This window comes from Sphingomonas phyllosphaerae, from assembly GCF_029623345.1.
In the GTDB taxonomy this organism is placed as follows: domain Bacteria; phylum Pseudomonadota; class Alphaproteobacteria; order Sphingomonadales; family Sphingomonadaceae; genus Sphingomonas; species Sphingomonas phyllosphaerae_C.
The window spans coordinates 1-57,671 of sequence record NZ_JAPYKH010000010.1; the positions used below are offsets into that span (position 1 = coordinate 1).

A 57,671-nucleotide genomic window follows, 5' to 3' on the forward strand; every position below is an offset into this window, starting at 1 on the left:
TGGCGGGCGACTATGACTCGATCCCGAGCAACTTCGACGTCAGCCAGCAGCTCGTCGCCGCCTGGGGCACGGGCGCGGTGCCGTCGAGCGGCGCGCCCGACGTGGTCGGCGCCTTCCGCTTCATCTGCACGCCCAGCCACGAGGCCAAGGACGATCCGATCGTCTTCCCGGGCCAGCCCGGCCGTTCGCACCTCCACCAGTTCTTCGGCAACTCGCTGGCGAACGCCAATTCGACCTATCGCAGCCTGCGCACCAGCGGCGACAGCACCTGCACCAACGCGCTCAACCGCTCGGCTTATTGGATGCCGGCGATGCTCAACGGCAAGAACGGCGTGGTGCGGCCCGATTACGTCTCGATCTACTACAAGCGCCGCCCCGCGAGCGATCCCGAGTGCCAGCGCATGGGCAAGGCCTGTGTCGATCTGCCGCGCGGGCTGCGCTTCGTGTTCGGCTATGACATGATCAACGGCACGCCGCCGACCGGCGCGGGCTATTTCAACTGCCAGGGCCCAACCGCCGAGCCCGGCCATTATGCCGACCTGATCGAGGCGGGGAAGCATTGCGGCGTCGGCAACCAGATCGGCGCGGTGATCAACGCGCCCAATTGCTGGGACGGCAAGAATCTCGACAGCGCCGACCATCGCTCGCACGTCGCCTACACCAGCTACGGCGACTGGGGTTATGAAAAATGCCCGGCGGACCACCCGTACGTGATCCCCACCTTCACCATGGGCGCCTGGTACACGGTCGATACGGACCTCAACCGCAGCGGCACTTGGGACGGCGGCACCAGCGGCTGGCACCTCGCCTCCGACGAGATGCCGGGCATGGCGACGATGCGCCCGGGCTCGACCTTCCACGCCGACTGGTTCGGCGCGTGGGACGACGAGGTGATGAAGATGTGGGTCGATAATTGCATCAACAAGCTGCTCAACTGCAGCGGCGGCGATCTCGGCAACGGCCGCCAGATGAAGATGTTCGACGCCTTCGCCTGGATCAGCACCCCGCATGTGGTGGCCATGCCGAAGTGAGTGAGGGGCGGGTGCGCTGACGAAGGCGGGCGACGGTCTGCCCTCCTCAGCGTTCGCGCTCGTGGTGGCCGGCTCGGCTTGGTCGTCGCGTGTTCACCTCCGTCCCGCCTTCCCTCCGTCTTGCTGTTCTCCATCAGCCCCACCCTCTCTCGGCCCCGCCCCTGTCGTTGCCGCTTCTGCCCGTGGGGCCTCTTACTTCCGTCATCCCCGCGACGGCGGGGATCCAGAGCCGCTGACGTCCCGCCTCCGTCGACAGGTCCGCGCATCTGATCGCTGTCGTCGCAGGGATGACGGGAGAGATCGCAAACACAGGAAGGCGCAGGCACGATCGAGCAAGGGCTACGCCACGAGTGTCGCACGGGTCCGAAACCGGGACAGAGGCGTAACGGTCGCGTCTTGAAGCACGTCACGCCGCGCGGCAATCACGCGACCAACAGAGTTTCTGGGGGGAAGACAGCATGACGAAGTTGAAGATGATCGCGGCCGCGGCGGGACTGGCACTGGCGGCGGCAGCGGCGCCGGCGAGCGCGGCGGACTTCACGCTGAACCTGATCAACGGTAGCGGCAGCAGCGCCTACAAGGATTATAGCTTCCAGCTCGACGGCAAGACGGTGAACGTCCGAGCAACTGCTTGGTCGACGGCGAATGCCAGCGGTGCCACGTCCAACGTCTACGACGCGCGGCTGGGCTATTACGACAAGGGACTCGGCGTTCTCAATGACAGCGAGGGCAGCGGCGGCGGCAACACGCACACCATCGACAATCAGAACGGGCAGGATTTCATTGTCTTCCAGTTCGACACCGCGGTGCTGCTGTCGAAGATCACCACCAACCCGTTCACCGTCAGCAACTCGACCGACTCCGACGCGGTGATCGGCTGGGCCAACGTGAGCACAGGCTGGAACCAGTCGCTCGGGCTCGACGGAAAGTCGGTCAACGTGGTGAACAACATGCTGAGCGGCAGCCAGTATCTCGAGGGAGGCAGCAGCGCGTCGACGCGGAACGTGAGCGGAGCGGCGTCGAATCTCTGGCTCGTGGGTGCGGCGGCGAACGGCGGTGCCGACGGCAAGATCGACGGCTTCAAGCTGGGTGCGGTCACGGTCAGCAGCGCGGTGCCCGAGCCGGCGACCTGGATGATGATGATCGGCGGCTTTGCGATGGTCGGCGCCGCGGTGCGCCGTCGCAAGAGCGTCACCGGCGGCGCCGCGGTCGCCTGACCGCACGCTCCCGAACGGGACAGCGGGAGGGGCCGGGCGCGCGGGCGACCGGCCCCTTTCGCGTGCGCCGCGCACGCGCCTGATGTATAGCCCGGGCCGAGTGACGGAGGCGTGATGCGGGTGCGGACGAGCGGAAATCGGGGCTGGATCGGCGCGCTGCTGCTCGCGCTGGTATTCGCCGGCGCGGCGCACGCCGATCGCTCGAAGGCGCCGGCGACTCAGCAAGCCAAGGGCAAGATGGGCGGCACCGGCGATCTCGCCCAGCCGCGTGAGGCCGCCGGCGGTCCCGAGGGCGAGGAACCCGCGGTACAGAGCAACTTCGACTCTGCCAGCGGCATCATGGTGTCGCACGAGAGTGGCCCGCCCGGCGCGATCCCGCAGAGCGCCGCGCCCGACGTGGTCGGCGCCTTCCGCTTCCTGTGCATGGCGGGGCAACTGCGCTTCGACGACCCGATCCTCTATCCCGGCAAGCCGGGCCAGTCGCACCTCCATCAATTCTTCGGCAACACCGCCGCGGACGCCAACTCGACCTATGCCAGCCTGCGCCGCAGCGGTGACAGCACCTGCATGAACCGGCTCAATCGCTCGGCCTATTGGATGCCGGCGATGCTCAACGGGCGCGGCCAGGTGATCCGCCCCGACTTCGTCTCGATCTACTACAAGCGCCGACCCAACACCGATCCGGAGTGCAACCGTGTCCGCGCCGCCTGCGTCGCGCTGCCGCGCGGGCTGCGCTTCGTCTTCGGCTTCGACATGGTCAACCCCGACGCGCCGGCGACCGGCTCGCATTACTACAATTGCCAGGGCCCTGGCGCGACCGAGGGCCATTACGAGACCCTGGTCGAGGTAGCGAAGGTTTGCCCGTCCGGCGCCCAGCTGGGGGCGATCATCAACGCGCCGAGCTGCTGGGATGGCAAGCGACTCGACAGCCCCGATCACCGCGAGCATGTCGCCTATCCGCAATGGACCGGCGGCAAGGAGCATTGCCCGTTCACCCATCCGGTGGTGATCCCCACCTTTACGATGGGTTCGTGGTACACCGTCGACGCCACGCTCGATCGCAGCGGCACGTGGGACGGCGCGCGCCCGACCTGGCATCTCTCCTCCGATGAGATGCCCGGTGCCAATGGCGCGATGCGCGTGCCGGGTACCACCTTCCACGCCGACTGGTTCGGCGCGTGGGACGATGCGACGCTGCGCCAGTGGACCGAGAATTGTCTCGACAAGCTGCTCAACTGCCACGGCGGCGACCTCGGCAACGGCAAGCAGCTGCGCCAGGTGACGCCCTTCGCCTGGCTCGCCAAGCCGCACGCGGTGCCGGTGCCCGATCGCCCCGCCGCCGCGGTGGGCGCCGACCCGCACGCCGGAATGGCCGGGATGGCCCATGCCACGACGCTGCGCTGAGCGCCGCCCATCACTAACACGTTGTTTACCACGATAGACGAAAAAGCCGCTGAATCCGCCTCTTCCGCCCTGATCCAACGGCATCGGTTAACTCGATAGTAGGCGCGTCGCCGCTACTCATCGGACAGCTGATCGAAAGGGTGCGACGATGCTGCTTCACGCGGTAATGGTGAACGAGGACAATGACGATCGCCGCGGTGCCGAGCGCCAGGCGATCAACCAGCCGTCGACGCTGCGCGGCGATCGTGGCGCGCACGACGTTTATGTCGCCGATCTGTCGGAGACGGGCTTCAGCGTCACCACCGACTCGCGGCTCGCAATCGGCAGCACGGTGACGATCGGGCTCGCCGGCCATGGCCGGGCGATGGCGCGCGTGGTTCGCCAGGTGCCGGGTGGCTATGGCTGCGAATTCGCAGAGCCGGTCAGCCGCTCGGTGGTGGCAAGCGCGTTCCGGAACGACACCGTGATCCAGCTCACCTCCTCAGCGCCGCTGGAGGCGCCCTTCGCCGAACCCGAGATCCAGAAGCTGCCCGGCGCGGTGCGGCTGGGGGTGATCGTCGGCAGCTCGGCGCTGTTGTGGGCGCTCATCGCGCGGGTTGCCGTCGCGCTCTTCTGATCCGCCGCAGCGCAACAGGATTACTCCCTCTGGGCCGTTTTCGGCGAGGGTGAGCGCCGAGTCGCACCGGCGTCGTACGATCGCGCAGTCGACCGCCCGCGCCCCCATGCTCATTGGAAAAAAGCGCTGGATCAGTAGGGTTTTACTACCGATTGCTGATGCTTGACCGTACCGCATCGGTACAAGCTGCGACGATCAATCCCGTATTCGAGACGAATCGCTGCACCTTCGGGGTTACATTAACGCCCAAATAACCTAATGTTGCGTTGCAGCGTATCGTCGAGGGAGCGAACTTCGTGCATGAAGCGACCATCACCGCGTCGGTGCCGAGCGCCGACGTGGATTTCCGCGAGGACGGGTTCACCATGCGTCGCATCGACGACATGGCCAGCCGTGCGCTCGACGTGACCATCGCACTGACCGCGCTCCTCATCCTGGGGCCGCTGATGCTGATCATCGCGGCGGTGATCTACATCCTCGATCCCGGTCCGATCATCTTCGCGCATCAGCGCATCGGTCGCGGCGGCCGTGCCTTCCCGTGCCTCAAGTTCCGATCGATGGTGGTCGATGCCGACGCGCGTCTGCGTCACCTGCTTGAGACCAGCGCCGAGGCACGCGAGGAGTGGGAGCGCGACCACAAGCTGCGCGACGACCCACGCGTGATCGGCATCGGCAAGTTCCTGCGCAAGACCAGCCTCGACGAGCTGCCTCAGCTGATCAACGTGGTGCGCGGCGAGATGAGCCTCGTCGGGCCGCGCCCGATCGTCGTCGGCGAGATCGCGCGTTACGGCCGCTATTTCGAGCATTATTGCGCGGTGCGGCCGGGCATCACGGGGCTGTGGCAGGTCGGCGGGCGCAACGACGTCTCCTACCGCCGCCGCGTCGCCTATGACGTAACGTACAGCCGCGCGCGCTCGTGCGCGATGAACGTCAAGATCATGGCCTATACGGTGCCGAGCGTGCTGTTCCAGCGCGGCTCCTACTGACGACAATGCTGCCAGTCGTTGCGTGCGGCGTCGTCCTCTCGGGCGGCGCCTTTGCCTTGTCGGAGAGCGCGGCGCACGTGCCGGTCGATCCCCAGATCGGGCCTTGGGGGCCGGCGCGACGATGAAGGTCTATGTCCATCTCGCGGTGGCGCAGCACCCGCGTCGCTGGGCGCAGCTTTTCGCCGCGGGCCGGCTCGTCGGGCTCAACGAACCCGATCCTTATGGCTATGCCCGAGCCGAGCGGATGGGGGTAACGCTGATCCCGCCTGCGATGGAGCACGAGGGCAAATTCGGCAAATTGGTGCGCATGGGGCTCGGCGCGCCGCTCGGCTTCGACATCGTCAACGCCTGGCGCAACCGCGCCAGCATCATGGCCGCGGACGTGGTGTGGACTCACACCGAATCGCAGTTCCTCGGTGCCTGCGCGCTGCTCGCGCTGCGGCGTCGTGATCGTACGGCACGACCGCGGCTGCTAGCGCAAGTGGTCTGGCTGATCGACCGTTGGCCCCGGCTCAACCCGCTGCATCGCTGGCTGTGGCGGCGGCTGATCCGTCAGGCCGACGTGCTGACCTTCCACTCGCCGCTAAACCTCGCCGCCGCGCGCAAGCTGTTCCCCGACCAGCGCTGCGAGCTGGTGCGATTCGGCATCCGCGCCGACCATCGCGAGCCGCCCCGCGCCCCGCGCGTGCGCGGTGGCCCGTACCGCATCATCAGCGTTGGCAACGACACGCATCGTGACTGGCGCAGCCTGGTGGAGGCGGTGCGCGAGCACCCCGAGTGGCAGCTCCGCATCGTCTCGACCAAGGCGGATCCCGAACTGGCGCACGGGCTCGACCATGTCACCGTCGCGGGCGTGACCAGCTCCGACGAACTGTTCGCTTTGTATCGTGAGGCCGATCTCGTCGTGGTGCCGCTGCAGCATAACCTTCACGTTTCGGGCTCCACCGCGCTGCAGGAAGCGGCGCTGTTCGGCGTGCCAACGATCGCTACCGCAGTAGGCGGGCACGAGGCTTATTTCCCGCCGGACGCGGTGCGCTACGTCCCCGAGCAGGATCCACACGCCATCGCCGCCGCCATTGCGGCGCTCGCCGCCGATCCGGTCGCGGCGGCGGCGATGGCGGCGCGCGCCCAGGCGCAGATGGGCGACGAGGGACTGAGCTCCGAGGCCTATGTCCGCGCGCACGTGCGGCTATCGCGCGAGCTGCTCGGCACGCGGTGAGCGCGCGCTCAGACGAGGCGCCGACGCGCCTGTCGGGTCACGGACGCGGCCAGCCGCGTCGCCACGGGAACGCGCAGCGCGAGCAGCAACGCGGCATAGATCGCGCCGCCCAACCCGATCAGCGCCGCCGTCGCGAACGGGTCGGTCACCGCGTGAAACGGTCCCAGCACGAGCCCCATGCCCAATGCCGCCGCCACGATCCGGGCGACCTCGGGCGTGAGCAGCCGCAGTGGCAGGACGCGCTTGGCGAGGATAGCGCTCATCGAGTAGCAGAGCAGCTGCGCGACCAGCGCGGCGAGCGCCATGCCGGGCAGCCCGGCGAGGCGGATGCCGATCAGCCCGGCGGGAATCACTGCGATCAGCGTCGTCAGCGGCGGCACGATCATCCAGCCCATTCGGCGAGTCACTTGGAACGCCATCATCAGGTGGAAGGTGACGAGACATCGCAGCAGCGCGGCAGCGCCAACTAGCGGCAGTAGGCGCGCGCCCTCCGCGCGGAAAGCGGGGCCGAGCAGCAGATGAACGATGCCGGGCGCCAGCACCATCAGCCCGATCGCCGCCGGCAGGCCGAGGCCCACCTGAAGTTGCAGGTTGTTCTCCAGCGTGGCGCAGGCGGCTTCGGCCCCGCGATCCTCGTACGCACGCACCAGCGCCGGATAGCCCGTGAGATTGATCGTCATCATCATGAACACCAGGGTCTTCTGGAGCAAATCGACGGGCGCGGCATAGAGCCCGACGGCGTGCGGTCCGAGCGTCGCGCCGACGAGGAAGCGGTCGGCGAAACCCGCCGCATAGGTCAGCGCGCAGCTCGCGATCAGCGGGTAGCCGAGCTGGACCGCCGCGGCGAGCTGCGCGCGGCGCGCCTGCCACGGCCGCGCCGCGCGCCACAGCGGATCGAGCAACACGCTCGTCAGCGCCACCGCGCCTTGCGCGATCACGATCCCGAGCAGCGTCCCGAGCGCGCCCAATTCCATATAACGCACCAGCACCACGCCGAGCAGGACTGCTGCGACCGAGCGCACGGTGGCGTTCCAGAAGTATGGCCAGGCGCGCTGCCGCAGGCGATAGACCGTCTGGAGGAAGGCCAAGGCCATCTCGGTCAACGTGAAAGCTGCCAACACCGGCCACCAGCGCGCCGCCACGCCCGCGAAGCCGATGCCGAGCACCCACAGGATCCCAACCGCGGCGACGAACAGCAGCGCGACTGCGGCGTAGAGCGCGATGAGCGCATCGGCGCGTGCCGGATGGATCGCGCCGGGTCGGGTGGCATCGTACAGCGTCCGTGCGCTGACCAGCCGCAGCCACTCGAACAGCATGGCGTTGAGCAGCACCGCCGCGGCGGAGACCAGCGCGTAGCAACCAAACGCGCCCGGATCGAGCAGCCGGGTCCACAGCAACGTGGCCACGAAGTTGAGCCCGCTGCCGATCACCGTCGCGGCGGTGACGATCGCCGCGCCGGAGCGTCCGCTCACGCCGTCTGGCTCGCGCGCTGCGGGTGCAACAGCGCCACGGCCGTGTCGAAGAAGCGGTTCAACGTCGCGCGCCGCGTCGCCAGGATCGCCGCCTGCTCGTCTCGCTGCGGCCAACTCGCCACCGCCTCGACCAGCAGCGCCGCGATCGCCGCGGGGGTGTCATCGCCGATCCCCGTGCCGGGGACGCGATAGTCCTCCATGAAGGCGTCGGTCTTGGTGGTGCGGCTGAGACAGGCGATTGGCGCGGTGCCGTAGGAGAGAATCATCGCGTGCAGCCGCATCGCGACCAGCGCCGAGCCGCCGCGCAGCACGCCCAGCGCGGCGTCGAGCGTGGGCAGATAAGCGGCACTGACGCGCGCGCGCGCCGACGCCGGCACCGCTGCGACGATCCGCGCCACGCGCGCGTCGTCGCGACTGTCCATCGACACCACTACCACCGCGCGACCCAGCCGAGCGACCGCCTCCACGGCGACGCGCGCGAAGATGTCGATCACGAGCTCGTCATACTCATCCTCGAACGCGGGCGAGAGGATCACCGGTCCGCCCGCGCGCGGCGAGGCGCCGGCGAGCGCGAAGGCGGGGTCGCACGCCATCTGAGGCTGCGGCGACGTGGTACCGCCGACGAGCGCGTGGCAGTTCGCCATCGAACGCGCGTCGCGCACGAAGATGGCGCGCGCCGAGGCGAGCAGCTCGGCGGCCGACTGCTGTGCGCGGTCGGTGGTGATCGTGTCGACGCCGATCGGCGCGGTGATCAGCGGCCGGCCGAACAGCGCCGCCAGCCGCGCCACCAACCAGGCATAGCCGATGATCCCCTTGACGCGACCGCCGCCAAACTTGTCCTGGATGATCGAGCCGCCACCGATGATGACCAGGTCGGCGCGCGCGATCGCATAAGCAAGCGCGAGCAGCCCAGCGGGTCGGCGCCGCGCCGCGAGGAACGGGGTGACGTCGTCGGTCGCGGCGATCGAGCCCAGCGCGATCATTGCCACGCGCGCGTGCATGTGCGGCAGCCGCGCGCGCAGCCCCTCCACGAGCGCGAGCGCGATCGCGTCGTCGCCGCGGTTGTAGCCCGCGTTGCCGCAGATCGTCACCGTCGGGCGACGCGGGCGGCGACGCGAGGGCGCGGTGCGCGCCAACGCGCGGGACGCGATGCTCGCCACCGCGCTCAGCCGATCGCCCCGACCGGCGCCCCGGTGCCGGTCTGACCGCCGTGACGTCGCGACCGGCTGCGTCGTAGCGGACGCAGCAGGCAACCGATCGCATACCCGAGAAAGACGCTGCCGACGGCGCCGGCGACCACGATATTTGCGGTGATCCCGTTGAGCGCGAGCAGGGTCACCAGCGCCAGCGCGGAGAAATCCACGCCGTCGCGCAGCGGCGTCGCCAGCAACGCGCGCGCAGCGATCGCGAACAAGGCCAACGCTGCGGGAAGGCCCAGGGTCAGCGCGACATACAGGAACATGTTGTCGATCATCGCCAGGTCCGGCCGCGCCCCGGTCGCGCCGATGCCGCCAAGCCCGAAGCCGAGCAGCATCTGCGGCACGTCGAACAAATGAGGCAGCACGCGCGGCCACACCTCAACCATGCGCTGATCCAGCGTCGCCGCGTTCACCCGCAGCGCCGCGCTGAAGTCGAAGCCAGCGAAAATCGGCGGCACCAGCATGCTCGCGGCCAGACCCAGTACCCCGAGCGGCCGCAGCAGCGCCGAGGCGTGAAAGCCGGCGCGGCGGAACGCCACTAGCGGCGCAACATAGGCGGTCAGCACGGTGATGATCAGCCAGCCGGCGGTCGCCTTCTGGGTCGTCAGCAGCAGCGCGTGCACCGCGGCGGCGCAGAACAGCGCGCTCGCCGGGCGCAGGCGGTTTTGAGTGAGGCCCAGGAAGACAAGCGTTCCCGCCGCGACGATCACCGAGGTGTCGGTCGAGGCGATGCCGAGACCGGACAAACGCCGGCCGCCGTCGGCGGACCATTGCCGCGCCGCGTCGGCGCTGCCGCCGAACCCCTCGAACGTCATCCCCGCCCAGGGCACGGTGAAGAGGGCATCGTAATAGACGCCGGCGATACTGATCGCGGCTGCCGCCACCAGCCCGACCGGCAAGAGCTTATCGCCGCGGCGCACACCCAGCCCGGCAAAGAAGGCGAGTAGGATATAGCCCAGCCCGCGCACCGCGAGTGCGACTGCGAAGCCGCTGTTGCTGAGCAACGAATAGACCACCAGCAGCGCCAGCGCCGCGACCGAGACGAGCACCGGCACGACCTTGTCGCGCATTCCGGCACCAGCGATCGCCAATAGCGCGCCGGCCATCAACACGTCGGGCACATACCAGAGGAAGGGGACGAAGGCGCGGATCGGCGCCGCAAAGGTCTGCCGATAGATCAGCACGATCGTGACCCACATCACGACTCGGCGGACGCGCTCGCCGCTTGCCACTTCCACCGACCAACCGCGGAACGACGGCGTCACGGTCGAGGAGCGATGCCGATGCGCGCGCCGCCCAGTCGCGGCAGGCGGCGCCAAGCTAACCGTTTCATTCATCGGGCGTTCAATTCCCACCGCCGCGTGGTAGGTGCTTGGCGCTAGTAACGCAATGTCAACTTCCTCATAATTGACAGCATTCCCGCGATGGGTCACCAGAGCGCCGATCGTGACCCGCCGCGCGCCGAGGTCGCACGCTGCCCGCTGTCAGGAGACCGACCGCGCGGCACCGCGACGATGCCGGAGGAACGCCATCCGAATCCTGTTGGTCTCGAGGAACTACTTCCCCACCGCGGTGCACGGCGGCGCGCAGGTGTCGGTCGCGCAGCTGGCGCAGGGGCTACAGTCGCTCGGCCATACCGTGGCAGTGCTCAACGTGGACGATCACGCGCATCTCGGCATCCACGCCGTTACGGGCATTCGTGAATATCGGCTGCGGCTGCGCAACCTCTATCTTCGCGGCGACCATCCCGCGCCGACGCGGCTGGCTTGGCACGCGATCGATCGGCTCGGTGATCGCATGGCGGCGGACTATCGCGCGGTACTCCATGATTTCCGTCCGGACGTCATCAACACGCATGTCATGGCAGGAATTGGCACGACGATTTGGCACGTCGCGGCGGCGTGCGGTGTGCCCGTGGTCCACCGCGTTAGCGACTATTACCTTATGTGTCTCAATTCAGGGCACAGGAAAGGAGGGCGCAATTGCTCGGGTGTGTGCGGCAGCTGCCGCGTACTCGCGCTCGCACCGGCGCGACGACGCACGGCGCTGGTGCGGCACGTCATCTACGTGTCCGAAAAGATCCGCTCGATCTACGACGCCAACGCCATCTTCCCACGCGCCGTGCCGACGACGATCCTCACCGGCGCCTATCGGCCCGCACAAGCCGTCGCGCCCCGGCCCGACCTGCTCGAGCCCGGCCACCTCACCATCGGTTTCTTCGGTCGGCTCTCGCCCGAGAAGGGGTTGGAGCAGCTGCTGCCGATGCTGCGCACGCTGCCGGCGGGCAGCTGGCGGCTCCGCGTCGGCGGCGACGGCAAGCCAGACTATGTGAACAAATTGAGGGAGTTGGCTCAAAGCCTCCCAATCGACTTCCTCGGCGTGCAGGCGCCCGACGATTTCTACGCCACGATCGACGCGCTGGTCGTCTCGTCGCTGTGGGACGAGCCGTCGGGTCGCGTCGCCTTCGAATCAGGGATCCACGGCGTGATCCCGATCGTCGCCGCACGCGGCGGATTACCGGAGATGGTGGCGCACGGCGAGCGCGGACTGGTGTTCGATCCGGACGCGCCCGCGACGCTGCTCGCCGCGATCGCGCGCGTGCGCGAGGACCGTTCGCTCCGCGAGCAGGTGCGCGCACGATGGCTGATCGACCGCCACGACTATGACCCGGGCGTCGTCGCCGAACGGACGCTGGCGATCTACGAACGACTGGTCGGGGCCCGGCTTTGATCGTGCAATATGCGGCGGCACCTGCGATAGCACGGCGTAACCGGGATTTTGCATGAGGCCACAGCAGGATGCGAGCGTGATGACGATCGAGCGCGAGATCACCGCGGCGCCCCCGCTTCCGGCGCACGCGGACACGGTGCCGATCGCCGCAGGCGAGCCCGGCACCGTCACCACGCCGCTGCGCGACGAAGCCGAATGGCGCGCGCAATTCGCCGGGCTGCGCGTCGCGATCGTCCATTACTGGCTGGTCGGACCGGGCGGCGGCGAGAATGTCGTCAAGACGATGCTGCGAATCTTCCCACAGGCGGTCGTCCACACGCTGGTCGCCGATCCCGAATACTCGCGTACGATCGTGCCCGACGAACGGCTGCGCACGAGCTTCCTGCAGAAGGTGCCCGGCGCGGCACGCTTCCACCGCTCGCTGTTGCCGGTCGCGCCGATGGCGCTGGAGAACCTCGACCTCGACGGCTATGACCTGATCATCTCGAGCGAGTCCGGCCCGGCCAAGGGGATCATGCCGCCGTTGAACGCGGTGCATGTCTGCTACTGCCACTCGCCGATGCGCTACCTGTGGGACCAATATCACCATTATCGTCGCGATGCATCGGCGCTGAAGCGACTGGTGCTCTCGATCACCGTGCCGCGGTTGCGGTTGTGGGACGTGGGCAGCGCGCTGCGGGTCGATCGCTTTGTCGCCAACTCGCGCTACGTCGCCAGCCGCATCGCACGTTACTATCGCCGGCCCGCGGAAGTGATCTACCCGCCGGTCGAGGTGGACGATTTCGCCACCTCACCTGACGTTGACGATTACTATCTGATCACCGGCCGCCACGTCTCGTACAAGCGGGTCGATCTCGCCATCGCGGCCTGCAATCGCCTCGGCCGCCGGCTGGTGATCACCGGCAAGGGGCCAGAGACCGCGGCGCTGCGCAAGCTCGCCGGGCCGACGGTCGAGTTCGTCGGGCAATGCTCGTTCGCCGAGCTCAAGCGCTATTACGCGCGTGCGCGCGCCTTCCTGATGCCCGGCGAGGAGGATTTCGGCATCGCGCCGGTAGAGGCGATGGCCTCGGGCCGACCCGTGATCGCTTACGCCTCGGGCGGTGCGACCGAGACGGTGGTACCCGGCCTGTCCGGCCTGCACTTCGCCGAGCAGAGCGTCGACAGCCTCGTCGCCGCGATCCAGGCGTTCGAGCGCGACGAGGCGGGCTTCGACGCCGCCGCGATCCGCGCCCACGCGCTCTCGTTCAGCCGCGAGCGCTTCCTCGACTCCTTCGCCCGCTTCGTCGCGGCCGCGCTGGCGGACCGCGGCACGGCCGCCGGCATCTTTCGCTGATCGGCCGCGCGCGATGACGGGTTCGGATCGGCGCGGTGTGACGCTGTTCATCAACGGGCGCTTTCGGCAGCAGCCGATGACGGGGGTGCAGCGTTACGCGACGCAGATCGTGCTCGCGCTCGACTCGCTGGCGGTGCGCGGTGAACTCGAGATCGCGTGTCAACTCGTGCTGCCGCCCGGCGCGCCACCGCTGCCGCTGCGCGCGATCGCGCAGGCGCATCAGGGCCGGCTGCGCGGCCATGCCTGGGAACAGGTCGATTTCGCTCGCGTCGCGAGCGGCGGCGTGGCGTTGAGCCTGGCGGCGAGCGGGCCGGTGTTGCAGCGCCGCCAGGTGGCGGTAATCCACGACGCCGCGATCTATCGGTTCCCCGAGAACTACTCGCGCAGCTACGTGCTGCTCCACCGCGTGGTCGATCGCCTGCTGGCACGCCGCGCGACGATCGCGACGGTATCGGACTTCTCGCGCAGCGAGCTGGCGCACTGGCTCGGCGTGCCCGCGGGCGAGATCGTCGTGGCGCCCAACTCCGCCGAGCATCTCGACACGGCGCCCGACGAGGGGGTGTTCGCCAAGCTGGGCCTGGGCGGGGAACAGCCCTTCTTCCTCACCATCGGTAGCCTCACCCGGAACAAGAACCTACGCCTCGCGATCGAGGCGATGCGCGATCAGTCCGCGGCGGCGCGGCTGGTCATCGTCGGCCAGATCGACGGCGGGGTCTTCGCGGCGGAGATGCCGGATGCGCCGGAGCAGGTGATCCTCGCCGGACGGCTCTCCGACGGCGAGGTCACCGCGCTGATGCGACGCGCGCGCGCTCTGGTGTTCCCGAGCCTGTACGAAGGATTCGGTATCCCGCCGCTGGAGGCGTTCGGCAACGACTGTCCGGTGCTCGCGAGTGCGATTCCGCCGGTGCGCGAGGTGTGCGGCGATGCCGCCGACTATTTCGACCCGCACGATGCATCTGCGCTCGCCGCGCTGATGCAGCGCGCTGTCGACGACGATGGCGCGTGGCGCGCCGAGCGGCTGGCGCGCGGCCGCGCGCGCCTGACGCACTTCTCGTGGGAGCGCTCTGCCGCCACGCTCGCGACGGCCTGTGTGGCGGCGGCGCGACGGACATGATCGCGCGCATGGATCGCCGCCGCCGCTGCATCGTTCTAACGGGGCCGGGAAGCTTTTGGGGAGACAGGCAATGAGCCTGAGAAAGTGGCCGTTCGTGGCCGCCGGCACGATCGCCGCGACCGCGCTGGCCGCCGCCGCCTTGTGGTCGCAGGTGCCGACGACCACTCAAGTCACGTTCGCGGCGACGCCGCCGGCCGGTCGCTACACGCCGCCGATCTTCGGCGCTCAGACCCACTTCGGCATGGGGCGACCGCTCGGCTATACCAACGGGCCGCGCGCCGCCGCACAGCTTCGCTCGATTGGTGCGGGTTCCTATCGCGACGGCATCATCTGGGCACAGTACGGCTTCCCGCCGGACGGCCCGCCGGTGATCAAGAACCCGCGTCGGATCGTCGATTTTCTACCGGTCGCGGGCGCGCGGCCGCTGTTCGGCTTCGCCGGGCCGCCCTTCCCGCTCTCGCCGAGCGGCATGCCGCTGGACGACGCACAACTCAAGCAGTTCGCCGATTATGCCGAGGCGTTGGTCCGCATGACCAAGCCATACGGCACGATCTACGAGGTCTGGAACGAGTGGAACCTGCGCGTCGGGCCGGACAAGCCACCGGCACGGCTCAACGGTGAGGGTGATCCGTCCGACGCGCGGGCCGCAGTCCATTATGCCCAGGTCGCCAAGGTAGCGGTGCAGGCGACCAAGCGCGCCAACCCGAACGCACCGATCGTCGTCGGCTCGGCCGGCGACGATCCCGACTGGAAGTGGACTCAGGCGATCGTCCGCTACGGCGCGCTTGACGGCGCCGATGGCATCTCGGTCCACACCTACAATCATTGCCAGGGAGTCAACAATCGCACCGCCAACGAGATGCTGACCCGGCTGCAACGGCTGCAGACGCTGCTGCGGCAGCAGCGCGGCGGACGCGACACGCCGATCTACGTCACCGAGTTCGGCTGGCCAACCATCGACGGCAAGTGCGGCGTAAGTCAGCAGCGTCAGGCCTACAACTTCGCGCATTATATCCTGCAATCGTCGACGCTGCCGTGGCTGCGCGGATCCTGGGCCTATGAACTCAAGGACGAGGGGCAGGACCCGAAGGACATGGAGCAGAATTTCGGCATCTTCGGCTATGACGATCAACCCAAGCCGGCAGCCTGTTTCATCAAGGAGGCGCGTACGATTGTCACCGCGGCGCGCGCAGTCGAGTTAAAGCAACCGCGGCCCGACGTGTTCGTGCTCCGCGCGGTCATGCCCGATCGCCAGCTCGCGGTGGTCTGGACCAACAGCATGAATCCCAGCAGCGGGGTCCGCTTCGCCGGGCGGCCGAGCGGCGTGCGCATGATGTGCGGCGACGCGGCCGACGCCGGCGGCGATCTCGCGATCGGTCAGGCACCGCTGGTAGCACGCTACCCGCTCGGTCAGCCGATCGCGCTGGCGATCACCGGCTGATCGCGGCCGGCGCGCACGCGACGGGAGCACAGCCGGTGCGATTCCGCGACGTGGTGCGCGCCGACCTGCGCGCTAACACCGGGCGCAGGCAGCTGTTCGGCGCGCTGCCGGCCTTCCTCTTCCATCCGGGGTTCGCGACGATCTTCCTCCACCGCCTCGCGATGGCGTTCGTCGGCACACCGCTCGACAAGCTCGGCGGGCTGATCTGGGCGTGGAACACGCGACGCAGCGGCTGTCACCTGCATCTCGAAAGCGTGATCGGTCCCGGCCTTTACCTGCCCCATCCCGTCGCCGTTGTGATCGGACAGGGCGTCCGCATTGGCACCGGGGTGACGATCTACCAGTCGGTCACGGCCGGTCGATCGCACCGCGACGACTATCCCGTGATCGGCGACGGCGCCACGCTCTATCCCGGCGCGATCGTCTTTGGCGCGATCACGATCGGCACCGCGGCGCGGATTGGCGCGGGCGCGGTGGTCTTCGCGGACGTCCCCGCCGGCGCGACCGCGGTGGGCAACCCGGCGAGGATCGTCGGAACGGCAGCTACCACCTAGCTGACTGACCGAATCGAACGGCCTGGGGCAGTGCAGATGTCACAGAATAGTTAAAGCGTACTCGAGATGATCCTGCCGCGACAAGTTGGCAGATCGCTCGGTCTTTCCTCAGTGGCCGTACAAGAAGCTGCGAGGGAATCGCGTTCCTATTAACCTCGTCTTTAGCGCGTCCGCTTACTGATCTGCCAGCGCGGCAAACGCGCGACATCCTGATCATCGAAATTGGCGGGGCAGGCGTGGCGAGCGCACGACGACGGACATCTTTGCTGACGGCCTGCGCCTGCATGGCGCTGGCCAGTTGCGGCGGCGGCGGCGGCGGCGGTGGCGCAACCGCGACGACCCCTGCGCCGGTCGTCGTCGTGCCCGCGAGCCCAACGCCGACCCCGGCTGTGCCGCCCGCCTCGGGCCCGACCGACACGTCGACGCCGACGCCGAGCGCGAGTGTCGGCGGAGAGATCGTGATCGTCACGCCGACTCCGGCGGCGACCGCCTCGCCCGTCGTGACGCCCACGCCCTCGCCCAGCCCGACGCCAACTCCGACCCCGACGCCGACCCAAGCGTCGGGGCAACCGGCACCGACGCTCACGCCGACACCCGCGACGACTCCGACGCCCACTCCGGCGCCGTCACCCACGCCGACGCCGTCACCCACGCCGACGCCGCCGTCCAGTGGCGAGATCGTCATTGTCACCCCGACGCCGGCGGCGACCGCAGCGCCCGATACGACCCCGGCCACGCCGACGCCGACGCCGGCGCCAGTCGCATCGCAGCCGGCCGGCGGCTTCGCCTATCTCACCGGATTGGCGAGCGATCTCGCCGACACGATCGCGAACGCCTTCTGGCGCTTCATCGCGCTCTTCACCGCGGACGGTACCAACCTGGCGTGGAGCAGCGGCCTCACCGCATTCCGCCAGCCGGTGCTCAGCGCGAGCGGCGCCGCGGCGGTGCCGCCCGACGTCGTCCGGCTCGCGCGTCAGGCGACCTTCGGCCCCAACCCGCAGGTCGTCGCGCGGATCAGCGAGCTGGGTGTGTCCGGCTGGGTCGACGAGCAGTTCACGCTGCGCGGCAGCACCTACAAGGACCTCATCGAGTGGGTGCCGGTCAGCTATTGCTCGGCCAACCCGGGCGTGCCGAAATGCGTGCTCACCCATTTCAACCGCGCGCGCGTCGCGGCCCGCTTTTACGCCGATGCCACGATGGCGCCCGACCAGCTGCGCCAGCGCGTCGCCTTCGCGCTGTCACAGATCCTAGTCGTGTCGAACCAGGGCGACGCGACCGCCGGGCTGGCCTCGTATCAGCAGATGCTGCTCGACAATGCCTTCGGCAATTACGGCGAGCTGCTCCAGGGCGTGACGCTGCACGGCTACATGGGCCGCTATCTCTCCATGGCCGAGAGCGCGCGCGCCGCGCCGTCGGAGAATTACGCGCGCGAACTGCTCCAGCTGTTCAGCATGGGTCCGGTGCAGCTCGCGCGTGACGGCACGCCGGTGACCGACTCGGCCGGACATACCCTACCGAACTACAGCCCCGACGACGTGCGCGGCGTCGCGCGCGCGCTGACCGGCTGGACCTATGCACGTAGCGGCGGACGCACCGATTGGACCGGCTCGGACTACTCGCTGCCGATGGTGCCCGCGGCGGCGAACAAATATGACAGCGACGCCAAGTCCTTCTTCGGCACGAGCGTGCCGGCGGGGGCGAGCCCGGCGGACAGCGTGCGCGCCGTCGTGGCCGCCGCCTTCAATCATCCCTCGACCCCGCCCCGCATTGCCAAGCTGCTGATCCAGAACCTGGTGAGCGCCAATCCGTCGCATGGATACGTCGGTCGCGTCGCCGGCGTGTTCGAGAACAACGGCAGCGGCGTGCGCGGCGACCTAAAGGCGGTGGTGCGCGCCATCCTGCTCGACCCCGAGGCCCGCGGCGATGAGCCGCGCGGCGACGCCGGCAAGGTCAAGGATCCGATCATGGTCATGACCTCGCTGGCCCGCGCGATCGGCCTCTCGACCGACGGCATCGCCTTCGTGCTGAAGGACACCTACCTCGGCCAGCCCGTCTTCAGCGCGCCATCGGTGTTCAATTTCTACCCGCCGGATTATCCGCTGGCACGCGCGCGCGGGCTGGTGAGCCCGGCCTCCAAGCTGCTGTCGGCGGGCAACGTCACCGAAGTGCACAATCTCGTCTTCAACTGGACGATGCGCGGTGACGCCAATCGGCAGGAATATAGCTGGGACATGGGCCTGCCCAATTTCACCGGCACGCAGCCGCGCTGGACGGGCTGGGACCAAGTCGCCACCGACGTTGATCGGCTGGTCGCGGTGACCAACCTGCTGCTGCTCGACAATTCCGCCACCTCGGCGCAGCTCTCCGCGCTGCGCAGCGCGCTGCTGTCGATCCGCAACAACGACGCGACCGTCCAGGCGCATAAGCGCGCGCAGGCTGCGCTCTACATTGCCGCGTCCAGCCCCAACTTCCTCGTCGATCGCTAAGGACCTGATAGATGTTGATGTCGCGTCGCCACTTTCATCGTCTTGCGGTCAGCACCAGCGCCGCCGCCACGCTTGGCATGTTCGGCCGCGGGGCCGCGTTCGGCGCCACCACGGGCGGCTATCGCGCGATGGTCGGCGTGTTCCTGTTCGGCGGCAACGACGGCTGGAACATGGTCGTCCCCACCGACCCGGCGACCTACGACGCCTATCTCCAGTCGCGCGGCACGGTCGCGCTGGCACCCGGCGCGATCGCGCCGCTGTCGGGCGTGTCGTACGGTCTGCACAAGTCGATGGCGCGGCTGAGCGAGCTGTGGGATCGCGGCGCAATGTCGGTGGTGCTCAACACCGGCACGCTCGCGGCGCCGCTGGACAAGGCGACCTATACGTCGCGCCCGGACCTGCGCCCAACCAATCTGATGAGCCACGCCGACGAGCAGGAGCATTGGCAGTGTCTGCGCCCGCAGAGCACCAGCCTCGACGGGTTCATGGGTCGGCTCAACGACCGCCTCGCCGCCGGCACGGTACCGCCGCTGATGTCGTTCGCGGGCAACAATCTCGCGCTGATCGGCCAGACCTCGCGCCCGTTGGTGGTGCCGGCGACGGGCGCACTGACGCGGCTCACCTCGGGTCAGAGCAGCATCGACACCGCAGTGGCGAGCTTCGCCGACGGCAGCGGCCTCGGCACGCTGAGCGAGTCGACCGGCGCCACCTATTCGGACGGCTATGCGATGATGGGGGCGACCGCTTCGCTGTTGGGGCAGACGAGCAGCGTCGACGGCTATTTCGTCGATCCCGACACCGGCGCCGCGCTCACCACCGACATCGCCAATCAGCTCAAGCGCGTCGCGCGCATGATCGAGGGCCGTGGGACACTGGGCCACGCGCGGCAGACCTTCTTTGTCTCCCAGGGCGGCTATGACACGCATGACAATCAGGTCACCGCGGGAGACACCGGCAGCGGCCGCCACGCCGGTCTGCTCAAGGATCTCGCGCTCGCGCTCTACGCTTTCTACAACGCAATGCAGGGGCTTGCGCTGCAGGATCAGGTGACTGCCTTCACGATGAGCGACTTCGGCCGCACATATAAGGGCAATGCGCAGCTCGGCTGCGATCACGCCTGGGGCAGCAATCACCTGGTGATCGGCGGCGGCGTGGCGCAGCGCGGCGTGTTCGGCCGTTATCCCGACCCGACCCTCGGCGGCAGCGACGACATCAGCTGGGAGGGTCGCTTCCTGCCGACCACGTCGCAGGAGGAATATATCGGCGCGATCCTGCGCTGGCACGGCGTCAGCGACGCCGACATGCCCTATGTCGTGCCGAACTGGGCGACGTGGTCTAACAACGGGCGCGCGCCGCTAGCGCTATTCACCTGAGCGGCGCGCCTGCGCGCCGGCGCGTCGCAGGCCGCGGCGCGCAGCGCGCGCGGCGAACCCGAGCAGGCGGAGCGGCCGCGCGGCGAGATAGGCGCGTCCCTCGCGCGTGCGTGCGACCGCGCCGATCAGGTCGCGATTGTCCCACAGCATCCACATGACCGAGTAGAAAGACCAGTCGTCATACAGCCGCCGTAGCATCGCCGGACGGTCGCGCAGGACCGCCATCGCCTCATTCGCGGCGGTGATCCGGTCGACGACATAGCCCGCCGATTTGCGCGAGTTGGTCAGCGATCCGTCGCGGACACGCTGGCGGTACAGCAGTTCGGGCACCGCGACGATCAGCCGCGCCGACAAGATCACCTTGAGCGTGAACAGATGGTCTTCGTGCGCGCCGCGATCGGTGAAAGCGGCACCGCTGCGCGCGAGCAGCTCGCGGCGCGCGACATAGGTCCACACCGCTGCGGTATACATCCGCTGACGAAAATGGTGCGCCAGCAGCTCCCCACCGTCCGCGTACGTTCGGGCTTGCGCGTAGGCTACCTTGGGCGCGACCGGGACGAGCCGGCCGTCGCGCTCGGTCACCATGTCGGACGAGAAGAACAACAGGTCCATCGCGGGGTGTCGCGCGTGCTCGCGGCGCAACGTCGCGACAAAGCCCGCGTCCAACAGGTCGTCACTGTCGCAGAAGAACACGAAGTCGCCGCGCGCCAGACCGAGACCGAGCGCGCGTGCCCGCGCCGCGCCCGCGTTGGGGGTTTGCTCTAGCACGATCTGCGCGCCGCGCGGGCTGCGCGCGACGAAGGTGCGGATCCGCGCCGCGGTGTCGTCGACCGACCCGTCGTCGACCAACACCAACTCGTCTGAGTCACCCATCTGCGCGGTGATGCTCGCGAGCAGCTCATCGATCGCCGGTCCGACGTTGTAGCAAGGCACGACGACCGACAGAAAGATCGGCGAAGCGCTCACGACGCGCGCATTGCCCGGCTCGCATGGCCGCCGAGCTTCGCACTGAGCCCGTTGGCGGCGAGCAGCACGAAGTCGCGCACCAGCGCGAAAGGGGAGAACCACATCCCCAGCGCATAGGCCAGCGCCCCGACGACGACCGCCAGCGCAAGGTTGGCGGCGGGCCACTGCATCGGCGCCAGCATCACCACCGCGCCGGCACCGACGAAGATCGGCAGCGTCTGCGCGAATGGGATCATCACGTTGACGAGATACTGCCGTCCCACCCCGACGACACAGGCTCGCACCAGGAAGAAATAGGAAGCGATGGTGTTGAGCAGTTGCACGATCAGGAAGCTGCTGGCGATGCCGACGATGCCGTAGCGTTGCCCGAGCACGATCGCCAGCGCGATGCCGATCAGCAGCTTCGCCACGCCCATGCGCACGTTGAGATGCATCTTCGCCTTGACCAGCAGCAACGAGATCACCGGCGGATCGATGCTGCGCACCATGCCGACCAGGCACAGAATCTTCACCAGCACCGCAATGAATTGCCATTCCGGCTTGAAGAATACCTGCACCACGAGGCTGCTGCAGACGAACATGCCGGCCAGCAGCGGCAGGTTCACCAGCATGCCGTAGCTAGTCACCAGCAGAAAATTACGCGTCAATTTAGACTCGTCGTTCTGGATTTTCGCGAAGGCCGGGAACAATGCCTGCACCAGAACTGGCTTGAGCCGCTCGATCAGGTTGATGCTGATGCCATAGGAAATGTTGTAGCCACCGATCGCGGTGAGGCTGACCATTCGCGCCATCAGCGCGGGATAGGTGTTCACACTGACCACGTTGATCAACGAGTCGAGCACCAACTGGACCGAGTAGCGGATATGGGGCCGCGCCGCCGGCCAGGAGAAAGTGAAGGACGGGCGGCGTTCGCGCAAGCTGTGCGCGAAGAAGATCACGCAGCCCAGCGTCGTGCTAACGAAGAAGGCGACGGATGCGACCCACGCCTTCTTGAAGATGACCGCGAGCGCAATCACCAGCGCGCAATTGGTAAGCAGCGTGATGATCGACACGATCGCGACAAAATCGAAGCGCAGCTCGCGCGACAGGATCGCGCGCTGCTGCTGACCGAACGGCACGAACAGGAATACCAGCGACATGATCTGAAGCTGCGTGGTCAGCTCGGGCGATTTGAAGAAGTGGCTCAGCAGCGGGCTGCTGACGAAGGCTACGACGAACGTGACTAGGCCAAGCCCGATGTTGATGGTGTAGAGAGAGGAGAGCTCAAGCTCGGTGATGTGACCGTGGCGGATGATCGAGTTAGAGATGCCAAAATCGATGAAGATGTTGAAGAACGTGATGATCATCAGGGCGAGGCTGATGACCCCATATTCGTGCGGGGGCAAAATCCGCGCCAGCAGCCACAGCTGCAGGAGCCCCACGAAGGCGCCGATCGCGGTGGACACGAAGTTCCACTTTACCGCCTTCATCGTCTTGGCTTTAAGTTCCACCGCCCAGGCCTATCCGAGAGACAATATCGAGCGCGCAACGCCGCGAAGGCGAGCGCGGACGGTCCCATAGCATTCCTTCCTGCCAAAGCGGGTAGGATTTTTGATGCACTGCACCATCGCGCGACGTCCGCGCCGTTCCTAGGCGCGTAGCAGCGGACGCAGTTCGGGGAAACGCTCCAGCAACGCGGCAAATTGCGCGTCATTGCCGGACTCGTGAAAATTGTAGCTGTTGAGCGCGCTCTCCTGCGACGCCGGCCATTCCACCACCGGCATACGATGAGCCACCCGACGCCTCGGCGTACCATTGCGTACCGCCATGGCAAAGAACCAGATGTCGTCCGCGCGGGGGCAGAGCGCGAGGTACGATTCGGCGTCGAGCACGTCCCCGTGCAGCGCACCCGGCGGGTAGAGGATCCCCGACACGCCGGTCAGGAACAGCAACCGGCCAGGACCGACGTCGGCCGTGGCGTCGGTATCGAACGTCCAGTCCTCATACGCCGCGGGCTGCCCGGCGGCACCGAAATGGGCGACGTGGCCGCGATAGCCGATCACCGCACCGGGGTGAGCACCGGCGGCATCGACCAGCCGCTCGAGCCAGCGCGGCTCATAATAGACGTCGTCGTCGGTCGTAACGATCGTCGCATCGGGGAAGGCGGCGAGCGCGGGCAGAAGCTTCTTGGCCGATCGCAGGTCCGCGCACTCCCGGATTTCCAGCCCATGCTCGACGAGCGCGAGTACGTCGGCGGGCAGCGCGGCTCGGTCGGCCGTGGTCAGCCACAGCACGAGACGGTCGGGGCGGACATTCTGATCCAGCAGGCTGCGCAGCGTCCGCGCCAAGGTGGCGTAGCGCTTGGGATAGGAGGTCAGCGACACCACCAGCGGCGTCGCCAGGCCATGGGCTCGTCGCTCGCTCACCGCGGGGAAGGCATCGGTCGCCGCGATCGCGGCGGCGAGCCGGCGGCGTTCCTCGCGTGGCCCGGCGACATCGAACAGGCGCTTGAGCCGGCCGAGCCAGCGATAGCCGCGGGGAAAGGTCGACCGTAATGCACGCTTCAGCTTCAATGCCGGCAACCTCCTGGTGCACGCTCGCGCCGCATGGCGGTACGTCGGCGTCGCGTGTCGGCGTACAGGCCGCTTCGCTGCAGCGCAACATACCGCACGGTCACGCGGGGGCCTTGGCCGCGATCGCGTCCGTGAAGACGTCGCGATAGGCCGCGACCACGGCCTCCTCCGAGAAGGCTGCGAGCAGATCGGGACGCCCGACCCCGCCCTGGCGCCAGTCGTCGCGCTCGTCGATCGCGATCATCATCGCGGCGGCGAGCGCCGCGCTGTCATAGGCAGGATAGACCGCCGAGCGCCGCGGCAGGTCGGCGATCTCGGGGATGCCGCCCGAGTCTGCCGCGATCACGTTGCGGCCGAACTTGGTCGCCTCGATCAGCGTGCGCGTCAGCGGCTCCGGCCAGATCGAAGAGATCAGCGCGACGTCGATCGACTCGTAGAAGGCGGCCGAGTCGGCGAAGCCGAGCCACTCGATCCGCGTGTCGGGATAGCGCCGTTGCAGCTCCTCGACATAGCTCGGCAGCCCCACGCCGGCGACACGCAGGCGCCAGTCCGCGCGCTCGAGCCGGGCGCAGGCGTCGAGCACCACCTCGATGCCTTTGCCCGATTCGACCCGGCCGATATAGCCGAAGGTCAGCGGCCCTTCGCGCGGCGGCGCGTCGTCGCGCTGCGGATCGGGAATAATGTTGAAGATGCGACGCCCGGGCACGCCCTGGAAGAAGCCGAACTCGCGGTGCTTGGCGTCGACGAATTGGCTGATCGAAACGAGCTCGGTCACCTGGCGCGACGCCTTCTTGCTGGGAAAGGTCAGCAGTCGGCATTCGGCGCACCGCTTCGTGCAGGTCTTGTCGTGCTGGAAAAGTGAGGTGCGCACGCAGACCACGGCATAGTCGCGCAGCGTCTGAACGATCGGAATGCCGCGCCGCGACGCCTCGGACCAGACCGCGTTACTGAAGCCGGTCAGCACGTTGCAGTGGATCACGTCGGGTTGCACCTGATCCATCAGCGCGCCCACGCGCCGCGCCGCGCGGCGGTTCCAACTGTTGCGCAGGTGCCAGCGGAAGCCTTCGATCGCCGAGCGGTCGATCACCACCTTGCCATAGGGCCAATAGATGTTGTCGAGGGGGAAACGATGGATCTCCACGCCCGTGGCGAGGCGCTCGGAACTGGGCGCCGCGATGTCGTCGAGCGTTGCCACGGTGACCCGGTCACCTGCGCGCGCCAGCCCCTCGGCCAGCAACGATACTGACTTCTCGGCACCACCGATCCGGTGAGGCGGGTAGAGAGCGTTCACGATCAGGATGTTCACAGATGCCACCGCGGAGCCAAATGTGGTTGGGAGAGCGCCACTTGCGCCGAGCGGAGATACGCCCGACGCGGCATTAAGCAGCGGCCCGCGGTGACGCAAGCGCCGCGCTTGCCGCGAGTCACTCAGTCGGAGCGACCGGTGCGCCCGCCCCGACCGCCGCGTCGTAGCGCCCCGCACGCCCCGCGTCGCCGCCGCCCCGATCTGCGGCGGAACAGGCAATCGAGCGACTACGGCACTCGTACGATGCCGCCCCGCACCGCGGTCCGCCGGGCCAACGCGTCGAGCAGCACGGGCGGGTAGGGACCGACGACGACCGGCGCCTCCGGCGGGGTCACGTCGGCGCCGCGCAGGAGGCCGGCGCGCTGCACGTCGGCCTGCGCGTCGTGGAACGGCCGACGCAGCACATAGGCGCGCGCGTCCGCGGGCAGCGCGAGTCGCCCGTCGCGCGCCGGCACGGGCACGGCGAGCCCGCGACCCCAGCTGTCGAGCTGCGGCCCGGGCGCGACCAGCGGCACCACCGCGAAGGGGCAGGCTGGGCGGTGCAGCTGGACGCGGCACGCCATCTGCGTCGCCACGCCCATCGCCTCGCCGTCGACCAGCAGCGCCGCGCCGGGGTCGGCGGCGACCCGGGTCACCACCGCGCGCCAGTCCTCCCTGGGCAGATGCGGGCGGGTGAGCGCGACGCTCACCCCGAGCGCGAGCGCGAGCCCGACCAGCGCCGCGGCATAGGGACGCCCGCGCAGCGTGCCGACGCCGCGCGCCGCGAGCACCAGCGGGAACAGCGACAGCCACAGGATGGTGCGGTCGAGGAAGATCGGCTGCTTGAGGTTGAGGACGAGGAACAGCGCGGTGCCGACCGCGAGGCACGCGAGCGTCAGCCGCGTCACCGCCTCGCCGCGCCCGCGCCACGCCCCCAGCGCGACGAAGCCCGCGACCAGCAGCGGCGCGGGCAGCTGGAGCGCGCTGATCTGGCGCGATTGCAACAGCGTGGCGCCGTAGACGAGCGCGCTCTTGCTCACCCCCAAGCCCTGCATCCAGCCGAGATTGCCGTTGGGCTGGGTGAGCTGCCGGAAGGTGATGTACAGCCACCAGGAGGAGGCCAGCACGATGACGCCGCCGGCGACCGCGAGCGCGATCCACAGCCGGCCTCGGAAAGGCCGGAAGCGCGCATCGACCAGCATCAGCGCGAGCGTCGCGGTGGCGGGCCAGATCACGCCAGTGGTGTGCAGGTAGATCCCCGCGACCGCGCCTGCGACGTACAGCAGCCAGCCGATGGCGCGGGCGCGCGACGTGGCCGCCAGAACGATCTGCACCAGCCCGGCGAAGGACACCGCCACCGCGAGGTAGAGGAAGATATAGGCGCGGACCTGGTGCGAGAAATACAGCTGCTGCGGCGATAGCGCGAGCAACAGCGCCGCTGCCACCGCGGCACGGCGGCCGTAGGCGCGCGCCATCGCGGCGTAGATCACCCCGATCGCGGCGAGGCTGGCGGCGATGCCGGGCACGCGCAGCCCGGCGTCGCTCAGCTCGGTGCCCTGGATCCACCAGCGCAGCAAGGTGTAGAACAGCGGCGGGTTGGTCTCGCGCAGCATCCACGCGCTCCACAGCCGCTCGGTCGGCTGCAACGCGAAGAAGACAGAGGCGAGCTCGTCGAACCATAGCGAGTAATCGGAGAAGGCGAGCCGCAGCATCCCCGCCACGAGCACCGCCGCGGACAGCGCCGCGAGCCCGATCCGCGATTCGAGTCCCGAGCCCGGCCAGCGCCGCGCGGTGTCGCTCCGCTCCATCACGTCCCCTCTCCCCGCGCGAGCGCGCGGCGCGTTCAGCCGCGCTTGCGCCAGGTGAAGATCGACGACATCGCGTAGTTCCACACCGTGGTCACCGCGATCCCGGCGAGCGCCGACACAATCAGGTAATTCTGCCGCTGGTACAGGTAGTGCGCGATCCCGACATTGGCGAGGAAGCCGATGCCGCACACCAGGTTGAAGGTCAGCCAGCCCCACCACAGCCTCCGTCCGGTCAGCCGCTGGTCGCGGTAGGTCAGCAGGTTGTTGAGCAGGAAGTTGCTGGTGGTGGCGACCAGCGTGGCGGCGCCCTGCGCGATCGCGAACGACCGCCCCTGATGCGCCGCGCCGTCGCCGAAGGTGAGCAGCGATTCCAGCACGATCGTCAGCACCAGGAAGTGGACGAACACGCCCGACCCGCCGACCATCGCGAAGCTGATGAAGCGCACCGGTACATAGCGCCCGAACATCTTGTCGAGCAGCAGCTGGAGGTATTCCCACAGCACCAGGCTGTCGAGCTTGCTCTCGCCGTGCTGGCGCGTGCGAAAGGTATAGGGCACCTCCGCGACGCGCAGTGGCTCGGGGGTCGAGGCGGCGATGTCGAGCAGGATTTTGAAACCCACGGTCGAGAGGTTGGGCAGCGCCGCCATGAAGGCGTCACGGCGCAGCATGAAGAAGCCGCTCATCGGGTCGGTGATCGGCGCGCGCGTCAGTCGACCGGCGAGCCGCGTGGCGAAGCGGCTCATCGCCGCGCGGCGGCGGTCCCACTCGCCCACTCCACCACCGGCGACGTAGCGGCTGCCGACCACGACGTCGACGTCGCCCTGCGTGATGCGGCGGAACATGTCGGTGAGCACGCGCTCGTCATGCTGCATGTCGCCGTCCATCACCGCCACGTACGGTGCGGCGGTGGCGAGGATGCCCTCGATACAGGCGGTCGACAGGCCACGCCGGCCGAAGCGCTGCACGACCCGCACGCGCGGGTCGGCCAGAGCGAGATCGCGCGCTTGGTCGGCGGTGCGGTCGGGCGAGTTGTCGTCGACGAACACCACCTCCCAGCGCACGCCCGCCAGCGCGGCGTCGAGCGCGGCGACGAGCAGCGGCACGTTGCGCGATTCATTGTACACCGGCACCACGATGGCGAGCTCGGCGGGCAACACGCGCCCCGGCGCCGCCTCGTGCAGGGTAGGCCGGTCCATTCTGTCTCCCGTGTCGATCATCGTGACACCGCGTCGGTCGCGCTCGGCTGCGGATCGACCCGCACCGACAGCGCCGGGTCCCACACGGTGTAAGTCTTGCCCATGAACACCGACTCGATCACGCCGACGCCGACCCCATAGAGGCTCAGCACCGCCGAGGAGGCGAGCGACAGCGGCTTGGCCTGGGTCTTCTCGCCGATTACGAGCAGCACCGCCGCGAGCAGCGCCAGCGCGCCCGTGACCGCCCAGCCGGCGGCCAGCGCGAAGCCGAGCGCCGCGCACAGCGCCGCGCCCGCGACGAAGAAGGGCATCAGCCACTTCATGGGGCGGTGCGACACATAAGCGTAGAGCGGCAGGAAGCGCATGCGGCGCAGCTGCGGCCACATCGCGCGATGCACGTTGAGCGCCTGGCACGCGATCCGCTGCTTGCGCCGCTTCTCCTCGTTGGCGCCGGTGGCGCTGCGCTCATACACCTCGACGTCGTCGGCGCTGACGATGCGCTTGCCCGCGATCAGGATGGTGAGGCTGAGGAACAGATCGTCGATCAGATGCGGCGGCGGCGCGCGATGCAGCGCGCGGCGCATCATGAACATCGCGCCGTCGCAGCCGATCAGGCCCATGCGGTCGCTCTCGATCCGCTTGATCTGCTCCTCGCGCTGCCAATAGCCCGAGCCGAGCGCGGCGGTCGCCGTCTCGTCCGAATTGGAGTAGATCAATCGTGCGGTGGCGCAGCCGACGCTGGGATCCGCGAGCCAGCGCGCCAGCCGGATCGCGACGTCGACCTGACTCTCCACGTTGGCGTCGGTGAACAGGATATAGTCGCTGCGGCTGCGCGCCACGAGAAGGTTCATCCCGAAGGTCTTGCCGGCGCGCTCGGCGCCTACCACCAGGTCGATCCGGTCGGCGTAGCGCTCCAGGATCGCGACCGTGCCGTCCTGCGGCGAGTCGGCATAGACGTGGATCGTCGCCGGACCATAAGCCGCGGCGACCTCGATCAACCGCTCCACCTTGGCGGCGATCACGTCCTGCTCGTTATAGGCGCTCATGCAGATCGCGAGCGACGGCGGCGGCGCACCCAGCGTCGTCGCCGGCGCCGCTGGACGCGCGCGCACGAAGAGACGCAGGCTGAGCGGATAGGTCAGCAGCGGATGGACCGCGCATGCCAACAACACTGCGGCCGCCACCATCGCGAGAACGATCGACGTATCTATTGGAAGTCGCCCCGACTAATGCCCGCGTACACTGGCCCCTGAGCGCTTAGAGTGTGGCGAGACGTTACCTGATGCAACGGAAAAACCAGGACTTACCATGTCAGAACAGGACATCATGCTGCGCCGCACCATATTGACGGCGCGTCATCTTCACTGGTAGGTATCAACGCCGTTAACCGGGGAGCAGTGTCGGTGCGTATCACAGCCTGTTGGGGTCTGATCCTGCTTGCCAATGCGGGCCTAGCGGGGGCGCAGAACGCGCCCGCGCCCGCCGCGGCGACGAGTGTGCCCGTCTATCTGCTCGGGCCGGGCGACAAGGTGCAGATCGCGGTCTACGGCGAGCAGGAGCTCACCGGCGAGCAGCTGGTCGGCCCCGACGGTAGCGTGACGCTGCCGCTGATCGGCCGCGTGATGGCGAAGGGCCGCTCGGCCAACCAGGTCTCCGAGGACATTCGCGCTCGGCTCGCCGATGGGTTCGTGCAGAACCCGAGCGTGGCGGTGACGATCGTCAACTATCGCCCCTTCTATATTCTCGGTGAGGTCAACACGCCTGGCCAGTATGAATATGCGCAGGGCATGACCGTCCTGTCCGCGGTCGCCCGCGCCGGCGGCTTCACCTATCGCGCCAAGAAGGGCGAGGTGTTCGTCAAGCGCGAGGGCGATCCGCAGGAATATCGCGTCCGCGTCACCAACGACCTGCTGATCCAGCCCGGCGACACGATCAGAGTCGGCGAGCGCTACTTCTGATGCGCCGCGCTCTCTCGCGCGCGCGTCGGTCCGCGGCGGCGAACGCCCCGCTGGTCGGCGCGCTGCTCGCGGCGGGTGCGGCATGGCCGGTTGCCGCCGACGCGCAGGTCTTCGGTCAGTTGCTCGACTCCGAGATTCCGCTGACCACACAGACCGGACGCAATCAGGGCGTGCTCGAGCGGCAGAAGCCCGAGCTCTCGCCGATCGGCCTGCCGCTCGGCAGTTTCCGTCTCTACCCCGACGTAAGCGCCGGCATCGGCCTCACCACCAACGTGGTCGGCGCCTCGGCGAACCCGCGCTCGGACACGTTCGCGGTCGTGACGCCGCAATTGACGCTCCGCAGCGATTGGGGCCGGCATGAGCTGCGCGGCGTGGTAAACTACACGGGCGTGCGGTATCGCTGGACTTCCCCGCGCGACGAGGACGGTTTCCTCGCCGAGCTGAACGGGCGGCTCGACATCTACGGCGACAGCCAGGTCAGCGGCGCTGCCTCATATCGTCGCACCTATGAGAGCCAGCAGGAGGCGAACTTCCCGGTGAACGGCGCCGGCTCTGTCGCGGTCGATCAGGCCCGTGGCATGTTGCGTGCAGCGTTGGTAACCAACCGCCTACGCTGGACCTTCAGCGGCGACTTCAACAACTTCCGTTACAACGACACGGTCAGTACCACCGGCACGCGGCTCGACCTCTCGTTCCGCGACCGCGACGTCTACCGCGGCACCGTGCGCGCCGAGTATCAGCTCAGCCCGGACAATTCGATCTTCGCGCAAGGCACCTACCGGCGCACCGATTACGTGACGACCAACCCGCTCGACGATCGCACCAGCAGCGAATGGCGCGGCGGCGCGGGTGCGATCGCGGACGTCAGCGAGCTGCTGCGCGTCGCGGGCGGCGTCGGCTATTTCCGTCGTACCTATGCCAGCCCGGTCTTCGTGCCGATCGGCGGCATCGCGATCGATCTCCGCGCCGATTACTACTTATCGCCGCTGACCACGATCTCGGCCGTCGTCTCGCGTCAGCCCGAGGAAGCCGCGATCCGCGGGTCGCCGGGCTATATCGCCAGCCGGGCCGGGGCGCGGGTCAACCACGAGTTGCTCCGCAATCTTATCCCTTATCTCGGGCTGGATTACTTCACCGGCGACTTCAAGAACATCGATCGCAAGGACACCGGCGTCATCGCGGTCGGTGGCTTCGATTACACGCTCAATCGCCGGTGGGTGTTGAGCCTCGACGCCAATTACAGCTCGCGTCAGAGCTCGGGGGCGCAGCGCGGACCGGGGATCAACGAATTCCGCGCGCTCACCAGCATGAAATTCAGGATTTGACCCAGGGCGATGTCACCATCAGTCCCAGCCAGCGCAGGTAGTTTATGAATCAGGAGACAATCCGAGACCCTGGACCGCAGGATCTCGCTGGGCTGTTCTCGCGTTTGAAGCGGCACCTGCCACTCAGCGTCGCGATCGTCGCCGCCATGCTGGTTTTGGCCTATGTCGGCACCAAGCTGATGTCGCCCAAGTATACGGCCACGACTCAGCTGCAATATGCGCCGGCCGCGACGCTGGCACGCGATGCTGGCGCGCAGGCGCAGCGCTCGCTGACCGACCAGGAGCGTGACGCGGCGATCAGCGCGCAGCTGCAGATCGTCAACTCGCTGCCGGTCGCCAAGCAGGTGCTGCGCGACAAGGCCGTGCTGAACAACGCGCGCCTTCGCGAGGTGGCCAAGTCGATGGACCCGAGCGGCCAGTCTGTCGACGCGCTCGCCTCCGCGCTGCTCGCCAATGTCACGGCCACCCGCGTCGGTCAGACCCCGCTGTTCACGGTCAGCTACACCGATGCCAACCCGCTCGACGCGGCGCGCATCGCCAACGCTTTCTCGCGCGCCTACCTCACGGTGCAGGCGCAGCAGAAGGCCGGCACCGAGGACGGCGGCAAGACCGACCTTAACAAGCAGCTCGAGCTGCTCGGCCAGCGCGCGCGCCAGGCCGATGCCGCGGTGGCGGCGTATCGCCTGCGCAACAACATCGTCGTCGACCCGACGTCGAGCGGGCAGGGGGATGCGCTCACCGACATGAACAACTCGCTCGCCGGCGCGCGCGGCGAGGCAGCGCAGGCCGCGGTGCGCGGCCAGGCGAGCGGCAGCACGGTGATCTCGGGCGGCGTAGACACCAGCGCGCTGTCGAGTCTGCGCCAGCAGCGCGCCGAGGCGGCGCGCGACCTCGCCGGGCTGAGCGCCCGCTATGGCGACCGCAACCCGCAGGTGATCGATGCGCGTCAACGCGTCGCCGAGCTCGACAAATCGGTCGATCGCGAGATGTCGAGCGTGTCGCGCAGCGTCCGGGCCGAGTCCGACGCGGCACGCGCGCGCGCGGCCTCGATCGAGTCCAGCCTCGCGCAGACACAGGGTCGCCTCGCGTCGAACGTCCGCGCCGGCGTCGAACTGGCCGAGCTGCAGCGCCAGGCCGATGCCGCGCGCCAGCTCTACTCGAACCTGCTCGCCACGGTCGGCCAGCAGACCACCAACCTCGCGATCGTCCAACCGGACGCGCAGATCGTTGTGGAGGCGGTGCCGCCGCTCAACCCCTCGTCGCCGCGGCTGCTGATCAACCTGCTGGTCGGCTTCGCGCTGGGTGCCGCGCTAGCCCTGGCGCTGGCCTATCTGCGTGAGCGCTGGTCGCAGACGATCAACACGATCGACGACATCCAGCGCCTGCTCGGCGTCGACTTCCTCAACTCGATCCCGACGCTCACCTCGGCGATCGACAAGCCGCGGACGAAGGACCCGGCCGAAGCGGTGATCCTGCATCCGATGTCGTCCTACGCCGAGGCGTTCCGCAGCCTGGCGACCACGCTGATCTTCGACGCGCGCGAGGCGCAGACCGAGGGCGGCCGCGTTATCGCCGTCACGTCCGCGCTGCCGCGCGAGGGCAAGACCACGACCACGACCTCGATGGCGCGCGTGCTGGCGATGGCCTCGACCAAGGTCGTGATCATCGACGCCGACCTGCGGCGCCGCTCGGTGACCCAGGCGATGTGCCCCGACGCCGCGATCGGCTGGACCAACGCGCTCAACGGCGAGGCGACGCTGCGCGACGTCATGATCACCGACCAGACCGGCGCGATCATCCTGCCGATCACGCCGGGCGCGGAGAAGAGCCAGCGCATCTTCGAGACCGAGGCGTTCAAGGACATGCTCGCCACGCTGCGGCGCGAGTTCGAGGTGATCCTGATCGACACCGCGCCGGTGCTCGCGGTGGTGGACACGCGCACGATGATCCCGCTGGTCGATTCGCTCGCGCTGCTGACACACTGGCGCCGCACCCCGGTGAAGGCGGTGCGCGCCGCGCTCCACCAGATCGAGTCCGTCGGTGGCTCTGTTGCGGGTGTGGCGATGACGATGGTCAACCTCAAGACCCAGGCGCAGTCGGGCTATGGCGACGCGTCGTACTACTACACCGACATGAAGGAATATTACGTCAGCAACTGACGCCAGGCGGCGCCGGCGGAGGCCGGCGCCGCGCGACGTCATCCCGAACTCACTTCGGGATCCACCGTGCCGCATCGCCAGGTGCCGCGGTGCGCGCCGACGGGTGGATCCTGAGACAAGCTCAGGATGACGCCGGCTAGTGTGATCACGGCGACGCTCTTGCCATCCGCAAAGCCCGTATCGCCCGACGAGGAGGACCGACCATCCCGGCGCAACGCCTCGAACGCGCGATGCGCACGCTGGCCGCGCCGCTCGAGCGCCGGGTCGGGGCTGCCGCAGCGCCGCGGCTCTATGCGCTGGTCGATCAGGGCACGTCGGGGCTAGGCAACATCATTGCCTTCGCGCTACTCGGCCGCGCGCTCGCGGTGACCCAGTTCGGCGCGGTCGGCATGATGATCGGGCTGCATTACGTCATCGCCGGCTTCCACCGCTCGGCCGCAGTGCTGCCCTTCACCACTGACCACCGCGCGGACCACGACCCGCGCGCGGCAAACGCCGAGAACAGCGACTGGTGGTGGATCGCGCTCGCGCTCGCGCTGGCATTGTCGGCAGCGACCGCGGCGGTCGGCGGCGTGGTCGCGCTGGCGGCGCGGCGCTGGCCGGAATGCGGCTGGGCGGTCGAGCCCTTGCTGCTCACCGCGTTGATCTCGCCCGCCATGCTGGCATGGGAGTTCGCACGCCGCTGGCTCTACAAGATCGATCGCGCCGACATGGTGGCATTGTGCGCCACCGCCTACTTTCTCGTCCTCGCGCTTGCCGCGCTGATGGCGGGTCGGCTCGGCCTGGGTGCGCCGGGCGGCGCGCTCGCCTGGGTGCTCGCCAGCCTCGCCGCGCTCGCGCTGGCGCTGCCGGGGCTCGCCCCCGCCCGCGCCGACGGCGCTGGGGTGCGAACGCTGGTGCGCCGCCACCGCGCCGAGTCGGGCTGGCTGGCGGCGACCAACCTACCCTATTCGGTCTACAGCACCGCCTCGATCGTGGTGGTGATCGGCGTGCTGGTCGGCCCCGTCGCCGCTGCGCTGTTCACCGCGGCGCGCACGCTGACCAATCCGGCGATGAGCATCGTCTCGGCGATCGACTCGATCGACAAGCCGCGCGCCGCGCGCGCCTTTGCCGCGGAGGGGATGACAGGCCTGGCACGCGTGGTGCGGCGCTCGCGGCTGACCATCGCGGTCGCGACCGGCCTGTATCTCGCGCTTATCGCCATTTTCGCCGCGCCCGTGGTCGCGCTCGTCTTCCACGGACAATATGACGGCTCGGCCGCCAACGTCCGGCTGCTCGCGCTCGGCTTCTTCCTGTTCGGGCTCAACCTGCCCTCGGAGACGCTGCTGATCGTGCGCCGCGCCGGGCGGACGATGCTGGTGATCCGCTGCGTCACCGCGGCACTGACCATCCTCGGCCTGTGGCTCGGCGGCCGCCACGGCGTGGCGGGCATGGCGATCGCCTTCGCGATCACCCAGGCGATCAACCTGCTGCTGCTGCGCGCTGCCGAGGCGCGCCACGCGCGAGGGACCCAGCTATGACCGACATCCGCCACTCGATCGCGATCCTCACCTATGCGCGCGAGCCGATCCTCGCCGAAGTGATCGAGCGGCTCGCCCAGCATCTCGCCGGGCGATCCGACTATGAGCTGATCGTGATCGACAACAATGTCGAGCGGATCGACCGCGCCGCGCAGCTCGCCCCCTTCGCACACGCGGTGCATCTGTGGGACGGGGTCAACAAGGGCGTGGTCGCGCGCAACCTAGCGTTCGAGCGCGCGCGCGGCGAGATCGTCGTGCTGCTCGACGACGACGTGTTCGTCGAAACGCCTGACTTCCTCGACCGCTTCGGCGCGCTGTTCGACGCGACGCCGCGGCTTGGCGCAGTCACGATCCGCAAGCACGTCCGCGGCGAGACCCGCCCGCGCCCCGATTTGATCCCGCATACCGACAAGTCGATCGATCTGACCCAGCCATTCGACACCTTCCGCTTCGTCGGCGGCTGCGTCGCGTTCCGCGCCGCGACGATCGCCGAGACCGGCGGCTTCCTGCCCGATTTCTTCTACGGGCTGGAGGAGATCGAGCTCTCCTACCGCATCATCGATCGCGCGTGGACGATCCGCTACCAGCCCGACATCGTGTGCGAGGAGCTGGAGCACCCCGCCGGACGCAAGCCCAAGCGACAGGTGCAATCGGACCGGCTGACCAACAAGTTCATCATCAGCTATCTGCGCATGCCCTCGCCTTATGTGTGGGTGAACCTGATCGCCTTCCCGCCCTATGCTTATTTCTTCGCGCGCGGTGAAATGGACGTGGTGCGCGCGATGCGCCAGTTCGTGACGTGGCTGCGCCGCCGCGACCGCCCCGCGCGTGCGCCGATCGGCACGGCGGCGCGCCGGTACATCCGCGACTGCGGGGGGCATTTGTGGCGGTGAGGCGGACGCGAGCAGCCCCTGCCCTTCAGGGGAGCGGTTGGTGTGGGGCGCCGCCGCGAGCACCGCGTCCGTGGAGAGCCCCCACCCCCTGTCCCTCCCCTGAGGGGGAGGGGAGCATTGACGTCATCCACCACCCGGAGACCCGCCGATGACCGCGCCCGCGTTCCCGCCGCTCGGCCTTGGCTGCGCCAAGATGGGGTCGTTCAACAATCCCAGCACGCTCGCCGACAGCGTCGCGCTGATCCAGCTCGCGCTCGATCTCGGCGTCACCTTGCTCGACACCGCCAACATCTACGGCCAGGGCGACAGTGAGCGCGCGATCGGGCGTGCGCTGCGCGGCCAGCGCCACCGCGCGCAGGTGGTGACCAAGGCGGGCAACGCCTTTTCCGCCAAGATGCGCCTGATGCGCCCGCTCAAGCCGCTGCTGAGCGCGGTGCTGGCGCGGCGCCAGATGGGCGCGGCGGTGACCGCGCAGCGCAGCGGCGCGATGCGGACCGACTGGAGCGAGGGCGGGCTGCTGCGCGAACTCGACGGCTCGCTGCGGCGGCTGCGCAGCGACCATGTCGACGCCTTCCTGCTCCACAGCCCCGACGCCGCGACGATCGCGCGCGATGAGGCGGTCGGCGCGCTCGCGAAGGCCAAGGCATCGGGCCGCGCGCGGCGCGTCGGCATCGCCTGCGACGATCTCGCGAGCCTCGACGTCGCGCTGGCGAGCGAGGTGACCGAGGTGCTCGAGCTGCCGTGGGACGTGATCGCCGTGATCGCCGACGACTCGCGCGGTGCGGCGATCCGCGCGCGCGGGTTACCGGTGATCGCGCGCGAGGTGCTGCGCTTCCAGCCCGGCGTCGACGCCGCGACGGCGGTGCAGCGCGCGCACGCGTCGCCGCTGGTCACCACCACGCTGATCGGCTCGCGCCAGCCCGAGCGCGTCCGCGCGCTGGCGGCGGCGGTCGGCGACCATCATCAGGGGGACTGAAGCATGAAGATCGCGTTCGTCGGCTGCGGCTATGTGTTCGACATCTACATGCGTACGCGCTGGGCTTATCCCGAGATCGAGATCTGCGGCGTCTACGATCGCGACGCCGCGCGCGCCGCGGTCGTGCACCAGCATTACGGCTTCCCGCTCTACCCCTCGCTCGACGCGCTGCTGGCGGACGCGCGCGTCGAGGTGGTGATCAACCTCACCAGCATCGCCTCGCACGAGGAGGTGACCCGCCGCGCGCTCGAGGCGGGCAAGCACGTCTATACCGAGAAGCCGATCACCACCGAGCCGGCGCGCACCCGCGCTTTGTTCGAGCTGGCCGAGGCGAAGGGCCGCGTGCTCGCCGCGGCGCCGTGCAACCTCTACTCGGACGCGATCATGACCTTGTGGAAGGCGATCGCCGATGGCGCGATCGGCCGCCCCGTGCTGGTCTATGCCGAGCTCGACGACAATCCCGCGCATCTGATGCGGCTCGACACCGTGACCAGCCCGACCGGCGCGCCCTTTCCCTACGCTGAGGAGCTGCAGGAAGGCTGCACCGTCGAGCATATCGGCTATCACCTCGCGTGGCTGTGTGCGTTGTTCGGTCCGGTGCGCGCGGTGACCGCCTTCTCGACCTGCCTGGTACCCGACAAGAACACGCCCGAGCCGCTCCACCCCGCGACCACACCCGATTTGTCGGTGGCGTGCCTCGCCTTCGACGGCGGCGTCGCGGCGCGGGTGACGTGCAGCTGGGTGGCGCCGCGCGACCATCAGATGCGGGTCATCGGCGAGGCGGGCGAGATCAGCGTCGACAACGTCTTCCACGACCAGTCGCCGGTATTCCTGGAGCGCTTTTCGCGCGTGAGTCTCAGCGCGCGCAAGGCGTACAGCGCGCGCAGCCAGCCCGCGATCGGGCGCCGCTTCGGCATCAAGGGCCGGCGCCTGTCGCTGGTGCGGCGCTGGAAGTCGCACGCGGTCGAGGCCGAGCGCGGCGTCGGCAACTCGCCCAAGCACCGGCTGGTCAGCTGGCTGCGCCGCCGCGAGGTGTATGCGCAGGACAAGATCCTCGGCATCGCCGAGATGGGCAAGGCGCTGGCGGAAGGGCGCCCGCAGTTGATGGGACCGGACTTCCTGATGCACCTCAACGAGCTGACGATGCTGGTGCAGGATGCGGGCGCGCGTGGCGCCACCGTGGTACCGACTACCAGCTTCGCCCCGCTCGCGCTGCCCGCCGAGCTCGCCGACGCGCCCGATTATCGCGCCGGCTATCGCGCGCGGCTGGCCGAGCGCACCGCCGCGAGCGCGGTCGAGCGAATGCACCGGCGCTGAGCCGGGACGGGACAGTGCGCATGGCGGGGCGCCGATGGACACGGTCGAAGGCTTCCGTGTATCGATGCGCTTAGCCGGTGAGGGAGAGTGGTGGCGGTGAGTGAGGGATCCGACGACGGCCGCCGCGCGCCACCGGCGCTCGACCAATTCGGCATGCCGATCAAGGGCGGCGAGGCGCCCCGGCGGCGCGTACGGCGCAGCAGCGGCAGCAGCGGTGGCGGCGGCAGCAGCAGTAACAGCGGCAGCGGACCGTCGGTCAGCAGTGCGACCGGCGAGCCTGAGTCGCACGAGCAGGACGCCGTTCAGCAGAAGGTGATCGTCGGCGTCTTCACCGCGATGCTGATCGGTATCACCGTGCTGCAGAAGATCGGCGTCGGACCGTCCGGCGCGATCATTCCGGTGATCTTCCCGATCGCGCTGATCGCGCTGACGGTGGGCGTGCTGTTCGCTCGCCCAGTGTTCCGGCCCGAGCGCGCCATGCTGTATCTCGCGGTGGTGATCACCTCGGCGCTCAGTACCGTGCTGTTCACGACCTCTTTCTCGCTCAGCAGCATCGGCTTGTACTTCCTGCTCTACCTCCCCTTCCTGGTGGCGTTCGACACCACGCCGGAGACTCACAGGAAGTGCCTCACGTTGTTCAGCAACCTCATGTTGGCCTTCGCGGCGATCGTATGGATACAACATGCCATACAGTTTAGTATAGGCTGGCAATATTGGCCCAACCTCGACAAGCTTATACCTAGCGCCTATCTCGTTCCTGAGTTTCTCTACATCCAGCCGCTTCAGTTCGGCATGAAGTATATGAAGCCTTCGGGGATCACCTTCCTTGAGGTTTCGTTCATCTCACAGTTCATCTCGCTGGCGCTGATCATCGAACTGCTCTTTCTCAATCGAATGATGCGCGTGATCTTCTTCGGCGCAACTCTGTTCGCGACCTTCGCGGGCACCGGGCTGGCGCTGCTGCTGGTAGCGCTGCCCATCGTCTTCACGCGCATGAACGTTCGTACGTTCATCACGGTATTGGCGACCGCGTTCATCGCGCTGTTCGTGGCATTGCAGCTGCAATGGTTCGACATGGTCGCAAACCGGATGGGCGAATTCGATAAGCAGGGGAGCAGCGGCAGCTCGCGCTTCATCGAACCGCTCGATCGCGTACGACGCGCGCTGCTCGATCCCTCCGCGGTCTATTCCGGCGTTGGCCCCGGGCAGATCGAGCGCGGCGGCAACACCTTCTGGTGGCCGATCGTCAAGGCGGTGGTGGAATATGGCCTGATCCAAGGGCTGCTGCTCTACGCCTTCCTGCTCTTCTCGATGTTCGATCGTACGCCCAGCCGCCAATTCGCCATCATCCTGGTCCTGTGGTACTCGTTCGAGGGCACCCTGCTGACGCCCCTGAACCCGATCGCGCTGGTCATGCTGTCGTCGATGTTCATCCTGCGCGACGCGCCTAAGACGCGACGGTCGCGCAGCGCCGCGGCACCGACCGCAGTTCCCGCGGCAGCGTGAGCGACCAGGAGGACCGATGCCGCCGCTCACCGACCGCTTGACCTATGCCGTGGGTGACATCCATGGCCGCGCCGATCTGCTCGTCCGCCTGCTCGATCAGGTCCGCGCCGATCGCGCCGCACGCGCGGTGACGGGACGTGCGCTGATCGTCTTCCTCGGCGACTACATCGATCGCGGTCCGCGCTCGCGCGAGGTGATCGACCAGCTCCTCGCCTTCGCCGACGACCCGGCGTTCGAGAGCCGCTTCCTGCTGGGCAACCATGAGGACGCCATGCTCGACTATCTCGACGGGCGGATCAGCGGGCTGGGTTGGGCCAAACACGGCGGTGACACGACGTTGCGCTCTTACGGCGTCGAGCCGCCGAAGGAGGAGTCGCGCTCCGCCTGGGCAGCGCGTCGCGATGCCTTCCGCGCCGCGGTGCCGTCGTCGCATCGTGCTTTCCTCGAACGGTGCGAGCTCTCTGTGGTGCAGGGCCGGTTGCTCTTCGTCCATGCCGGTATCCGCCCGGGCGTCGCACTGGAGCAGCAAGAGAAGCGCGATCTGCTGTGGATTCGCAGCGAATTCCTTCAGGCCGAGCGCGACGATCCTTGGCTGATCGTGCACGGCCACACGCCCAAGGAAGAGGCCTATGCCGGCCCCGGTCGGCTGTGCCTCGATAGCGGCAGCTATCTCAGCGGCCGGCTCACCGCGGCCGCGTTCGACGGTGCGGACGTGTCGCTGATCGAGACCCACGGTCGCGCGCCGCGCCCTTTCCCCGTTCGTCTCGCCGGCTGACCGCCACCAGCGCGGCACAGCCGCGTGGCTGCCAGTCCGGCGGAGCGAGCTCGAACCCGGTGAACTCGAAGCCGGGCACGACGACGCAGCTCACCAGCGCCCAACCCCGCTCCGCCGACGCGGCCTGCCACGCCCCGGCGGGCACCAGCGCCTGCGGCCGCTCGCCCGCGGCGACGTCGGCGCCGAGCTGCAGCGGCGGCTCGTCCGAGATTGCCAGCGTGAGCGGCGCGCCGGCGTGCCACAGCCATAGCTCGTCGGCATCGACGCGGTGCCAATGCGAGCGCTCGCCTTCGCCGAGCAGGAACAGGATCGCGGTCATGCGCGAGCGTCCGTCGGGGCCGGGCGGCAGCCGCAGTGTCTCGCGATAGTGGCCGCCCTCGGGGTGCGGGGAAAGGCCGAGCTGGCGGATCAGGTCCTGCGTCATCGCCGCAGAGTGCAGCCGACTGGGCCGGCGCGGTCAAGCGAACCTGACGTCGCCCCTCGAACGACGGGTAGAAACCCGTTAACCTCAGCCTGTTAGCCGCTTACCATGGTGGGAGGACCTTTGCGTTGACGCTGGATCAGACGATTGCGGAGGCGGCCCGCCGGTCGGGTGAGCTGGGACTGCGCACGCTCGACTTGCAGGCCGACATCGCCGAGCTCTCCACCCGTGTCACCGCGCAGGCCGGCACGATCGAGCAGATCGGACGGCAGACCGGCCGGCTTGCCGACGACGTCGACGAGGTCGCCGCCGCGGCGCGCAGCGCGCGCGAGCATACCGCGGGCGCACATGCGGTGCTGGCCGACTCGCACGTCCAGGTCGAGGCGGCGACCAGCGACGTGGTCGAGCTGATCACCCAGGTCAGCCGCATCCACGAGAGCATCGGCGGCTTCACCGCGGCGCTGGAGGAGGTCGCGCGCGTCACCGCGACGATCGACGCCATCGCCAAGCAGACCAACCTGCTCGCGCTCAACGCCACGATCGAGGCGGCCCGTGCGGGCGAGGCGGGGCGCGGGTTCGCCGTGGTGGCGGGCGAGGTCAAGAAGCTCGCCTCCGAGACCGCGGTGGCGACGGCGCGGATCACCGGCTCGATCGACACGCTTACCACCCAGGCCGACGCGATGCTGGGGAAGGTCGACGCCGGCGTCGCCACCGCGCGCTCGGCGCACCGCGGCACCCGCGACATCGAGGCGCTGGTGGCACGGCTGCGCGGGCTGATGGACGGGCTGACGCGCTCGAGCGAGGGCGTCGCCGACCGGATCGGCTCGATGGTCCATGCGGTCGGCGAGGTCGAGGGCGGGCTCGGCGAGCTGGCGCGCACGTCGTCGGACAATGCGCAGGGGCTGCAGCGCCTCTCCGATCGGGTGACGAGCGTGAGCGACGACACCAACGACCTGCTCCAGCGGCTCGCCGAGAGCGACGCCGATATGCCCGACCGGCCTTACATACGCTTCGCGCTGGAGGCGGCGCGCCAGGTCTCCGCGGGGCTCGCGCGCGCCGCCGGCACGGGCGAGATCAGCCGCGAGGTTATCTTAAGCGAGCGCTATGTTCCCGTGCCCGACACCGACCCTGCGCTGTTCACGCACCCGGCGATGGCGCTGATCACCTCACTGGCGCGACCGCACCAGGAATCGGCGCGCGCGCTGCCGGGCTTCTTCGGGATGAGCTTCACCGACCGCAACTGCTTCGGCGCGGTGGCTATGCCCGAGCGCTCGCTGCCGCAGCGTCCGGGCGATCCCAAATGGAACAGCGAATTTTCGCGCGCGGGCGTGTTCTTCCATTTTCCCGAAACCGCCGTGCAGGTGAAGATCACCCAGCCCTTCTGCCTCAAGGCCTATCGCCGCCCGCTGGCCGGCGGCGGGGTGGTGCTGCTCAAGCAGGTGATCGCCTCAATCAGCGTCGACGGTGCGCACTGGGGCGTACTCCAGCTGGCGTACGAGAATCAGGGGTGATGATCGAGCCGAGGAGGAGGTCGCGCTTACTCGGTCGGTGCGCACTCGCCTGACCCAGTTGGGGCACGGGAGCGCCGGCTCTGGGTGGCTCACCCGCGTCAAGATGATGTTCGCCACCCTCGCCTGCATCGATCGGCTGAAGACCCGACATCGAGGTGTCGCGAAAGCCGCCCGACGTATCAACGACGAGGCTCCTGCTCCGCGTCACGCGCCGCTTTGCCGTCGGCTCAGATCTCGACCAAAGGCGCCCGACCCGTCCGGCGGCGCATCGTCACACCACCACGGTGCGCGCCGCCATCGGCCGCAGCCGGTAGCCGCCGCGGTGGAGCGCGCGCCGCACCCGCGCCAGCGGCTGGTCGACCCAGCGGTACATCGCCGCGGCGTAGACGAAGGCTAGCGGATAGGCGACCAGCGCCGCCGCACCGCGGCTCGCGGTGCCGGTCAGCGCCATCACCAGCGTCAGCAGCAGCAGATGCGAGAGGTACAGGCTGTACGAATAGTCACCGACGAGCTTCAAGGGCGCCGAGGAGAAAAAGCGCGCCATTCGGCCGCGCGACTGCAGCACCGCCGCGAACAGGACGAAGAAGGCGAGTGACTGAAGCGAGTAGCGGATCGTCTGACGGAACAGCTCATGACGGATCGCCAGCGTGGCGAGCAGCAGCGCCGCCGCCAGCAATGTCTCGCACCGCCGCGGCCGCCACGCCGCGGCGCCGTCGAGCACCGGGTTGCGGTAGAGCGCCAGGCACGAGCCGGCGAGGATGCTGTCGACCCGCGTGTGCGACCAGTAATAGAGCTGGTCGAGCGGGTCTCCGGCGAGCGCGTGTGCGCCGCGCACCAGCAGCACCAGTACGCAAAGCGCCAGGCACAGCTGCGCCGCGCGCGCGTTCGGCAATCGTCGCAACACCGCGACATACAGCAGCGGAAAGGCGAGGTAATAATGTTCCTCAACCGCCAGCGACCAGACCGGCATGCCGGGCACCGCGCCGCTCAGCCCGAAGCTGTCGGTATAGTTGTTGAGGAACAGGAACTGCGCCGCCAGACCGCGCGGATCGAGACCGTTGCCCCCGCTCGCCGGCAGCACACCGGCGAGCACCAGCAGCAGCCCGAGCCCGAGCGTGATCCACATTGGCGGCACGATCCGCAGCACGCGCCGTGCGTAGAAACCGCGCAGGCTCACCGCCTGGGTGCGCGCCTGCTCGACCCGCATCAGCGTGGTGATGAGATAGCCCGACAGGAAGAAGAAAGCCGAGACACCCAGCCCACCCGGGACGATGCGCTCGAGCCCGGCGTGCGACAGCATGACGATCGCCACCGCGCAGGCGCGAATGCCGTCGAGTGGTGCGATATGTCCCATCGGCGCGCCGGGCGCCCCGTCACCTCTCGCCAAGTTCCCGCCCCCACTCGTCGCAATCGCCAACATGGATGAGGGAATCACGAGAGATTCCATCCGCCGGCCAGACCGATCCCTATCACCGCGCCAATCCTGGCACGACGCGGCTTACATTTGCTTTAATGTACAATCTGCTCCACTTCTGGACAGAGATGTCGCGCCTCACCGTGGTGGTATCGAGTCCCGAACGACGGAAACTATTTACCTCTTGTCAACCACGAGCCGGTAACCACGCGTCCGACGGCCGCGGCGCGGCGCAGGAGTGAGCTTTCCCATGACGATCGCGTCGATGTCGCCGGCCGCTGCCACCCGCCCGCTGCGGCGCCCTCTTCCCCGCCCCCTCTCCCGCGCCGCCGCGCTCGTCGCCTTCGCCTCGCTCTCGGCGTGCGGCGGAGGCGGTGGCAGCGCCGCGGCGGCCTCGCTCGCCGCACCGGTCGCGGTGGTTGCGGCGGCCGCCCCGGTCGTCGGCCCGGCTCCCGCCCCCTCTCCGGCCCCGAGCGCATCACCCAGCGCGGTGCCGGTCTCGGCGGCGACCGCCGAGCCCGCGCCCGCCGCCACGCCGAGTTCCGTACCTGCCCCGGCGCCGAGTGGCAGGGGCGTGCTGTCCGAGGGCGACTCGATTTCGGTCTTCTGGGGCGGCAGCCACACGGGTCTGTACGCCGCGTCGCACCCCAAGGTGACCTTCTACGGCAAGGCGGTCGGCGGCTCGGGCGTCAACGACCTGGAGGCACGCGCCGACGCCGACCTCGCGCTCCACCCGCGCCTGCTTACCGTGCTGATCGGCGCCAACGACCTCCAGGCCGCCGGCGGCGCGCGCGCCTGGCTCGAGCAATTGTTCCGCTACACCGCGCGCTTCAAGGCCGCCGGGGTGACGGTGGCGGTGGGCACGCTGCTGCCGATCAACATGCCCGACCAGCCGCACTATACCAGCGTTCACAACGAGCGGCGCCAGATCGTCAACGCCGAGCTCCGCGCCGCGGTCGGGCATGAGATCGACGCGGTGATCGACTTCGCTGCCGACCCCGTGATGGGCCCCGACACCGCGCCGCTCGACAAGACACTCTACAAGGACGGGCTCCACCCCACCGACGGCGGCGCCAACGGTGCGGGTGGCCAGGGCAAGCTCGCGCTGATCTACGCGAAAGCGATCGACGCGCTGCTGAAGTGAGTCGCCGCGCTCACCCCCCCAGCCGCAGGCGCAGGTAATAGAAGCCGCCGTCCTGCCCGAGCTGCTGGCTCGCCAGATCGTAGCGCATCGCGCCGATATACGCGTTCGCCGCGGGCAGCCGCGACGGGTAAGCGTCGAACAGGTTGTTCGCCCCGACTGCGGCGCGGAGCGAACCGGCGAGGCGCAGGCCGAGCTCGACGTTGGTTACCCAGCGCGCCGCGTTCGTGAAATCGCGGAAGCGCTCGGTCGAGAAGGCGTCTGGTCCGGAGTAGAAGGTCAGCTGCGATCGTGTCGCGCCATAGCGGAGCTCGTGCAGCGTGACGTCCCAGCGCGGCGTCGCCACTGCGGCGCCGACGACCACACGCGACGCGGGATAGGCCGTGGTAAGATAGCCGATGCCCTGTGCGTCGAGCAGCGCGCGGCCGAGCTGGTCGCGGCCGACATGGGTCACCTCGGTGCGCCCCGCGGTGCCGGCAAGGTCGGCGTCGAACGTCGCCTCGCCCGCCAGCACCGCGTGGTAGCGCAATGTCAGGTCGAAACCGCGAGTCCGCGTACGCACGCCGTTGGCGTAATATTGCACCGCGGTGCTCTCCGGCGTCAGCCCGGCGGGCAGCGTCACGCCCTGCAGCGCGAGCGCGTCGAGCGCGATCCGGCCGTTATAGGCGCCGCCGGTGACGATCCGGTCGCGCACGATGATCTGATAGCCGTCGAGCGTCAGGTCGAGCGAGCCGGCCAGCCGCGCCACCGCCCCCGCGCCGAGGTGGGTCGAACGCTCAGGTCGCAACGGCGCGGCGCCGAGCGCGCGCGCCGCTGCGGAGGTGACCGCCACCTGCGCGTTGGCATAACTGGGCGAGACGACGATGCTGCTGAATTGCGACTGCGCCAGCGTGGGCGCGCGGAAGCCGGTGCCCGCGCCGGCGCGCAACGCGAACGCGTCCGACAAATTGAGCCGTGTTGCCAGCTTGCCCGTCAGCGTGTCGCCCGCGTCGCTGTAATGTTCGTAGCGCCCCGCCGCGTCGAGCCGCCACGCCCGCGCGAGCGGCACGGCCAGATCGGCATAGCCCGCGGTGACCGAGCGATCGGCGTGCGTGCGATTGTCGGGCGACAGGCCCTGATAGCCCTGCGTTCCGCCGAGCACATAGGCCGCCGGTTCGCCCGGATCGATCGCATAGGTCTCGCGCCGATATTCGCCACCCAGCGCGAGGTGGAGCGGCGCGGCGAGCCACGCCAGCGCGATCGGCCGGCGCAGGTCGAGCGTGCTGGTCCACTGCCCCAGTCGATAGCGCCCGATCGCTACTGCGGTCGGCGTCGCCCCGGTCGCGGCGTAGAGGCCGAGGTTGGCGGTGTCGCGCAGCCCCAGGTCGATGCGGTCGCTGCCGTAGCTCGTGCTCAGGTCCCAGTGCCAGCCGTCGCGCGCGCCGCCGCGCGCGCCGATCGTAGCGGCGGCGTCTTGCTCGGCGATCGTCTCCTCGGGTTGGAAGCCGTGCGGGTAGAGCGTGGGGAGCACGTCGCCCAGCCGGCGGAAGGCGAGCCGTCCCGCGCCGCGGCGCGCCCAGCTGGCGTCGCCGTATAGCGTCGCCGCGCCGAGCCGATAATCGGCGTCGAGCGCCAGCGCGGCACGCCCGGTGCGCGGCGCGCCGATCGCGGGATTGTCGTACAGGCCGGTGCGCGTGTCGCGACCCTCGCGATCGGTGCGGTCGCGATCGACCAGCTCGGCGGTCCAGCGCGCGTGCCCGCCCTCGCCCAGCGCCACGCCCGCGCCGGCCGACAGCGCGCCCGAGATACCGTCGCCGACATAGGTCCGCCCGGCCAGTGCGCGCGCCTCGGTCGCGGTGTCGTCGCGGAGGATCAGGTTGATCACCCCCGCGATCGCGTCCGAGCCATATTGCGCTGCCGCGCCGTCCTCGAGCACCTCGACGCGCGCGATCGCCGCGGCGGGGAGCAGGTCGAGGTCGACCGGCGCGGTGCCCTGCTGCGGGCCGGGATCGAGCACCACCGCCGCGGTGGGATGGCGGCGCTTGCCGTTGACCAGCACCAAGGTCTGGTCCGCGGTCAGCCCGCGCAGGCTGATCGAGTCGACCAGCGAGGCCTGATCAAGCCCGTGCAGCGGGCGCGACAGCGACGGTACCAGTTGCACCATCGAGTCGCGCAGGTCGGGCAGGCCGGTCGAGCGCAAGGCCGCGTCCGACACGATCGTGATCGGGCTCGCGCTCTGCCGCGCGGTCACGGTCGGGTCGCGCGAGCCGGTGACTACCACGTCCGCTGCCTCGGCGGCTGCGTCAGTAGTCTGCTGGGCCAGTGCCGGGCTGGAGACGGCGGCGGCGAGCGCGGCGGCGACGGACAGACGGGAAGAAACGGACGGCATGATCGGTTCCTCACGAGGCCGCGACGCTGCTATCCCCCTGACGCGCGGCGCGGCACGTCAGCGTCTCATAGGAAAGCGGTGGCGCGGCGTTGTCGCGGGAGGGCGTGCTTATCTTGCCGCCCGCCAAGTCCGGCTATGCGCCGCGGCTCAGCCCGGATCGTCGAGCGTGAACAAGTCGCCCGCCTCGTCATAGGCGAACAGCTCGGCGTAGCGGCCCCATTCGGTCACCGCGCGCAGCGTGTCGTCGGCGAAGTCGGGCGACAGCGCCTCCTCCAGTCCGTCGCGGAACAGCCGCGCCGGCGCCTGGTGGCCGGCGCGCTCGTCCAGCGCGGCGCGGATCGCCCCCGCCAGCGGCACATGAGCGAGCAGCGCCGCGCGGAACATCGCCTTGCGTTGGTCGATATCCTCCTGCGCGAAGGCGGCGCCCGCCCCGGTGAGCGTCACGTCGCCCTCCGCCAGCGTCACGAAACCGAGCTGCTGGAGCGTCTCGACGATCGGGAACAGCTCGTCGACCTCGAGCTGGAGCGTGTCGCCCAGATCGGCCAGCGGCGCGCGGCCATCGAACGGCGCTGCCTCCACCTCCTCGATCAGCCCGGCGAGCGAGGTGACCGAGACCGGCGCGAGCGGACGACCGAACTGCGGGGGCACGGCCTGCGCGTCCCCCGGTGCGGGGACGGCGCGCTCGGTCATGCGCGCGTAGATCCGCTCGACCAGATCGCGGAAGGCGGGATCGAGCCGGTCGCGCGGCTGCGGCAGGTCGATGCGGAACTCGGCGACGATGCGGCCGGGATTGGAGGAGAGCACCAGCACGCGGTCGCTCATCAGCACCGCTTCCTCGATATTGTGCGTCACGATCAGCACCGCGGCGATGCCCAGCCGCCCGTCGCCCCACCATTCGATCAGGTCGCTGCGCAGCGTCTCGGCGGTGAGCACGTCGAGCGCAGAGAACGGCTCGTCCATCAGCAGCAGCGACGGCTCCACCACCAGGGCGCGCGCGAGCCCGACGCGCTGGCGCATGCCCCCCGACAGCTCGCGCGGGAAGGCGTTCTCGAAGCCGTCGAGCCCGATCAGGTCGATCGCGGCGAGCGCGCGTCGACGCCGCTCGGCCGCGGGTACCTTCTTGGCCTCGAGCCCGAGCTCGACGTTCTGCAGCACGGTCAGCCACGGCATCAGCGCGAACGACTGGAACACCATCGCCACCGAGCGCGCGCGCCCGTCCGCGGCCGGCATGAAGCGCAACGTCCCGGAGTCGGGTGTCACCAGCCCAGCGATCGAGCGCAGCAGCGTCGACTTGCCCGAGCCGGAGCGGCCGAGCAGCGCCACCACCTCGCGCTCGTGCACCGTGAGCGCCACGTCGTCGAGGATCGGCGGCCCCTCGCTGCCGCCGTAGCGGTGGCTCAATGCCTCGACGATGACGAGCGGTGGGTTGTGCTGCGCCATGCGCGCCTCCTTCACGACAGCCGCAGCCGGCGCTCGGCCAGCCGATAGAGCGGGCGGAACAGCGCCCGGTTGATCGCGATCACCAGCGCCGACATCACCAGGATGCCGAGCAGCACGCGCGCCTCGTCGCCCGCCGCGGTGGCCTCGGCGATATAGCTGCCCAGCCCCGCCGCGGTCAGCCGCGTGTGGCCCCAGCTCACCGCCTCGGCGACGATGCTGGCGTTCCACGAGCCGCCGCTCGCGGTCAGCGCGCCGGTCACGTAGGAGGGGAAGATCGCGGGCAGGATCAGCCGCCGCCACCATGCCCATCCCCTGAGCCCGAACAGCCGCCCCGCCTCGCGCAGGTCGCTCGGGATCGCGCTCGCGCCCGCGATCACGTTGAACAGGATGTACCATTGCGTGCCGAGCCCGATCAGCGGGGTCAGCCAGATATCCGGGTCGGCGTGCCAGTGCACGATCAGCACCACCGCGACGGGGAACAGCACGTTGGCGGGGAAGGCCGCGAGGAACTGCGCCACCGGCTGCGCGCGGGCGGTCCAGCGCGGGTGGAGCCCGATCCACACGCCCACCGGCACCCAGACCAGGCTCGCCGCGACGATCAGCACCGCCACGCGCACCAGCGTGTAGAGCGCGAGCCGCACCACCAGCAGCGCGTCGGCGAGGCTCAGCCGCGCCGCCAGATAGCGCACCGCCAGCAGCGCCGCACCCGCCGCGGCGAGCGCCACCGCGACCTGCCAGACCCGCTGCGACCGTGCCGCGCGCCGTTCGGCGGCGTCGCGCGCGTCGAAAGCCCGGTGCTGGGGAGCGCCGCGCGGCGCCGGATCGAGCAGCAGCACCGCGGCCGCCAGCGCACGCCACGGCGCCACCAGCGCGGGGAGCAGCCGCGCGCGCCGCAGCACATCGAACAGCCAGGAACGCGGCGGCGCGACGCTCGCGGTCTGCTCGACGCGGAAGCGATCGGCCCAGGCGATCGCGGGGCGGAACACGAGCTGGTCGTAGAGCAGGATCACCGCCGCCATGGTCGCCACCGCCAGCGCGACCGCGCCGAGATCGCGCCGCTCGATCGCCACTCCCAGCCAGGAGCCGATGCCGGGCAGCATCACCTGAGTCCGCCCGACGCTGATCGCCTCCGACGCGACGACGAAGAACCAGCCGCCCGACATCGACAGCATCGCGTTCCACACCAGCCCCGGCGCGGCGAACGGCAGCTCGACGCGCAGCAGCCGGCGCAGCGGCGACAGGCCGAAGCCGCGCGCCACCTCGGCCAGGTCGTCGGGCACCTGGCGCAGCGACTGGTAGAGGCTCAGCGCGATGTTCCACGCCTGGCTGGTGAAGATCGCGAAGATCGCGGCGCACTCCACCCCGAGTCGGCTGCCCGGGAACAGCCCCATGAAGGCGGTGACGGTGAAGGTGAGAAAGCCCAGCACCGGCACCGACTGGAGGATGTCGAGCGCGGGGACGATCACCAGCTCGGCGCGGCGGCTCTTGGCGGCAGCGGTGGCGACCACCACGCTGAACACCAGCGACGCCGCCAGCGCGGCGAACAGCCGCAGCGTGGTGAGCAGCGCGTAATAGGGCAGCGCGCGTGGATCGAGCGTGATCGGCTCGAGCTGGAGGCGGCGCAGCGGCTCCACGGCGTCGTGCGCGCCCGCCGCCACCGCGGCGCCGAGCCCGGCGAGCAGCGCGAAGAGCGCGAGATCGGGCCAACCGAGCGCGACGCGGCGGGTCCCCGGCGGCGTCGCGGCGCGGCCGAGCGGGCGGGAGAGCATCGGGCGGTCGCGTCAGGCGGCGCGGCGGTGCGCCGCCACCATCGCGCGCAGCAGGCGCGCGCGATGGAGCGGCACGGCGGCGAGCGCGGCGCGGATCGCGCGCCCGCGCGCCGCGGCGCGCTGCGCGAGCAGGCGCTGGCCCTTGCCGTGGTCGTGGTAGGCGGGCGCGATCCCGGCGGTGCCGTGCTCCGGCGAACGCCGGCGATCACGCTCGTGGCCCTGGGTTCCTGCGTGCGCAGGAACACGATGCTCATCGCAGCAAGGGACATCGAACTCGGGCGAGCGCACCACGGCGCGCGGGTCATATCGGGTCATGGCGACCTCCATCGGGGTTCCGGTGACGGGACCCGGCGGCGGTCGGCTCAGGTCAGCGCGTGCCGACCTCGCGAGCCACCGACGGACCCGTGCGCTGACGTGCGGTGACGGCGAAGCGGGTGCTTCGACTGTCTCCGTCGTCGGACAAGGGACTAGATCGGGGCATCGGTGCGCGTTTCTCCGAGTCGCGCGGGAGCGCGCGAATGGCGTGGCCCTTACGCCTGTCGCGCCGCGGATCAACCCCCGCGCGCGCCGGCTTCCTACCCGATATGAGCGTGCGGGCCGCGCCTCGCCGCCCGCACGCCCGCGCTCAGCCCGTCGCCCCCAGCATCTCCGCCACCCTGGTGGTGAGCGCGTGCATCGTGAAGGGCTTGGTCAGCAGCTCCATGCCCGGCTCGAGATGCCCCCCGCCGACCGCGACATTCTCGGCGTAGCCCGTCACGAACAATACCTTGAGCCCTGGGCGCAGCGCGCGCGCGGCGTCCGCGACCTGACGGCCGTTGAGACCGCCGGGCAGACCGACATCGGTGATCAGCAGGTCGATCGGCGCGTCCGAGCCGAGCACCTTCAGCCCCGCCGCCCCGTCGGCCGCGCCGATCACGGTATAGCCCTGCTCCTCCAGCACCTCGTCGATCAGGTGGCGGATCGTGGTCTCGTCGTCGACCACCAGCACGGTCGCGCCGCGCACCGCCGCGGCGGTGTCGCCGACGCCCTCCTCCTCGCCGCCGAGCGCCGCGCCGGCGTGGCGCGGCAGGTAGATGGTGATCGTGGTGCCCGCGCCCGGCGCCGAGTCGATCCGCACCTGCCCGCCCGACTGGCGCGCGAAGCCGTAGATCATCGACAGACCCAGCCCGGTGCCCTGGCCGATCGGCTTGGTGGTGAAGAAGGGCTCGAAGGCGCGCTCCACCGTCTCGGGCGCCATGCCGGTGCCGGTGTCGCTCACCGCGACGCTGAGGTAGGCGCCGGGCTCCAGCTCGAGCGCGCGCGCGTCCGACTCGTCGATCCAGCGGTTGGCGGTCGCGATCGTCACGCGGCCGCCCTCGGCCATGGCGTCGCGCGCGTTGATCGCGAGGTTGAGGATCGCGCTCTCCAGCTGGGTGGCGTCGATCATCGCGGTCCACAGACCGGGCGCGGCGACCACCTCGATCGCGCGGGTCGGGCCGATCGAGCGCTGTAACAGCTCCGCCATCCCCGCGATCAGCCGGTTGACGTCGGTCGGCCGCGGATCGAGCGTCTGGCGGCGCGAGAAGGCCAGCAACCGCTGGGTCAGCGACGCGGCGCGGCGGCTGGCGCCCTGCGCGGCAAGGACGAAACGCTCGAGGTCGTCGTGCCGCCCGCGCGCCAGCCGCGTCTGCATCAGCTCGAGGTTGCCCATCACGCCGGTCAGCAGATTGTTGAAGTCATGCGCCAGCCCGCCGGTGAGCTGGCCCACCGCCTCCATCTTCTGGGCCTGGCGCAGCTGCCCTTCGGCGGCCGCGAGCGCTGCCGTCCGCGCTTTCTCCTCGGTGGCGTCGCGGCCGACCGCGATGATCTTGCCGTCACCCGGACCTGCCGCCCAGACGATGTCGCGGTAGCTGCCGTCGCGGTGGCGGTAGCGGTTGTCGAAGCGCGCGAACGCCTGGCCGGCACCGATCCCCGACGCGGCGGCGTACGTGTCGTCGAGGTCGTCGGGATGAACGAAGGCAAAGATCGGCCGGCCGATCAGCTCATAGTCGGCCCACCCCAGCACCCGCGTCCACGCCGGGTTGACCGCCTCGATCGTGCCGTCGAAGCCTGCGACGAGCATGATGTCCGACGACAATTGCCACAGCCGGTTGCGATCGGCCGTGCGCGCCGCGACCTCCTGCTCGAGCGTGGCGTTGAGCCGCTCCAGCTCCTGCTGCGCCTCCCAGCGCGCGGTCTCGTCGCGCGCGATCTTGATGAAGCCGCGCTCCTGTCCCTGTGCGTCGACGGGCAAGGGGTGGATCGAGCCGTTCAGGAACACGCGCGTGCCGTCGCGGCGCAGGTGCCAGCGCTCGTCAGGGGCGCAGCCATCGCGTGCGGCGCCGGCGATCTCGCGCACGTCGGCACCGGCGGCGCGATCCTCGGCGGTGAAGATCATCGACCCCGGCTGGCCCACGGCTTCCTCCGGTGTCCAGCCGAGCACCGCCTGCGCGCCCGCCGACCAGCTGGTGATCACGCCGCCCGCGTCGGTGGTGAAGATGACATGGTCGCGCGCGCCCTCGATCACCAGCCGGAGCCGCTCCTCGCTCTGGCGCAGCGCGGCGTCACCCAGCACGCGCGCGGTGGTCTCGTTGGTGAAGATGAAGAGGCCGGCGACCGAGCCGCTCGAATCGAGGATGCGCGAGTAGGAGAAGGTGAACCAGGTGTCAGCCTGGCCGCGGTCGGTGTCGAGTTTCCACGGCAGATCGGTGAAGCGCTGGCTGCGCCCGGCGAAGGCGTCGTCGATGATCGGCCGAGCCTGCGCCCAGGCGTCGGCCCAGACGGTGCGGAACGGCGCCCCCATCGCCCAGGCCAGCCGCGGCCCGAGCAACGGAAAATAGGTCTCGTTGAAGAAGAAGCTGAGCTCCTCCGCGCCCCAGCATAGGATCATCGACTCGGGCGAGTTGAGCACCGTGCTCAGCGTCGCCTTGAGCGCCTCGGGCCAGTCGCTGGGTCCGCCGAGCGGATGGTCGGTCCAGTCGCGCGCGAGGATCAGCTCGGTGGCGCGCCCGCCCCCGGCGAGGAAACGCAGCGGCGCGGGCAGCTCGGCCGGGTCACGGTAGAGGGCGGAGATCATGGGTCTATCGCGTTAACGCGGGAGCGGCGGCAAAGATACCGCCCGGCACAGCGTTCGCACCGTCAGCGTGCTCCCGCGAAGGCAGGAGCCCAGGGTCGCGGGCGCATCGCTCTGCCACCCTGGATTTCCGCGGGCGCAGGAACACGATGCAGCGAGGAGCAATCCCGTCTATCGCAGGCGCATGGCCAGACCCGACCTCTTCCTCGCCCAGTCCCAGTCCGCCACGCTCGAGGCCGCGCTGGCCGAGCGCTTCACGCTCCACCGCGGCACCGCGCCGGCGACGACGCGCGCCGTCGTCGGCGGCGGCTCGCTGCGCTGGGGCGCGGCCGACTGCGAGCGGCTGCCCGCGCTCGAGATCGTCGCGATTCACGGCGTCGGCCACGACGGCGTCGACCTCGACGCCGCGCGCGCGCGCGGCGTGCGCGTGACCATCACGCCCGAGGTGCTGACCGACGACGTCGCCGATCTCGCGCTCGCTTTGTGGCTGGCGGTCGAACGCGCCGTGGTGGCGAACGACCGCGCGGTGCGCGACGGCGGCTGGGGCGTGCCGCTGGCACGACGCGCGACCGGTCGGCGCGTCGGCATCTTCGGCCTGGGGCAGATCGGCCGCGCGATCGCGGCGCGCGCGGCGCCCTTCGCCGGCTGGATCGGCTATTGCGCGCGCTCCGCCAAGCAGGTGCCCTATGAGCGGCTGCCGGACATCGCGGCGCTGGCGGCGGCGAGCGACGTGCTGATCCTCGCCGCGCCAGGCGGTGCCGCGACCCAGCGCGCGGTCGACGCGACGGTGCTGGGTGCGCTCGGCGCAGGCGGCGTGCTGGTCAACGTGGCGCGCGGCAGCCTGGTCGACGAAGCGGCGCTGGTGAGCGCGCTGGAGCGCGGCGTCATCGCGGGCGCTGGCCTCGACGTCTTCGCCGACGAGCCGCACGTGCCCGCGGCGCTGCGCGTGCTGCCGCAGGTGGTGCTGGCGCCGCACCAGGGCAGCGCGACGCGCGAAGCGCGCGCGGCGATGGAGGCGCTGGTGCTCGCCAACCTCGACGCCTGGCTGGCGGGGAAGCCGCCGGTGTCGGCGATCGCCTGAGCGGGCCGTCATAGGTTCGGAAGGCCAAGCCAAGCGGACACGTTGGCGAGCCCTGGCTCGACGATACCCGTCGCTGCCGTCATCCTAAGCTTGTCTCAGGATCCACCGTGCCGCGAGCATCCCGACCGGAGAGCGCGGGCCCGGTGGATCCCGCGCCACGTCCGGGATGACGGAAGAAGGCGAGCGCTGCGCCCTGTCACGCTAGCACGACCTCGTCGGCGTCACTGACTTGCTCCTGCGCATGCAGGAGCCCAGGACCACAGCCGGGCCGCTCGCGACCCTAGACTCCGGCGTCCACCGGAGCACGGCCCACCCTTGCCTCCCGCGGCACCCGATGCGATACCAGCGGCGGGTGTCCGCGCCGCCCCGGCGCGCGGGCAGGTTCTCGCGCTGGTCGGGCCGCCAGCGCGTCGACGCCTGCCCGGAGTCCGCGCCATCACCCAGCCGATCCACTTGCCCCGTGCGCGCGCCAGCGCGCTGCGCCGCTTCCTCACCGGCCAGGCCGCCGGCGGCGCGGTGCTGATCGCCGCCGCCCTGCTCGCGCTGCTGCTCGCCAACTCGCCGCTCGGTCCCGGCTATGCCGCGCTCCTCCACGCCCCGGTCGGCCCGCTCGCGCTGGAGGCCTGGATCAACGACGCGCTGATGGCGGTGTTCTTCCTGCTCGTCGGCCTGGAGATCAAGCGCGAGACGCTGCACGGCCAGCTCGCCTCCTGGTCGCGCCGGCTGCTGCCCGGCATCGCCGCGGCGGGCGGGATGGCGGCGCCCGCGCTGCTCTACCTCGCGATCAACCGCGGCGGCGCCACCCAAGGCTGGGCGATCCCGGCGGCGACCGACATCGCCTTCGCGCTCGGCGTCATCGCGCTGCTCGGCGAGCGCGTGCCCGCCTCGCTGCGCGTCTTTCTCGCCGCCCTGGCGATCATCGACGACCTCGGCGCGGTGGTGATCATCGCGCTGTTCTACACCGGTGCGCTGGCGCTGCCCTACCTCGCCGGCGCGGGCGTGGTACTGGTCGTGCTGGCCTTGCTCAACCGCGCGGGCGTGACCCGGCTGACGCCCTATCTGCTGCTCGGCGTGCTGCTCTGGTGGCTGGTGCTGCGCTCGGGCGCCCATGCGACGCTCGCGGGGGTGATGCTTGCCTTCACCATCCCCGCGCAGCACGGGCGCGAGCGCAGCCCGCTGTGCCGGCTCGAGCATCGGCTGCACGCGCCGGTCGCCTTCCTGATCCTGCCGCTGTTCGCGCTCGCCAACGCCGCGGTGCCGGTGCTGGGCCTGCCGCCGGGCGCGCTCGCCGCGCCGGTGACGTTGGGGGTGGCGGCGGGGCTGCTGCTCGGCAAGGTGGCGGGCGTGTTCGGCTTCGCCGCCGCGGCGGTGCGGCTGCGGCTGGCCGAGCTGCCCGTGCACGCCGGTTGGACGCAGCTGCTCGGCGTCGCTCTGCTGTGCGGGATCGGCTTCACGATGAGCATCTTCATCACCTTGCTCGCCTTCGCCGACGCGCCGCTGCTCCAGGCCGAGGCCAAGCTGGGCGTGCTGGCGGGCTCGCTGCTCTCGGGCGCGGGCGGCTTTCTGCTGCTGCGGCTCGCCGCTCCCCGGACGGATCGTTAGCGCTTACAGCGAGTTACGAAGCCAATCCGGCGCGGGAGAGCGACCATGCGGCACGACGACCACGGTGACCAGACCTTCGGCAAATCGGGCGTGAAGATCCGCGGCGGGCTGATCTATCTCGCCTTCCTGCTGGTCGCGAGCATCGGCATCCTGTTCTACGCAGGCGACGTGATCTGAGGCGAACCGCCGGGCGGAGCCGCTCGGTCGAGGACGAGTAGCTCAGTCGATGGAGGGGACGCCTCCCTACCCCTCCGTCATCCCCGCGTAGGCGTGGATCCGGACGCGCTGGCGCGCATGAGCCGCATTGTCCGTGCAACTGGATTCCCGCCCGCGCGGGAATTGACGTCCAAGGTGAGTGTCGCGGTAAGCGATCAGCGCTGCGGCGCCGCCTCACCCACTCAGAACGCGGGCAGCACCGCGCCCTTGTACGTCGTCTCGATGAACGCCCGCGTCGCCGGGCTGCGCAGCGCCGCCACCAGCTTGCGCACGCGCGGGTCGTCGGCGCTGCCGGGGCGGCCGACGAGATAGTTGACGTAGGGCGAGTCCTTGTCCTCGATCGCGAGCGCGTCGCGCACCGGGTTGAGCTTGGCGTCGAGCGCGTAATTGGTGTTGATCAGCGCCAGATCCACCTCGCCCAGCACGCGCGGCAGCGTCGCCGCCTCCAGCTCGCGGAACTGCAGCGCCTTGGGGTTGCTCGCGACGTCGCGGATCGTGGCGAGCGGGTCGGCCGGATTCCTGAGCCGGATCAGCCCCGCCTTCTGGAGCAGCTGGAGCGCGCGCCCGCCGTTGCTCGGCTCGTTGGGGATCGCGACGCTCGCGCCCTGTGGCAGCTGCGCCAGCGTCTTCCATCGGCGCGAATAGGCGCCGAGCGGCTCGACGTGGACGCCCGCGATCGGCACCAGCTTGGTCCCGCGCTCGCGGTTGAACTGGTCGAGATACGGCTTGGTCTCGAAGTAATTGACGTCGATCTGGCCCTGGTCGACCTGGAGGTTGGGCTGGACATAGTCGTTGAACACCCGCACCTCTAGGGTGACGCCTTCCTTCGCCAGCAGCGGCTTCACCTGCGCGAGGATCTCGGCGTGCGGCACCGCGGTGGCAGCGACGGTGAGCGTCGCGCCGTCGCTCTTGCCGGCGCTCCCGCCCCCGCCGCAGGCGGCGAGGAGCAGCGCGGGGAGCGTGACGAGCAGCAGGCGGCGGTCGAGCAGGAGGGGGATCATGTCGGGCCTCAGCGGTGGTCGAGCCGGCGCGCCAGCGCGTCGCCGCCCCATTGGAGAAGCTGCACCAGCGCCACCAGCAAGGCGACGGTGACGAGCATCACGTCGGTCTGGAAACGCTGATAGCCGTAGCGGATCGCGAGGTCGCCGAGCCCGCCCGCGCCGACCACCCCCGCCATCGCGGTGAAGGAGACCAGCGCCACCGCGG

Annotated in this window: 45 protein-coding genes and 1 pseudogene (1 of these 46 running past the window's edge); 27 read left to right on the forward strand and 19 right to left on the reverse strand. The window is 69.6% G+C overall.

Going from position 1 to position 57,671, the window contains the following annotated elements; translation table 11 throughout:
• From QBJ89_RS11180 to QBJ89_RS11205, 6 genes are all read left to right on the forward strand, one after another.
• Nucleotides 1–1,031 (forward strand): DUF1996 domain-containing protein (locus QBJ89_RS11180; protein ID WP_277980582.1); only part of this gene is annotated, 1,031 nt, incomplete at its 5' end.
• Nucleotides 1,032–1,489: 458 nt separating this feature from the next.
• A complete protein-coding gene (locus QBJ89_RS11185) occupies nt 1,490–2,248 on the forward strand; it encodes a PEPxxWA-CTERM sorting domain-containing protein (RefSeq protein WP_277980583.1) in 759 nt (252 codons plus the stop codon).
• Between the two features lie 114 nt (nt 2,249–2,362).
• Nucleotides 2,363–3,652 carry a DUF1996 domain-containing protein gene (locus QBJ89_RS11190; protein ID WP_277980584.1) on the forward strand — a complete coding sequence of 430 codons (1,290 nt, stop codon included), beginning with the start codon at nt 2,363–2,365 and terminating at the stop codon, nt 3,650–3,652.
• Nucleotides 3,653–3,800: 148 nt separating this feature from the next.
• On the forward strand, nt 3,801–4,268 hold the full coding sequence (locus tag QBJ89_RS11195; RefSeq protein ID WP_277980585.1) for a PilZ domain-containing protein: 468 nt from the start codon (nt 3,801–3,803) through the stop codon (nt 4,266–4,268).
• A gap of 296 nt (nt 4,269–4,564) precedes the next feature.
• Nucleotides 4,565–5,254: a sugar transferase gene (locus tag QBJ89_RS11200; RefSeq protein WP_277980586.1), complete on the forward strand. Its 690-nt coding sequence runs from the start codon at nt 4,565–4,567 to the stop codon at nt 5,252–5,254.
• A gap of 121 nt (nt 5,255–5,375) precedes the next feature.
• On the forward strand, nt 5,376–6,473 hold the full coding sequence (locus QBJ89_RS11205; protein WP_277980587.1) for a glycosyltransferase: 1,098 nt from the start codon (nt 5,376–5,378) through the stop codon (nt 6,471–6,473).
• A gap of 8 nt (nt 6,474–6,481) precedes the next feature.
• Here the strand turns inward: QBJ89_RS11205 and QBJ89_RS11210 are convergent, their stop codons facing one another.
• The 3 genes from QBJ89_RS11210 to QBJ89_RS11220 are packed head-to-tail and all read right to left on the reverse strand — an operon-like array spanning nt 6,482 to nt 10,409.
• Nucleotides 6,482–7,945, reverse strand: a complete 1,464-nt coding sequence (locus tag QBJ89_RS11210) for a lipopolysaccharide biosynthesis protein (protein WP_277980588.1) — start codon at nt 7,943–7,945, stop codon at nt 6,482–6,484.
• The gene (locus QBJ89_RS11215; protein WP_277980589.1) at nt 7,942–9,105 is read right to left on the reverse strand and encodes a polysaccharide pyruvyl transferase family protein; all 1,164 of its coding nucleotides are present in this window, start codon (nt 9,103–9,105) and stop codon (nt 7,942–7,944) included. Before QBJ89_RS11215 ends, QBJ89_RS11210 begins: the two co-directional genes overlap by 4 nt.
• 5 nt (nt 9,106–9,110) lie before the next feature.
• Nucleotides 9,111–10,409: a hypothetical protein gene (locus tag QBJ89_RS11220; RefSeq protein WP_277980590.1), complete on the reverse strand. Its 1,299-nt coding sequence runs from the start codon at nt 10,407–10,409 to the stop codon at nt 9,111–9,113.
• A 277-nt stretch (nt 10,410–10,686) separates the two neighbouring features.
• On the opposite strand from QBJ89_RS11220, the gene QBJ89_RS11225 reads away from it, so the two are divergent.
• From QBJ89_RS11225 to QBJ89_RS11255, 7 genes are all read left to right on the forward strand, one after another.
• Nucleotides 10,687–11,874 carry a glycosyltransferase gene (locus QBJ89_RS11225; protein ID WP_277980591.1) on the forward strand — a complete coding sequence of 396 codons (1,188 nt, stop codon included), beginning with the start codon at nt 10,687–10,689 and terminating at the stop codon, nt 11,872–11,874.
• A gap of 52 nt (nt 11,875–11,926) precedes the next feature.
• Nucleotides 11,927–13,207, forward strand: coding sequence for a glycosyltransferase (locus tag QBJ89_RS11230; protein WP_277980592.1), 1,281 nt, complete (start codon nt 11,927–11,929; stop codon nt 13,205–13,207).
• A 13-nt stretch (nt 13,208–13,220) separates the two neighbouring features.
• On the forward strand, nt 13,221–14,321 hold the full coding sequence (locus QBJ89_RS11235) for a glycosyltransferase family 4 protein (protein ID WP_277980593.1): 1,101 nt from the start codon (nt 13,221–13,223) through the stop codon (nt 14,319–14,321).
• A gap of 70 nt (nt 14,322–14,391) precedes the next feature.
• The gene (locus tag QBJ89_RS11240) at nt 14,392–15,762 is read left to right on the forward strand and encodes a cellulase family glycosylhydrolase (RefSeq protein WP_277980594.1); all 1,371 of its coding nucleotides are present in this window, start codon (nt 14,392–14,394) and stop codon (nt 15,760–15,762) included.
• A 35-nt stretch (nt 15,763–15,797) separates the two neighbouring features.
• A complete protein-coding gene (locus QBJ89_RS11245; RefSeq protein ID WP_277980595.1) occupies nt 15,798–16,316 on the forward strand; it encodes a serine O-acetyltransferase in 519 nt (172 codons plus the stop codon).
• A gap of 284 nt (nt 16,317–16,600) precedes the next feature.
• Nucleotides 16,601–18,802 carry a DUF1800 domain-containing protein gene (locus QBJ89_RS11250; protein ID WP_277980596.1) on the forward strand — a complete coding sequence of 734 codons (2,202 nt, stop codon included), beginning with the start codon at nt 16,601–16,603 and terminating at the stop codon, nt 18,800–18,802.
• An 11-nt stretch (nt 18,803–18,813) separates the two neighbouring features.
• Nucleotides 18,814–20,175 (forward strand): DUF1501 domain-containing protein, encoded by a 1,362-nt coding sequence (locus QBJ89_RS11255; RefSeq protein WP_277980597.1) that lies wholly within the window; start codon nt 18,814–18,816, stop codon nt 20,173–20,175.
• Here the strand turns inward: QBJ89_RS11255 and QBJ89_RS11260 are convergent.
• From QBJ89_RS11260 to QBJ89_RS11290, 7 genes are all read right to left on the reverse strand, one after another.
• The gene (locus QBJ89_RS11260; protein WP_277980598.1) at nt 20,164–21,141 is read right to left on the reverse strand and encodes a glycosyltransferase family 2 protein; all 978 of its coding nucleotides are present in this window, start codon (nt 21,139–21,141) and stop codon (nt 20,164–20,166) included. The two genes, QBJ89_RS11255 and QBJ89_RS11260, sit on opposite strands and share 12 nt — an antisense overlap.
• Nucleotides 21,138–22,631 carry an MOP flippase family protein gene (locus QBJ89_RS11265; protein WP_277980599.1) on the reverse strand — a complete coding sequence of 498 codons (1,494 nt, stop codon included), beginning with the start codon at nt 22,629–22,631 and terminating at the stop codon, nt 21,138–21,140. The genes QBJ89_RS11260 and QBJ89_RS11265 overlap by 4 nt, the downstream gene beginning before the upstream one ends.
• Nucleotides 22,632–22,769: 138 nt before the next feature.
• A complete protein-coding gene (locus tag QBJ89_RS11270; protein WP_277980600.1) occupies nt 22,770–23,693 on the reverse strand; it encodes a glycosyltransferase family A protein in 924 nt (307 codons plus the stop codon).
• A 100-nt stretch (nt 23,694–23,793) separates the two neighbouring features.
• The gene (locus QBJ89_RS11275; protein ID WP_277980601.1) at nt 23,794–24,999 is read right to left on the reverse strand and encodes a glycosyltransferase; all 1,206 of its coding nucleotides are present in this window, start codon (nt 24,997–24,999) and stop codon (nt 23,794–23,796) included.
• Between the two features lie 227 nt (nt 25,000–25,226).
• On the reverse strand, nt 25,227–26,786 hold the full coding sequence (locus QBJ89_RS11280; protein WP_277980682.1) for a glycosyltransferase family 39 protein: 1,560 nt from the start codon (nt 26,784–26,786) through the stop codon (nt 25,227–25,229).
• A 35-nt stretch (nt 26,787–26,821) separates the two neighbouring features.
• Nucleotides 26,822–27,982: a glycosyltransferase family 2 protein gene (locus tag QBJ89_RS11285; RefSeq protein WP_277980602.1), complete on the reverse strand. Its 1,161-nt coding sequence runs from the start codon at nt 27,980–27,982 to the stop codon at nt 26,822–26,824.
• A gap of 17 nt (nt 27,983–27,999) precedes the next feature.
• Nucleotides 28,000–29,169: a glycosyltransferase gene (locus tag QBJ89_RS11290; protein ID WP_277980603.1), complete on the reverse strand. Its 1,170-nt coding sequence runs from the start codon at nt 29,167–29,169 to the stop codon at nt 28,000–28,002.
• Nucleotides 29,170–29,385: 216 nt separating this feature from the next.
• On the opposite strand from QBJ89_RS11290, the gene QBJ89_RS11295 reads away from it, so the two are divergent.
• The 9 genes from QBJ89_RS11295 (at nt 29,386) to QBJ89_RS11335 (ending at nt 40,411) form a co-directional block, all read left to right on the forward strand.
• Nucleotides 29,386–29,940: a polysaccharide biosynthesis/export family protein gene (locus QBJ89_RS11295; RefSeq protein ID WP_277980604.1), complete on the forward strand. Its 555-nt coding sequence runs from the start codon at nt 29,386–29,388 to the stop codon at nt 29,938–29,940.
• Nucleotides 29,940–31,265: an outer membrane beta-barrel protein gene (locus tag QBJ89_RS11300; protein ID WP_277980605.1), complete on the forward strand. Its 1,326-nt coding sequence runs from the start codon at nt 29,940–29,942 to the stop codon at nt 31,263–31,265. The genes QBJ89_RS11295 and QBJ89_RS11300 overlap by 1 nt, the downstream gene beginning before the upstream one ends.
• Before the next feature lie 44 nt (nt 31,266–31,309).
• Nucleotides 31,310–33,424: a GumC family protein gene (locus QBJ89_RS11305; RefSeq protein WP_277980606.1), complete on the forward strand. Its 2,115-nt coding sequence runs from the start codon at nt 31,310–31,312 to the stop codon at nt 33,422–33,424.
• 230 nt (nt 33,425–33,654) lie between these two features.
• Nucleotides 33,655–34,944 carry a hypothetical protein gene (locus tag QBJ89_RS11310; protein WP_277980607.1) on the forward strand — a complete coding sequence of 430 codons (1,290 nt, stop codon included), beginning with the start codon at nt 33,655–33,657 and terminating at the stop codon, nt 34,942–34,944.
• Nucleotides 34,941–35,837: a glycosyltransferase family 2 protein gene (locus QBJ89_RS11315; protein WP_277980608.1), complete on the forward strand. Its 897-nt coding sequence runs from the start codon at nt 34,941–34,943 to the stop codon at nt 35,835–35,837. Before QBJ89_RS11310 ends, QBJ89_RS11315 begins: the two co-directional genes overlap by 4 nt.
• A 148-nt stretch (nt 35,838–35,985) precedes the next feature.
• The gene (locus QBJ89_RS11320; protein ID WP_277980609.1) at nt 35,986–36,813 is read left to right on the forward strand and encodes an aldo/keto reductase; all 828 of its coding nucleotides are present in this window, start codon (nt 35,986–35,988) and stop codon (nt 36,811–36,813) included.
• 3 nt (nt 36,814–36,816) lie between these two features.
• The gene (locus QBJ89_RS11325) at nt 36,817–38,130 is read left to right on the forward strand and encodes a Gfo/Idh/MocA family protein (RefSeq protein ID WP_277980610.1); all 1,314 of its coding nucleotides are present in this window, start codon (nt 36,817–36,819) and stop codon (nt 38,128–38,130) included.
• A 96-nt stretch (nt 38,131–38,226) separates the two neighbouring features.
• On the forward strand, nt 38,227–39,636 hold the full coding sequence (locus QBJ89_RS11330; protein WP_277980611.1) for a hypothetical protein: 1,410 nt from the start codon (nt 38,227–38,229) through the stop codon (nt 39,634–39,636).
• Nucleotides 39,637–39,652: 16 nt separating this feature from the next.
• On the forward strand, nt 39,653–40,411 hold the full coding sequence (locus tag QBJ89_RS11335; protein ID WP_277980612.1) for a metallophosphoesterase family protein: 759 nt from the start codon (nt 39,653–39,655) through the stop codon (nt 40,409–40,411).
• A gap of 19 nt (nt 40,412–40,430) precedes the next feature.
• On the opposite strand, the pseudogene QBJ89_RS11340 reads toward QBJ89_RS11335, so the two are convergent.
• A pseudogene (locus tag QBJ89_RS11340) lies at nt 40,431–40,835 on the reverse strand (cupin domain-containing protein); the annotation flags it as partial.
• Nucleotides 40,836–40,960: 125 nt separating this feature from the next.
• Between QBJ89_RS11340 and QBJ89_RS11345 the strand changes: the two are divergent.
• Entirely contained in the window at nt 40,961–42,343 is a 1,383-nt protein-coding gene (locus QBJ89_RS11345; RefSeq protein ID WP_277980613.1) for a methyl-accepting chemotaxis protein, read from the forward strand.
• Between the two features lie 271 nt (nt 42,344–42,614).
• Here QBJ89_RS11345 and QBJ89_RS11350 read toward each other — a convergent pair whose 3' ends face one another.
• The gene (locus QBJ89_RS11350) at nt 42,615–43,697 is read right to left on the reverse strand and encodes an acyltransferase family protein (RefSeq protein WP_277980614.1); all 1,083 of its coding nucleotides are present in this window, start codon (nt 43,695–43,697) and stop codon (nt 42,615–42,617) included.
• Between the two features lie 310 nt (nt 43,698–44,007).
• Here QBJ89_RS11350 and QBJ89_RS11355 point away from each other — a divergent pair, with 310 nt between their 5' ends.
• Nucleotides 44,008–44,901, forward strand: a complete 894-nt coding sequence (locus QBJ89_RS11355) for an SGNH/GDSL hydrolase family protein (protein WP_277980615.1) — start codon at nt 44,008–44,010, stop codon at nt 44,899–44,901.
• 10 nt (nt 44,902–44,911) lie between these two features.
• Here QBJ89_RS11355 and QBJ89_RS11360 read toward each other — a convergent pair whose 3' ends face one another.
• The 5 genes from QBJ89_RS11360 to QBJ89_RS11380 all read right to left on the reverse strand — a co-directional run bounded on the left by QBJ89_RS11360 (nt 44,912) and on the right by QBJ89_RS11380 (nt 53,569).
• Nucleotides 44,912–47,266 (reverse strand): TonB-dependent receptor plug domain-containing protein, encoded by a 2,355-nt coding sequence (locus tag QBJ89_RS11360; RefSeq protein ID WP_277980616.1) that lies wholly within the window; start codon nt 47,264–47,266, stop codon nt 44,912–44,914.
• Between the two features lie 147 nt (nt 47,267–47,413).
• Nucleotides 47,414–48,706, reverse strand: a complete 1,293-nt coding sequence (locus QBJ89_RS11365; protein WP_277980617.1) for an ABC transporter ATP-binding protein — start codon at nt 48,704–48,706, stop codon at nt 47,414–47,416.
• Between the two features lie 11 nt (nt 48,707–48,717).
• Nucleotides 48,718–50,475, reverse strand: coding sequence for an ABC transporter permease (locus QBJ89_RS11370; protein ID WP_277980618.1), 1,758 nt, complete (start codon nt 50,473–50,475; stop codon nt 48,718–48,720).
• 12 nt (nt 50,476–50,487) lie between these two features.
• A complete protein-coding gene (locus tag QBJ89_RS11375) occupies nt 50,488–50,790 on the reverse strand; it encodes a hypothetical protein (RefSeq protein ID WP_223011480.1) in 303 nt (100 codons plus the stop codon).
• A gap of 310 nt (nt 50,791–51,100) precedes the next feature.
• On the reverse strand, nt 51,101–53,569 hold the full coding sequence (locus tag QBJ89_RS11380) for a PAS domain S-box protein (protein ID WP_277980619.1): 2,469 nt from the start codon (nt 53,567–53,569) through the stop codon (nt 51,101–51,103).
• A 181-nt stretch (nt 53,570–53,750) separates the two neighbouring features.
• Here QBJ89_RS11380 and QBJ89_RS11385 point away from each other — a divergent pair, with 181 nt between their 5' ends.
• The 3 genes from QBJ89_RS11385 to QBJ89_RS11395 all read left to right on the forward strand — a co-directional run bounded on the left by QBJ89_RS11385 (nt 53,751) and on the right by QBJ89_RS11395 (nt 56,426).
• Nucleotides 53,751–54,647 carry an NAD(P)-dependent oxidoreductase gene (locus tag QBJ89_RS11385; RefSeq protein ID WP_277980620.1) on the forward strand — a complete coding sequence of 299 codons (897 nt, stop codon included), beginning with the start codon at nt 53,751–53,753 and terminating at the stop codon, nt 54,645–54,647.
• A gap of 447 nt (nt 54,648–55,094) precedes the next feature.
• Nucleotides 55,095–56,249, forward strand: coding sequence for a Na+/H+ antiporter NhaA (nhaA, locus tag QBJ89_RS11390; protein ID WP_431522533.1), 1,155 nt, complete (start codon nt 55,095–55,097; stop codon nt 56,247–56,249).
• Between the two features lie 45 nt (nt 56,250–56,294).
• Nucleotides 56,295–56,426, forward strand: a complete 132-nt coding sequence (locus QBJ89_RS11395) for a hypothetical protein (protein ID WP_277980622.1) — start codon at nt 56,295–56,297, stop codon at nt 56,424–56,426.
• Between the two features lie 221 nt (nt 56,427–56,647).
• On the opposite strand, the gene QBJ89_RS11400 is transcribed toward QBJ89_RS11395, so the two are convergent.
• Together QBJ89_RS11400 and QBJ89_RS11405 are read right to left on the reverse strand one after the other, a co-directional pair.
• Nucleotides 56,648–57,466: a MetQ/NlpA family ABC transporter substrate-binding protein gene (locus QBJ89_RS11400; RefSeq protein WP_223011484.1), complete on the reverse strand. Its 819-nt coding sequence runs from the start codon at nt 57,464–57,466 to the stop codon at nt 56,648–56,650.
• Between the two features lie 8 nt (nt 57,467–57,474).
• A protein-coding gene (locus tag QBJ89_RS11405; protein WP_223011485.1) for a methionine ABC transporter permease crosses the window boundary here: on the reverse strand, nt 57,475–57,671 show its 3' end. 469 nt of this gene lie beyond the right edge of the window; 197 of the gene's 666 nt are visible here — the last part of the coding sequence; its start codon lies beyond the right edge, outside the window — the gene reads right to left on this strand; the stop codon is at nt 57,475–57,477.

What these genes read in the sequence shown, in the direction of transcription:
- QBJ89_RS11230 (WP_277980592.1), top strand. Translation starts at nt 11,927, where the DNA reads ATGAGGCCACAGCAGGATGCGAGCGTGATGACGATCGAGCGCGAGATC.
- QBJ89_RS11235 (WP_277980593.1), top strand. Translation starts at nt 13,221, where the DNA reads ATGACGGGTTCGGATCGGCGCGGTGTGACGCTGTTCATCAACGGGCGC.
- QBJ89_RS11325 (WP_277980610.1), top strand. Translation starts at nt 36,817, where the DNA reads ATGAAGATCGCGTTCGTCGGCTGCGGCTATGTGTTCGACATCTACATG.
- QBJ89_RS11250 (WP_277980596.1), top strand. Translation starts at nt 16,601, where the DNA reads ATGGCGCTGGCCAGTTGCGGCGGCGGCGGCGGCGGCGGTGGCGCAACC.
- QBJ89_RS11285 (WP_277980602.1), bottom strand. Translation starts at nt 27,982, where the DNA reads ATGGACCGGCCTACCCTGCACGAGGCGGCGCCGGGGCGCGTGTTGCCC.
- QBJ89_RS11290 (WP_277980603.1), bottom strand. Translation starts at nt 29,169, where the DNA reads ATGGTGGCGGCCGCAGTGTTGTTGGCATGCGCGGTCCATCCGCTGCTG.
- QBJ89_RS11380 (WP_277980619.1), bottom strand. Translation starts at nt 53,569, where the DNA reads ATGATCTCCGCCCTCTACCGTGACCCGGCCGAGCTGCCCGCGCCGCTG.
- QBJ89_RS11360 (WP_277980616.1), bottom strand. Translation starts at nt 47,266, where the DNA reads ATGCCGTCCGTTTCTTCCCGTCTGTCCGTCGCCGCCGCGCTCGCCGCC.
- QBJ89_RS11375 (WP_223011480.1), bottom strand. Translation starts at nt 50,790, where the DNA reads ATGACCCGATATGACCCGCGCGCCGTGGTGCGCTCGCCCGAGTTCGAT.
- QBJ89_RS11305 (WP_277980606.1), top strand. Translation starts at nt 31,310, where the DNA reads ATGAATCAGGAGACAATCCGAGACCCTGGACCGCAGGATCTCGCTGGG.
- QBJ89_RS11310 (WP_277980607.1), top strand. Translation starts at nt 33,655, where the DNA reads ATGCGCACGCTGGCCGCGCCGCTCGAGCGCCGGGTCGGGGCTGCCGCA.
- QBJ89_RS11195 (WP_277980585.1), top strand. Translation starts at nt 3,801, where the DNA reads ATGCTGCTTCACGCGGTAATGGTGAACGAGGACAATGACGATCGCCGC.
- QBJ89_RS11350 (WP_277980614.1), bottom strand. Translation starts at nt 43,697, where the DNA reads ATGGGACATATCGCACCACTCGACGGCATTCGCGCCTGCGCGGTGGCG.
- QBJ89_RS11300 (WP_277980605.1), top strand. Translation starts at nt 29,940, where the DNA reads ATGCGCCGCGCTCTCTCGCGCGCGCGTCGGTCCGCGGCGGCGAACGCC.
- QBJ89_RS11190 (WP_277980584.1), top strand. Translation starts at nt 2,363, where the DNA reads ATGCGGGTGCGGACGAGCGGAAATCGGGGCTGGATCGGCGCGCTGCTG.
- QBJ89_RS11280 (WP_277980682.1), bottom strand. Translation starts at nt 26,786, where the DNA reads ATGGAGCGGAGCGACACCGCGCGGCGCTGGCCGGGCTCGGGACTCGAA.
- QBJ89_RS11385 (WP_277980620.1), top strand. Translation starts at nt 53,751, where the DNA reads ATGGCCAGACCCGACCTCTTCCTCGCCCAGTCCCAGTCCGCCACGCTC.
- QBJ89_RS11355 (WP_277980615.1), top strand. Translation starts at nt 44,008, where the DNA reads ATGACGATCGCGTCGATGTCGCCGGCCGCTGCCACCCGCCCGCTGCGG.
- QBJ89_RS11255 (WP_277980597.1), top strand. Translation starts at nt 18,814, where the DNA reads ATGTTGATGTCGCGTCGCCACTTTCATCGTCTTGCGGTCAGCACCAGC.
- QBJ89_RS11395 (WP_277980622.1), top strand. Translation starts at nt 56,295, where the DNA reads ATGCGGCACGACGACCACGGTGACCAGACCTTCGGCAAATCGGGCGTG.
- QBJ89_RS11315 (WP_277980608.1), top strand. Translation starts at nt 34,941, where the DNA reads ATGACCGACATCCGCCACTCGATCGCGATCCTCACCTATGCGCGCGAG.
- QBJ89_RS11320 (WP_277980609.1), top strand. Translation starts at nt 35,986, where the DNA reads ATGACCGCGCCCGCGTTCCCGCCGCTCGGCCTTGGCTGCGCCAAGATG.
- QBJ89_RS11370 (WP_277980618.1), bottom strand. Translation starts at nt 50,475, where the DNA reads ATGCTCTCCCGCCCGCTCGGCCGCGCCGCGACGCCGCCGGGGACCCGC.
- QBJ89_RS11185 (WP_277980583.1), top strand. Translation starts at nt 1,490, where the DNA reads ATGACGAAGTTGAAGATGATCGCGGCCGCGGCGGGACTGGCACTGGCG.
- QBJ89_RS11400 (WP_223011484.1), bottom strand. Translation starts at nt 57,466, where the DNA reads ATGATCCCCCTCCTGCTCGACCGCCGCCTGCTGCTCGTCACGCTCCCC.
- QBJ89_RS11335 (WP_277980612.1), top strand. Translation starts at nt 39,653, where the DNA reads ATGCCGCCGCTCACCGACCGCTTGACCTATGCCGTGGGTGACATCCAT.
- QBJ89_RS11365 (WP_277980617.1), bottom strand. Translation starts at nt 48,706, where the DNA reads ATGGCGCAGCACAACCCACCGCTCGTCATCGTCGAGGCATTGAGCCAC.
- QBJ89_RS11240 (WP_277980594.1), top strand. Translation starts at nt 14,392, where the DNA reads ATGAGCCTGAGAAAGTGGCCGTTCGTGGCCGCCGGCACGATCGCCGCG.
- QBJ89_RS11205 (WP_277980587.1), top strand. Translation starts at nt 5,376, where the DNA reads ATGAAGGTCTATGTCCATCTCGCGGTGGCGCAGCACCCGCGTCGCTGG.